The organism is Thalassococcus sp. BH17M4-6, from assembly GCF_049323015.1.
Taxonomy (GTDB): Bacteria; Pseudomonadota; Alphaproteobacteria; order Rhodobacterales; family Rhodobacteraceae; genus Puniceibacterium.
In genome coordinates, this window is sequence record NZ_JBMPGU010000005.1 from 224214 (window position 1) to 280343 (window position 56130).

The following is a 56130-nucleotide window of genomic DNA, read 5'->3' on the forward strand; positions in this document are numbered from 1 at the left end:
CCTCGTGATCTGGAAAGGCCTTGCCCGACACCCGTTCGATCCCCATCGCAGCCCAGTCGGAAATGCGCCGTCCCTGATCCGGGCCTTCCAGCGTGCAGGACACCGAACGCGGCACCGTCACCTCGAACCCCCAATCGCGGCTGGAATCCCAGCCGTGCCGGTCAAGGTAGCGGGCGATTGACGCGATGGTGTCGGCCTCGGACCGCCAGATATCGGCGCGCCCGTCGCCATCGCCGTCCGCCGCGTATTCGAGGAAATTCGAGGGCATGAACTGCGGCTGACCCAGCGCCCCGGCCCAGCTGCTTTTCATCGCGGCCCCGCCCGCGTGCCCCGCTTGGGCAATCTGCAAAGCGGCGATCAGTTCGTCGGTGAAATAGGGCGCGCGCGTGCTCATGAAGCCCTTGGTGCCCAGCACCTCAAACACGTTGTGGGGAATCTTCGCCCGGCCATAGCCGCTTTCCCGGCCCCAGATCGCGAGGATGATCCGCCCCGGCACACCGGTCTGGCGCGTCGCGCGGTCCAGCGCGGACTTGTGCCGCCCGGCCATCTGCCGACCGACGGATGTGGCCCCGTCGACAGAACCACGGCTGAAATACTTGGCCGGGCTGCCGAATTCGCTTTGCCGCTGGCGTTTCGGCGTCTGCGCGCTGCTGCCCGGCGGCACCAGGTCGGGCAGATCCCAGTTGAGCGAAACACCCCGGAACGCGGCGTCAAACGTACCGCGCGACACGCCCTTGGCCCGCGCGGCGGGCCAGATGGTCTGCTCAAGCCAGCCCTGAAACTGCGCCTCGACCGCGCTGCGGTTCTGCGCGGCGGCAGGCAGGGCCAGCGCCAGAAGACAGGACAAAAGGGCAATAACACGCAACATCAAGGGCAGGCTCCGGCAAAAGGGATCAACTGCCCCCAGGCTACCCGCGAACGCAGCGCTTGTCTTGGGGGCCTGCCCCCTTTGCCAGCGGTTATTCGCCCGCCAGTTCCACCGTGCCGGTTTCCAGCAGCGACACGACATGCGGCACGAAGGACCGCCAGATATCCATGCGGAATTCGGTGTCGCCGTCACGCCACAGCAGCACAGTCGCGCCATCAAAGATGGTGCGGCGCCCGCTGCCCACGGAAATGCCGTCGATGTCGCGCGGGCAGCCCAGCGTCAGCACTTCTGCCGCTTTCGGGCCGGTGATGCGCACCGTGACCTCGCGGTCGGACACCTCGGTCAGGCTGTGCGGGGCGTCGGCATAGACATCGGCGCAGGCCTTGACGATGCCAGCGGCATCAGACTCCGCCGCCAGCACATGCCATTCGTCGGGGCCAAGGCAGAGCACCTCGGTCTTGCCCTTGTTCGCGCGCGTACCGATCTTTTCCGGCAGCGTCAGGTCAAGCGCGGTGCCAAGCGCGGCCACGGCCCCGCCACGGGCACGAAGCGAAAAGCGCGCGACGGGCTGCATCAGCTCCAGCGTGACGGCGTCAGAGCTTGCCAGCGGACCGGCGACAAACGGTTGGGTCATCTTTGTCATCACATCACCTTGCGCTTCACAGCTTGAGCCGTGCGTTTTCGGGGTCGTAGAACACCGGGCTGACCACCTTTGCCTTGATCGTCGTGTCGGGCATCGGGATGAACACCGTCTCGCCCATCCGGTCCTGGCCGCCTTCGATCACCGCCAGCGCGATCGGCTGGCCCACAGCGGCGCTGTGATAGCTCGAGGTGACGTGCCCGACCATCTTCATCGGTTTTGGCTGGTTCGGGTCCAGCACGATCTGCGCGCCCTCTTCCAGCTTGGTGGTGCCATCCTCGGTCAGCAGGCCGACCATCTGCTTGCGGCCTTCGGCCACCAGGTCGGGCCGCGCCAGCGCGCGCTTTCCGACGAAATCCGGCTTGGCCTTGCCGATGGCCCAGCCCGCGCCGACATCATAGGGCGTCATCGTGCCATCGGTTTCCTGACCGATGATGATGAACCCCTTTTCCGCGCGCAGCACGTGCATGGTTTCGGTGCCGTAGGGGCAGATGTCGTATTTCTGACCGTCGGCCATCAGCCGTTCCCAAAGCGCGCGGCCGTGGCGCGCGGGCACGTTGACCTCGAACCCCAGCTCGCCGGTAAAACTCACGCGGAACAGCCGTGCGGGAAAACCAGCAACGGTGCATTCCGCGATGGACATATGCGGAAACGCCTCATCCGACAGGTCGATGCCGTCAACCAGCGGGGCCAGCAGATTGCGTGCGTTCGGACCGTTGAGCGCGATGGTCGCCCACTGTTCGGTCGCCGAGGTCAGCCAGACGTCCAGGTCGGGCCATTCGGTCTGCAGATAATCCTCCATCGTGTTCAGCACCCGCGCGGCACCGCCGGTGGTGGTGGTCACGTGGAACCGGTCGTCCGACAGCCGCCCGATCACGCCATCGTCGCGGATGAACCCGTCGTCGCCCAGCAGCAGGCCATAGCGGGTGCGGCCCGGGGCAAGCTTGGTCCAGGGGTTGGTGTACATGCGGTTCATGAATTCGACCGCATCGGGGCCCACGACCTCGATCTTGCCCAGTGTGGACGCGTCGAAGATACCCAGGCTTTCCCGCGTCGCCTTGCATTCGCGGGTCACCGCGTCCTGCATCGATTCCCCCGACTTCGGGAAATACCAGGCGCGGCGCCACAGGCTGACCGGTTCGAAAACCGCACCGTTTTCCTCGGCCCAGGCGTCGATCGGCGTCTTGCGCGTCACCTCGAAATGATCGCCCTTATGGTAGCCCACGAAGGCGCCAAAGGTTGTCGGCGTGTAAGGCGGGCGAAAGGTCGTGAGACCGACCTGCGGCTGCGCCTTGCCCAACGCATCGGCGGCGATGTTGAGGCCGTTGATGTTGGACATCTTGCCCTGATCGGTGGCCATGCCGTTGGTGGTGTAGCGTTTGACATGCTCGATCGAGCGCATGCCTTCCTTCACCGCAAGGCGCAGGTCCTTGGCGGTGACGTCGTTCTGATAGTCCACGAACGCCTTGGCGCGGCCCGGTTTCAGATCGGTCGGCAGTTCGGTATGGCTGATACCGGTGCCGGGACGGTCGTTTTCGACGCTGAGCTTGCGTGCATCAACGGATTTGCCCAGATCGGAGGCCGCCTGCGCGCCCATGTCCGCGCCGTCGTTCAGCGCCGCCTCGATCCCCCACAGGCCACGGCCCGCACCGGCGATCTGGCAATCCTCGGCCTTGTGATCGGGCAGGAAGGTCTGGCGATCCTCATCCCATTTCAGCGTGCCCTTGGTGTGGCTGAACAGATGCAGGGACGGCGTCCAACCGCCGCACATCAGCACACAGTCGCAGGGCAGCTTGCGCCCGAACTTGACCTTGCCGTCAACGATGCGGTTCACCCGCACGGATTTGACCCGCAGGCGGCCATCGGTGCCGCTGACGCTGTGGTTGGCCAGCACGGTGATGCCGCGCTTTTCCGCCTCGGCCACCAGATCGGCGCGCGGTTCGGCCCGGGTGTCGACAATGGCCTCGATCCGGGTGTTGGCATCCTGCAGATCGAACGCCGCATACCAGGCGCTGTCGTGGCTGGTCACGATCACCGCGCGGTCGCCCACCCGCACGCCATAGCGGTTGAGGAAGGTCTGCGCGGCGCCGGCCAGCATGACGCCGGGACGGTCGTTGCCGTCGAACACCAGCGGCTTTTCCAGCGCGCCCTGCGCCAGGATCACCTGCCCGGCGCGCACCCGCCACATGCGTTCGCGGGGCATGTCAGGGTCGGGGTTTTCCAGATGATCGATCAGCTTTTCGCACAGACCCACCATGTTCTGATGGTAATAGCCGATAGCGGTGGTGCGCGTCATGATCCGCACGCCCAGCCCTTCAAGGGCCGCGACCTCGGCCGCCAGCCAGTCCCACGCCGCCTGACCGTCGATCTGCGCCTGCGGTTCGCTGAGCAGCGTGCCGCCCGCTTCGGAGTTTTCATCGACCAGAGTCACCCGCAATCCGGCCTCGGCCGCGCTGCGCGCCGCCGACAGCCCCGCGGGGCCCGCGCCGATCACCAGCACATCGGTATGCAGATAGCGCGAGGCATAGTGATCGGGATCAACCTCGGTCGGGCTGACGCCCAGACCGGCGGCGGCGCGGATGAACGGCTCGTAGACCTTGTCCCAGAACGACTTCGGCCACATGAAGGTCTTGTAATAGAAGCCTGCGGAAAACAGCATGTAGGCCATGTCGTTGACCGCGCCGACGTCGAACTTGAGGCTCGGGTACTTGTTCTGGCTGTTGGTCTTCAGGCCGGGATAGATTTCCTGCACTGTGGCGCGGGTGTTTGGCTCGTACCGGCCCTTGCCGCGCTTCGTGCCGATCAGCGCGTTAGGCTCTTCCGACCCTGCCGCGACGGCGCCGCGCGGGCGGTGGTACTTGAACGACCGGCCCATCAGGTGCTGACCGTTGGCCAGCAGCGCGGAGGCGACGGTGTCGCCAGCACGGCCTTCGATATACTTGTCGTCAAAGGTGAATTTCACCCGGCGCGTCTGGTCGACGCGGCCCCGGCCCGGCACACGAAACTGGCTCATTTGTCGTCTCCCAGCAGAGTCGAAAGGTCAGGGCGCGGGGCGCCGGCCTCGTAGGTGGTCAGGAACCGGTCGGACACGGTATCGCGCACCGCGTTGAAGAAGCGCCCGCAGCCATGGATGTGCCGCCAGCGTTCGTAATGCGGGCCCTTGACGTTGGACCGGATGAACAGGAAATCGCGCCATTCCTCGTCACTCTGGCTGCTGGGATCGGCAGCGCGGGTGATATGCGCCTCGCCGGCATAGGCGAATTCCAGTTCGGGCAGGGTTTCGTCGCAATAGGGGCAATGGATCAGAAGCATCTTGTGTCCTCCTTAGTGCGCGACGGCGGCGGCGGCCGCTTCGTCGATCAGCCGCCCGGTGCGGAACCGGTCGAGCGTGAAAGGCGCGTTGATCTTGTGCGGTTCGTCCTTGGCAACGGTCCAGGCCAGCGTATGCGCCGCGCCCGGGGTCGCCTTGAACCCGCCTGTGCCCCAACCGCAGTTGACATAGAGCCCCTGCACCGGGGTCTTGCCCAGAATGGCCGACCGGTCCGGGGTCACGTCGACGATGCCGCCCCATTTGCGCAGCATCCGCATGCGGTTGAAGATCGGAAAGACCTCGCATATCGCCGCCACGGTGTGTTCGATCAGCGGCAGGCCGCCGCGCTGCGAATAGCTGGTGTACTGGTCGGTGCCCGACCCGATCACCAGTTCGCCCTTGTCGGACTGGCTGATATAAGCGTGCACGGTGTTGGACATCACGACGCAGGGGAAGATCGGCTTGACCGGCTCAGAGACCAGCGCCTGCAGCGGATAGCTTTCGAGCGGCATGCGCACGCCCGCGGTTTCCATCACCACGCTGGTGTGGCCCGCCGCCGACACGGCGACCTTCTTGGCCTTGATGAAGCCCTTGGCGGTCTCCACCCCCTCGACAGCGCCATCCGGCCCGCGGCGGATCGCGGTGACGGGGCAGTTCTGGATGATGTCGACGCCACGCGCCGCCGCACCCCGGGCATAGCCCCAGGCCACGGCATCGTGACGCGCCGTGCCCGCGCGCATCTGCAGCGCCGCGCCCATGACCGGATAGCGCGCATCGGGCGCGATGTTGAGCGGCGGGCAGAATTCCTTGGCCTCTTTCGCGCTCAGCCACTTGTTGTCGACGCCGTTCAGGCGATTGGCGTGGATGTGGCGCTGGAACGACTGCACATCGTGCACATTATGCGCCAGCATCATCACGCCCCGGCGCGAGAACATGACGTTGTAGTTCAGTTCCTGGCTCAGCCCTTCCCAAAGATCCAGCGCGTGATCGTAGAGCCGCGCGGATTCGTCATAAAGGTAGTTCGACCGGATGATCGTGGTGTTGCGCCCGGTGTTGCCACCGCCCAGCCAGCCCTTGTCGATCACCGCGACATTGGTGATGCCGTGCTGCTTTGCCAGGTAATAGGCCGCACCCAGCCCGTGCCCGCCCGCACCGACGATGATCACGTCGTATTCCTTCTTCGGCTGACTGTCGGGCCATTGCTCGGTCCAGTCCTTGTTGCCGGAAATCGCATTCTTCAAAAGCGATAGCGCAGAGAATCGGGTCATGTCACAGGGCTCCGCCTTGGGTCGGGATGAACCTGTGCGCTATCAAAGATCGGGCGGCGCGGACTGGACGATTGCGGCAAATCCGCTGTATCTTTGCGGCATGAGCACCGCTTCGCCTGCACGCCGCCACCTGTCGGTCGGCTTTCTTCTGGCCGACAACTTCACCCTGTCGGCTTTCGCCAATTTCGTCGATGTGCTGCGGCTTGCCGCGGACGAGGCCGACCGGTCGCGCCCGATCTTTTGCGACTGGACGGTGCTGTCGGCGGACATGAACGCCGTGCGGTCGAGCTGCGGCGTCAAGGTGCAGCCCGACACGCGGCTGCGCAACGCCGGGCGCTATGACTACATCGTCGTGGTCGGCGGGCTGATCGGCGATACGCGCGGGTTGTCACCCGAGGTGCAGGGGTTTTTGCGAAAGGCGGCGGCCGATGGCGTGCCGCTGGCGGGGCTTTGCACCGGTGTTTTCCTGCTGCATGAGGCGGGGCTGCTGGAAGGCTACCGTTGCTGTGTCAGCTGGTTTCACCACCGCGATTTCATCGAACGCTTTGCCGATGCCACGCCGGTGTCGGACCAGATCTTTGTCGTGGACCGCGACCGCCTGACCTGTTCGGGCGGGCATTCCGCCGCGCATCTGGCCGCCTACCTGGTCGAACGGCACGTCGGCCATTCCGCCGCGAGCAAAAGCCTGTCGATCATGATCATCGACCAGGCGATGAGCGGCGAACGGCCACAGCCCGGTACGCCGTCGACCCTCAACGCCCGCGACGCTGTGGTCCGCAAGGCGCTGTTGCGGATGCAGCAGAACCTCGACGCGCCCGAAAGCATCGACGACCTGGCGCGGCACTTGCAGGTCAGCCGCCGCCAGCTGGAACGCCGGTTCCGCGAGGACCTCAAGATCACGCCCGCGCGCGCGGCGCAGCACCTGCGCCTCGATGCGGCGCGGCAATTGCTGGTCGGGGGCGATCAGAGCGTGACCGCCATCGCGCTCGACTGCGGGTTCTGCGACGCGTCACACCTGATCCGGGCGTTTCGCGCCGAACTGGGCCAGACCCCGGCGGAATACCGTGCGACGGCGCGGCGCCTGCCTGTGGAGTCGTCAGGATAATCGTTCGTCGGCGTCACGTGGTAGGATCAGCCCGCCGTCGCGCGGCAAGTAACAGATGCACCGCTGCCCCGGCCAAAGCGATCACGACGGTCAGCACCAGCAGCGCCGTGACCCCCAGCCCCGCCAGCACCGCAAGCATGATCGGCGTGCCCATGACATTGCCCAGGTTGCCGGTCTGCGCGATGGCGCCGCTGGCCATCGCCTGATCGGCGCGGGTGTGGTTCAGCTGCGGGATGGCGGCAAAGCTCCCCCCCTGCACGAGGCCCATCGCCCCCAGCAGCACGATGCACCCCAGCGGGCTGACCCCCAGCGGTATCATCAGCGCCGCCAGACAGGCGCTCAGCGCAAAGCCCACCCAGACCACCGTTACGGCGGGCAGCAGCCGCAGGAGCGCGACACCGATGGTCAGCGACACCACGATGCTGATCAATGGCATGGTCCCGGCGACAAAGGCACGGACATCCGGCGGCACCAGACCCGGCAGAACCGTGACCAGCGCCACGAAGCTGAAGGTGTAGAAGACCCAGCCCAGGGCCGGGGCGGCGACACGGGGCGACCGGTAGGTCGCGATGTGCTGCGCCTTGATCTGCGCCCAATCGAATGCCGGCGCCGCGTTGCGATCCGGCGTGTCCCGCGGGATCAGGAGCAGGAGCACAAGACCGCAGAGCCCCATGTAGACCGCGTGCGCCAGAAAGATCGGCACGGGCCCGCTTTCGATGGCCACCGGTACGGCGATCCAGGCCAGAACCGCAAAGGCGACCCCGAAAAACGTGCTCCACAACGTCATCGCTGCGTTGCGCCAATGGTCGGGGGCATGGATGGCGATAAGCGTGGGCGCGGCAACGACGACGCCCAAATGCGACAGGCCCTCGAACGCGCGGGTGACCAGCATGAGCCAGAGCGGCCAGTCCATGGCCAGCCCGACCGCCTGAACAGCCGAGAGGGCAGACCCGAAAAACAGCGACCGCCACATGAGACCGTAAAGCCCGATGCGCTTTACCAGCATCCCCGCGACCAGCCCGAAGATGATCCCCAGAAGCGAGATCAGCGTAACCAGAAACCCCAGCCCCGCGCCCGCATCGGGATAGATCAGCGCCAGCTCCGGCAGGATCAGCGCGACCTTGGCGAACTGCGCCGCCGCGCCCAGCCCGGCGGCCCAGATCGTCAGAATCAGTATCAGTACCTTCATCGCACCCCTTTCGGCGCAACCGCCGCCCGTAGCACCTGCTTAGGTCGCAGCGGCTTCCCGCGCCACTGGTTTCAACCAAAGTACGCGGCAGCCCGCAGCGCCTTAGCCCGCGGCAGGCGGCAGCGGCGCAACCTCGCGGCAGACGCGGCGCAGCCAGGCGCTGAAACGATGGACGGCGGGCCGGGCGATCCATGGCGGGGTGACTATGAAATACTGCGATACGTGGCGGATCGGCACCGGCGCGATCCTGAGCCGCCCAGAAGCCAGCGACGGCCTGAGGTCCACCGTAGACTCCAGCACCAGCCCGACGCCCGCCTCGCCCGCACCGATCTCCAGCGCGTCGTCGCCAAGATCGCGCCGCAGCACCGACGCAGGGTCGATGCCGGACTGGCGCAACGCGTCGGCTTCCCAGCCGTCCTGTTCCGGGATCAGCCAGGGCACGCGGGACCAGTCGGTCGCAGGATCATCCACCAATGCCGGGGCGGCGCAGGCCACTGTCGGGCTTTTCAAAAGCAGTGACACGGTCAGCCCTGGCCAATTGCCGCCACCGGCCCGCACCGCCATGTCGAACCCTTCACCCACCAGATCGACCGCCCAGTCGGACGGAAAGAATGACAGTTCGTCGCCGGGATTATCGCGCCAGTAAGAAGCGATGCGCGGAAAGATCACCGCCTCGGCAAAGAAACTGGTGGTGGTAATCCGTACCGGACGCTCGGCTGTGCGCGCCTGCAGCGCCTCAACGCCTCCGGCGATCCGGGCAAAGCCTTCGCGCAGCCGGTCGGCCAGTACCTCGCCATCCGGTGTCAGTACCGCGCCGCGCGGGCTGCGCACCATCAGTTCGGTTCCCAGATGCTGTTCCAGCGCCTTGATCTGCTGGTTGACCGCGGCGGGCGTCACGTTCAGCGCCCGCGCCGCAGCGCTCAGGCTTTCGGACCCGGCCGCGACTTCAAAGGCGCGCAGGGCCGTCAGCGACGGCAGATTGGTCCAGTCAAGACCCATAGCTATTAGCTCACCTTACAGCCTGGAAATATTGCTGATTTCCAGATTCGCAGCGTGCCACTTAAAGTCAAAGACAGAAAGCCAGAAAAAAGGAAATCGCCATGCTTCCCGCCTATCCCGAGCTGTTAGATACGTATCAAATGTTTGATTCTGGTGGGCGGCCCCGGTCCGGCACACCCCCCCGCCTGCCCGAGGGGTTTCGACCGTCGCCCGGCCCATTGCGGCGCGCGCTGAAAGCCCTTTTCAGACGCCGTGACGGGCGGCAGCCGACGGCGGCGTCGGCGCTTCCGGCGCGGGGCTAATCTGGACAAGAAAAAACGCCCCGCCGGTTGGACGGGGCGTTCTTGTTCGGTAAAGCAGCGAAGGCTTACGACATCCACCACCGTTCGGCCATCCGGCCGTTGTCCATCTGCCAGAGGTTGCCGACGGTTTCGGGGTTCTGCACCTTGGTGCTTACCGCCTGGACGTAGTTGGCGAACATCGGGATGATCACGCCGCCTTCGTCACGCAGGATCATCTGCATTTCGGTGTACTGTTCGCGGCGCTTGTCGCTGTCGAGTTCCGCACGCGCCAGAAGCAGCAGTTCTTGGAAGCGGGCGCTGTCCTCGCTGCCCCACTGGCTGTCGTTCCACGGCACGCCTTCCTCGTAGGCGGTCGAGAACATCCAGTCCTCAGTCGCGCGGCCAGACCAATAGCAGGCGCAGAACGGCTTTTTCAGCCAGACGTTCGACCAGTAGCCATCCGCCGGTTCCTGCACGAGGTTGATGTTGATGCCGCCCACGGCCGCCGAGGCCTGGTACAGCTGCGCCGCGTCGACGGCCCCTTCGAACGCCGCGTTGGACGCCGACAGGTCGATGTCGAGAGAGTCCATCCCGGCTTCTTTGAGGTGGAACTTGGCCTTGTCGGGATCGTAGGTCAGCTGCTCCAGATCATCGGCGAAATACTGGTTGGCGGGGCCGATCGGGGTGTCGTTGCCGACGCGACCGTGGCCTTGCAGGATCTTGTCGACCATTTCCTGACGGTTGATGCCGTATTTCAGAGCCTTGCGGACGTTCACATCGTTGAACGGCGCAACGTTGGTCAGCATCGGGAAGGTATACTGCTGGTTGCCCGTCACCTCCTGAATGCGGATCATCGGATTCGCCTTGAGCAGCGCCTCGGTCTTGAAGTCGATGCGGTTGATCGCGTCAACCTGGCCGGTCATCAGCGCGTTCATCCGGGCGGTGTTGTCGTTGATGGCGATATATTCGATCTCGTCGAAATAGCCCGCCTCGTCACCCTTGTAGTGGCTGTCGACGCGGGTCGCGACCATGCGCACGCCCGGCTCGAAGCTTTGCACCTGGTAAAGGCCGGTGCCGATGCCGTTGGCGATGGCCTCTTCGATCTGGCCCGCGGGATAGATCAGCAGGTGATAATCCGACATCAGGTACGGGAAGTCGGCATTGCCGGCCTCGAGCGTCATCTGCACCTGGTGATCGGTGATCTTCTTCATCTCGGAGATCGCCGCCACGATGGGCTGAGCGGCGGATTTGGACCCTTCGGCCACGTGCAGTTCCAGCGACGCGATCACGTCGTCAGCGCCGAAGGCCTTGCCATTGTGGAAGGTCACGCCCTGGCGCAGGTTGAACGTCCAGGTCTTGGCGTCCGGTGTCGCTTCCCAGCTTTCGGCCAGTTCGCCCTTGAGCGATCCGTCGGCGGCCACTTCGGTCAGGCTGTCGAACACCGCGCCCTGGGCGCTGGCGATCATGTAAAGGTCGGAATGCGTGCGCCCGTCCCAGCTGTCCGAGGTGTTGGCCCCCGACAGGCCCGCGCGCAGGCGTCCGCCACGCTTGGCCTGGGCCTGCAGCGGCAGGCCGCTTGCGGCCAGAACACCGGCGGCGGCACCTGTCTTGAGCAGTCCGCGTCTGCTGATATGTCTCATCTTCGTCTCCCTGGTTGCAGTCTGTGCAGGGTATGCCCTGCGATTATGACACCCGTGTTGGCGGGCGATTCCCTAGTCCATCTTATTCACCGCAGCGTCGCCGATGTTATCAACTCCGCGTTCCTGCAGCAGGTTGCTGAGCCAGTCCGGATCCATTTCCGGCACCGAGCTGAGCAGCAGATCGGTATAGGCGTGGTGCGGCGGCTTGAACATTTCGACCTTGGGGCCCTGTTCGACCACCTCGCCATCCTTCATCACGACCACCTCGTCGGCGATCGACCGGACCGTGGCCAGATCATGGGTGATGAACATATAGCTGAGTTTCAGTTCGTCCTGCAACTTGGCCAGCAGACGCAGAATGCCTTCGGCGACCAGCTGGTCGAGCGCGCTTGTCACCTCGTCGCAGATGATGAACCGCGGCTCTGCCGCCAGTGCCCGGGCGATGCCGATGCGCTGTTTCTGACCGCCAGACAGTTCCGACGGCAGACGGTCGATGTACTGGCTGCCGGGCAATTCGATCTCTTCCAGCAGTTCCTCGACCCGGCGGCGTTTGTCGCGGCCTTTCAAGCCCATGTAGAATTCCACCGGCCGCCCGATGATTTCGCCGATGGTCTTGCGCGGGTTCAGCGCCGTATCGGCCATCTGATAGATCATCTGCGCCTGGCGCAGTTGGTCCTTGTTGCGCTTGCGGTAATCCAGCGGCAGCGACACGCCGTCGAATTCGATGGTGCCCTTGCGCGGCGGCAAAAGGCCGGTGATGCAGCGCGCGGTCGTGGATTTGCCCGACCCGGATTCGCCCACGACGGCCACGGTGCGGCCTTCGTGGATGTCAAAGCTGACGTTGTGCAGCACGTCGATCTTGCCGTACCCGGCGGTGATGCCCTGCACCGACACCACCGGCGTGGCGCTGGTGTGCACGGCGGGTTTCTGCGGACGCTTGAATTCGCGCACGGCCCAAAGGCTTTTGGTATAGTCCTCTTTGGGGTGGCTGAGCATCGCGCGGGTGTCCTGGGTTTCGACCTCGTCCCCCTTGAGCAACACCTTGATCCGGTCGGCCATCTGCGCCACCACCGCCAGATCGTGGGTGATGTAGATCGCCGCCGTGCCGAACTGGTCGACGATGTCGCGGATGCTGGCCAGCACCTCGATCTGCGTGGTGACATCCAGCGCCGTGGTCGGTTCGTCAAAGATGATCAGATCGGGGCGGCAGGACATGGCCATCGCCGTCATCGCGCGCTGCAACTGCCCGCCGCTGACCTGGTGCGGATAGCGAAAGCCGATGTTGTCGGGATCGGGCAGGCGCAGCTTGGCATAAAGCTCCATCGCGTCGCGTTCGCTTTCCGATTTTGACATGACGCCGTGCTGCGTTGGCCCTTCGGTATGCTGATCGATGATCTTGTGCGCGGGGTTGAACGACGCCGCCGCCGATTGCGCCACATAGGCGATGCGCTTGCCCAGAAGGCCGCGCTTGACCTCGGCGCTGGCCTTCACGAGGTTGATGCCGTCGAAATCGACCTCTCCCCTGGAAATGCGCACCCCATCGCGGCAAAAGCCCATGGCCGCCAGGCCCATGGTGGATTTGCCGGCACCGGACTCCCCGATCAGGCCCAGCACCTCGCCCTTATCGAGGTGCAGATCGACGCCGTTGATGATCGGGTTCCAGGTCTCGTCCGATCGGCCCTCGATCCAGATGTCCTTCATGGTCAGAAGGCGGTTCGGCGGTGTGTTCGTCATCGCCTCACTCCTTCAGGCCCGAGGATCTGTGCAGCATCCAGTCCACCACGAAATTGACCGCCACGGTCAGCAACGCAATCGCCCCCGCCGCGAGCAGCGGCGCGCTGGCCACCTGCGGCGCGAAGGAGGCAAAGTTGATGAACTGCGCCAGGTCCCGCACCATCGTGCCCCAGTCCGCCAGCGGCGGCTGGATGCCGACGCCCAGGAACGACAGCGACGCGATGGTCAGGAAGACGAAACAGAAGCGCAGCCCGAACTCCGCCAGAAGCGGCGCCGTGGCATTGGGCAGGATCTCCTTGAAGATCAGGTATCCCAGCCCCTCGCCCCGCAGCTTCGCGGCCTCGATATAATCCATCACGACGATATTAGCGCCCACTGCACGCGCCAGCCGGAACACCCGGGTGCTGTCGATCACGGCGATGATCAAGACCATGTAGAAGGTCAGCAGCCCCTTTTCGGATCCGGCCCAGGCGCTGGCGATGGTCATCAGCAAAAGCGCAAAGATCAGCGACGGGATCGCCATCAGCACATCCACGCCGCGGCTGAGCACCTGGTCCAGCCAGCCGCCCAGCGTCGCGGCCAGAAAGCCCAGCGTACCGCCGATGAAGAACGCAAGGCAGGTGGTGGCAAAGGCGATGCCCACGGTGTTCTGCGCGCCATAGATCAAACGGCTCAGGATGTCGCGGCCGATCTGGTCGGTGCCCAGCGGAAAGTCCGGGTTGCCGCCCATGGCGGGGTTGCCGCCGGGAGGGATGTTCGCGGCGACACCCGGCACGATCTGTTCCTGACCGTAGGGCGCCAGCGCCCCGGCAAAGATCGCCAGCAGCGCGTAGATCAGGATCATCAGAATGCCAAAGCTCGCCGTCAGCGGCATCTGGCGGAACATCTTTTTCGTGCCCGCCGTGCCGACCGTCCGGCCCAGCAGGCGGAACAGCCACGCCATGATCGCGAAGATCACGAAGCCTTCGATGGCGATGCGGAAGAAAAAGTATTTGTTGACCTCTGGCGGCTCGAGCGTGCGCGCCAGGTAATAGGACCAGACGATCCAGATCAGCAGCACGACCCCAAGCACATAGCCGAATGCCACGCTCAGCGGCATGTCGCGGTAGAAGGGTTTGCCATCGGTCGCCTTGATTCCGGCAAAGCGGAACACCCAGCCACCGGCCAGGCAGAACGCCAGCACGGCGATGATCTGCAGCCAGATGCTCATTTCGGGTGCCTCAGCCGTGGGTTCGAGATGATCGACATGATGTCGGCGGTGAGGTTCAGCAGAATGTACGCCCCCGCGAAGATCAGGCAGCAGGCCTGCACCACCGGGATGTCGCGGATCTTGACGCTGTCAACGAAAAGCTGGCCAATGCCCGGATAGACGAACACCACCTCGACCACGACGACGCCGGTGATCAGGTAGGCCAGGTTGAGCGCGATCACGTTGATGATCGGGGCCAGCGCGTTGGGCAGCGCGTGTTTCACGATCACCCGCAGCGGGCTGATGCCCTTGAGCCGTGCCATCTCGATGTAGGGCGACGCCAGCAGGTTGATGATCGCCGCGCGGGTCATCCGCATCATGTGCGCCGTCACCACCAGCGTCAGCGTCAGCGCGGGCAGCAGCGTCTTTTCCAGCCGTTCGCCCAGGCTCATCCCCTCGAAGATGTTCGACAGGCTGGGCAACAGCGGGTTCAGCACCGCCAGGAACAGGATGAGGATATAGGCAAGGAAGAATTCCGGGCTGCTGATCGAGCTGAGCGTGAAGATATTGGCGAACTTGTCGAAGGCGGAATTGCGGTAAAGCGCGGCCAGAATGCCCAGGATCACCGCGAACGGCACGGCGATCACCGCCGTCACACCGGCCAGAAACATCGTGTTCCAGAACCGCGGCGCGATCTGGTTGGCCACCGACGCCATGTTGGAACTGCCATCGGCCCCGACGAAACTGGCGAAATTCGCCTGCGCGAAGGAATTGCCAAGATCGCCCTGCACGGCGTCGCCCAGCCATTGGAAGTAGCGGACCACGGGCGGCTGATCGAGCCCAAGATCCCTGCGGATCGCATTCACCGCCTCGGGCGTGGCGCCCTGACCCAAAATCGCCTGGGCAAAGTCGCCGGGCAGCATGTTGACTGCCGTGAAGATGACCACCGAGACGATAAACAACGTCAGCACGCCAAGTGCCAGACGTTGCAGAATGATTTTGAGAACCGAATTCACGCGGCTAGGGCCACCCTTGATTTTGTGACACCCACGTTAACGTCTTCGCGCCCGCTGTAAACCCTGCTGTGGCCCCGGGACGCGCCGCTCGGGTCAGAGCGTCTCGGCGATCTGGTCCATGACCCGCACCAGTTCGGCGCTGATCCCCGGCTCTGACAAGGCATGCCCGGCGTTGCGGATCATCCGCAGGTCCGCATTGGGCCAGGCCCGCGCCAGTTCCCATGCCCGTACCGGCGGGCAGATCATGTCGTACCGGCCCTGCACGATCACCCCGGGGATGTCGCGGATGCGGTCGACGTTGTCGAGGATCCAGCCGTCGCGGTCGAGGAACCCGGCATTGGTGAAATAGTGGTTTTCCAGCCGGGCAAAGGCACGGGCATAATCGCCGGGCGCCTCGCCCCCCTGCCCGCTGGAATAGACCGAGGCCAGCGCGTTTTCCCAGGCCGACCAGGCGCGGCCGTACTTCGTCTCGATCCGCAGGTCGCCGGAAAAGAGCCGTTTGTGATAGGCGGCGATCAGATCGTCCTGTTCGTCCTCGGGGATCAGATCGACAAATCGCGCCCACGGCTCTGGCCAGAAGCGACCGGCGCCGCCGCCATAGAACCAGTCAAGCTCGCCCTGCGTCATCAGGAACACGCCCCGCAGCACCAGGTGGCTGACGCGCTCGGGGTGGCTGATCGCGTAGATCAGCGCCAGCGTCGCGCCCCAGCTGCCGCCGAAGACGATAAAGCGCTCGACCTCGAGCGCGGTGCGGATGCGTTCGATATCCGCCACCAGGTCCCAGGTGGTGTTGTCGGTGACGCTTGCATGGGGCCGCGACCGGCCACAGCCGCGCTGATCGAACAGAACGATGCGATAGACCCGCGGATCGAAATAGCGCCGCATCGACGGGCTGCAGCCGCCGCCCGGTCCGCCATGAAAGACGATGACCGGCACACCGTCGGGATTGCCGCATTGCTCCACATAGACGGTATGACCATCGCCCACGTCCATCATGCGCTGATCGAAGGGGTCGATCGGCGGATAAAGGTATTGAACTGCGCGTTTTTGGCCCAAGTCTTTGTCCATGCCTGATCTATATTGGGTTCAGCGGGGAAAAGACCATGGGAAACTCTCAGATGACAACCAACACCGTCGATCCGTCCGAAATCGCGAAGTTCGAAGCGATGGCCGCCGAGTGGTGGGATCCGAACGGCAAATTCAAGCCGCTGCATATGCTGAACCCCTGCCGCCTGGACTACATCACCAACCAGATCGCCGGAGAGTTCGAGCGGAATCTTGACGCGCCCGACGCCTTTGCCGGGCTGCGCATCCTCGATATCGGCTGCGGCGGCGGGCTCTTGTGCGAACCGATGGCGCGGCTCGGGGCCACGGTCGTGGGGGTCGACGCGGCAGAGAGAAATATTCCCGTAGCACAGACCCATGCGGAACAGTCGGGGCTCGACATCGACTACCGCCACACGACCGCAGAGGCGCTGGCAGAGACCGGAGAGCGGTTCGACGTGGTCCTGAACATGGAAGTGGTGGAGCACGTGGCCGACCCGCTGGGGTACCTCACCGCCTGCCAGACCCTGCTGAAACCCGGCGGGCTGCACATCTGTTCGACCCTGAACCGCAACCCGAAAAGCTTTGCCATGGCCATTGTCGGGGCGGAATACGTGATGCGCTGGCTGCCCAAGGGGACGCATGAGTGGTCCAAGTTCATCACCCCGGACGAGCTTTTCGACCTGCTGCGGCAGGCCGGGCTCGACCCGGTCGACCGCAAGGGCTTCCAGTTCAACCCGGTGACCTGGAACTGGCGGATATCGTCGCGCGACCTGTCGGTGAACTACGTGACGGCGGCGCTGAAACCGACCTGAACGACCGGGCCGGGTATCGGACGGCGTGGTGCCCAGAGGGCGGACGGGGCGCAGCCAAACTTCCGCGACTGGTGGTTCGCCGACCCTATCCTTTTTCCAGCTTCAGGCGAATCTCGCGCAACACGGGCAGCGCCGTGCGCACCTTCTGATCCCCCAGCTCTGACAGGATATCCGACACCAGCGGCGTGATCGCCGCCAGCGCCGCATCGCGCGCGGCAAGGCCCGCTGGCGAGATCGCGACCAGTTTCTTGCGCGCATCGTCCCAGTCCGGGCGGATGTGCACAAAGCCCGCCGCCTCGAGCTTGCCCAGCGTGTTGGTCATCGCGCCCCGCGTGACGTGAAAGCTGCGCGCCAGCTGCGCCGGGCTGCGCTCCTGCCCGCCGCGGGCCAGGTGGTTGAGCACCGAGAAATGCGAGATTTCCATGCGGTTCGGCAGCACCCGCGTCAGCCGATTGCGCAGCAACTGGTCGGCGGTCAGCAATTCGCTGATCAGGGTTATGGCAAGGGCGTCGATGGACGACATCAGGGCCCCGAAAACGCGCGGTCATGGGACAGCGACGGGATTCGCGCGCGCGCCTTGGCGACCTCGCCCAGGTCAAGGTCGACGAAGTGCGCGCCCACGGTTTCGCCCGCGTCCAGCAGCACCTCGCCCCAGGGCGACACCGCCATTGAGTGACCGTAGGTGCGGCGGCTCTTGCCTGCCGACGCCGCGTGCTGGCCGACCTGCGCGGGGGCCAGCACATAGCTGCCCGTTTCGATCGCGCGGGCGCGCAGCAGCGGTTCCCAGTGCATGGGCCCGGTGCCGGGCGAAAAAGCCGACGGTACGGTCAGCACCTCGGCACCGGCCTGCGCCAGCGCCCGGTAGAGGTAGGCGAACCGCAGGTCGTAGCACACGGTCATGCCGATCTTCGCAAACCCGGCATCGGCCAAAACGGCACGGCCCCCGGGGGCATATCCGCTTGATTCGCGGTAGGTTTCCGCCTCTGACACCTGAACGTCGAACATGTGCATCTTGTCGTACCAGGCCACGATGCCGCCGTCCGGCCCGATCAGGAAGGACCGGTTCACGAACCGCTCCTCGGGTGGCTCGGCCCGCAGCGCGAGCGATCCGATCAGAAGCCAGACACCCAGGCGCGCCGCCTCTTCCTGCAGGCCCGCAAGGGTCGGATCCTCGGCCTGCGGTTTCAGGACACGCGCCTGATGCTTGCGGTCCAACGACACGCAATTGGTGACCTCGGGCGTCAGGACGAGGCCCGCGCCTTCCTTCACCGCGTGACGCAGCAACTCCGACACCACCCGCAGGTTCTGCCCCGGATCGTCCGACGCGGTGATCTGCAGGAGGGCGGCGCGCATCAGGCCGCCAGAAGCGGGTCCAGCTTGCCCGCCCGTTCCAGCTCGTAAAGCTCGTCGCAGCCGCCCACATGAGTGTCGCCGACAAAGATCTGCGGCACCGTCCGGCCGCCGTTGGCGCGCTCGATCATCTCGGGCTTGCGGCTGGGGTCGGCCAGGACGTCGATTTCGTTGAACGTGGCGCCCTTGCTCTTGAGCAGGCGTTTCGCAGCATGGCAGAAGCCGCAGAGCGGCGAGGTGTAGATGTCGATGGTCGGCATGTCGTTATCCTTTATCCCTTTGTCAGGGATTTAGGTGTCCTTTGCAACGCGTGCCAGTACCGCAACGCAGACCGCGCCTGCGCCCGCGGCATGGCAGGCGTCGGCGGCCGCCGCCAGCGTCGCGCCCGAGGTCATGACATCATCCACCAAAAGCACCGGCCTGTCGGCCAGCCCCCCGGCCCGCGCAGGCCTGGACCGCAGCGCCCCGCTCAGCGTGGCGAATCGCTGATCGCGGCTCTGTCCATCCAGCGACGGCGTGTGTGTCACCCGTTCGAGCGCATCCGGACACCAGTCGAGGTCGAGCTCGTTGGCCAGCGCGCGGGCCAGCAGGGCGGACTGGTTGTAGCGGCGGCGGATCAGCCGACGCAGATGCAGCGGCACCGGCACCACCAGCGTGTCCGGCGTCACCAGCGGGCGCAGACCGCGCGCCATCCAGCCCGCGGCGGGGGCGGCGATGTCGTGCCGGTCACCATGCTTGAGCGCCAGCACCAGCCGCCGCGCGGTGTCACGATAAAGCAGGGCTGCCCGGCCCTGCGCCCAGGGGCGCGCCACGGTCAGGCAATCGTCGCAATGCTCTACCCGGTCCGACGATCCTGGAAGGGGCACGCCACACAGGTCGCAGATAAGGCCCGAAATGAACGGCGTATCGCGCCAGCAGGCGCCGCAAAGGCCGAAATCCGTTTCGACCAGCCCGCCGCAGGACAGGCAGCGCGGCGGATAGATCAGACGCAGCGCCGTTTGCAACCCGTCCCGCAGCATCCTATCTAGCCCCTCATGTCCAGTCCCGCCCCCCTGACCGACCGCACCGCCCTGGCCCTGCACCGCGCACGCGCCGCAAAGGCGCCCGCGCTGTTCCTGCACGAGGCTGCCGCCCAGGAGGTGCAGGATCGGCTGGCGATGGTTAACAAGACGTTTACCGCGCCCGCCGTCGTCACGGCCTTTGCCGAGCCGTGGCAAACCGCGCTGCCACAGGCGCGCATCGTCGCTGACGATCCGGTGCTCGGGCTTGAACCGCAAGCGCATGATCTGGTGGTGCATGCCATGGCGCTGCACTGGGCCGACGACCCGGTTGGCCAGCTGATCCAGTGCCGCCGTGCGCTGCGGCCCGATGGGCTGTTGCTGGCGGTGGCCTTTGGCGGGCAGACGCTGCACCAGCTGCGAAGCGCCTTGGGCCAGGCCGAGATCGAGGTGACCGGCGGGCTGTCGCCCCGGGTGGCCCCGATGGGGGAAATCCGCGATCTGGGCGCGCTTTTGCAGCGCGCCGGGCTGGCGCTGCCGGTGGCGGATTCGCTGCCGCTGACCGCAACCTATGCCACGCCGCTCGACCTGATGCGCGATCTGCGCGCGATGGGCGAGGCGAATGCGCTGGCCGCGCGGCTGCGTCATCCGACCCGGCGGCAGGTGCTGCTGCGCGCCGCCGCGATTTATGCCGAAAGCTTTGCGGGCGCGGACGGCCGGGTTCCGGCGACCTTCGAGCTTATCGTGCTGACCGGATGGGCACCGGACGACAGCCAACCGCAACCGCTGCGCCCCGGATCAGCCACCGCCCGACTGGCCGAGGCCCTGGGCACCCGCGAGACGCCTTTGAAAGATTGACCTTCCCGGCCCAGGCTTTATCTCACGCAGAACCGCAGAAAGATCAGGATTCGACCATGCTGGACGCCACGAAATCCGCGCAACGGCCCACGCACGCGCCGACCGATCACCCCAAGGTGCCGCCTGCCAAGGTCGGCATCCTGCTGGCCAACCTCGGCACGCCCGACAATTACGATTACTGGTCGATGCGCCGGTACCTGAACGAATTCCTGTCGGACCGCCGCGTGATCGACTATTCACCGTGGCTCTGGCAGCCGCTTTTGCAGCTTATCATCCTGACCAAGCGCCCCTTCAGTTCCGGCGAGGCCTACAAGTCGATCTGGAACGAAGAGCAGGGCGAAAGCCCGCTGATGACCATCACCAAGGACCAGACCGCCGCCATCAGCAAGGCCATGCACGACCGCTATGGCGATCAGGTCGTGGTGGATTTCTGCATGCGCTACGGCAACCCGTCGACCCGGTCCAAAGTGCGGGCGATGATCGACGCCGGGTGCCGCAAGATCCTGTTCTTTCCGCTTTATCCGCATTACGCGGGCGCCACCTCGGCCACCGCGAACGACCAGTTCTTTCGCGTGCTGATGGACGAGAAATGGCAGCCGACGGTGCGCACCGTCGACCCCTATTACCAGCACCCGCTGTATATCGAGGCGCTGGCACAGTCGATCGAGGCCGCCTACGCCAAGCTCGACACGCGGCCCGACATCCTGTGCTGCTCCTATCACGGTGTGCCGAAACGCTATCTGCTCGAAGGCGATCCCTACCACTGCCAGTGTCAGAAAACGACGCGCCTGCTGCGCGAACGGCTGGGCTGGGACGAGACCGAGATCAAGACCACCTTCCAGTCGAAATTCGGCCCCGAGGAATGGCTGAAGCCCTACACGGTGGAAGAGGTGGCGCGGCTGGCCGCCGAGGACGGCAAAAAGAACATCGCCGTCTGCGCGCCTGCCTTTTCTGCCGACTGCATCGAAACGCTGGAAGAGATCAACGAAGAGATCAAGGAAAGCTTTGAAGAGGCGGGCGGCGAGCAGTTCACCTATATTCCCTGCCTCAACGACGATCCGGCGCATATCAAGGCGCTGTCGGCGGTGATCGAAGAGAACCTCGAAGGCTGGCTGCGCTGACGCGTGACGCGACCCGGCGCGCGGTCTTCACCCGACCCGCACAAAGAAAAAGGCGCTGCCGAAGCAGCGCCTTTCTGTTTTCTCTAAACCGGTAGGCTTAGTTGGACGCAGCAGCTGCCGCCACGATGGCGATCAGGATCAGCGGAACCAGGATGCCAGCGGACGAAGAGGCCTGAGTGGTCTCTTCGACAACAACCATCGGTTCCATGACAACGTCGTCTTTTGCATACGAACCGGCCATTGCGGTCGAAGCAGCGGCGGTCACTGCGGCGGCGAGAGCGAGTTTCTTCATACTATATCCTCCAGATATTTGCCTGCCGTTACCAGATACAGGTATACTGACGACAGGCCCCCAAGACTTACCTCGTGACTCGTTCTAAGCAGCAAAACCTTGGGAATGCAAACCTATCTTGCTTCGCCGCCAAAGCGGATCGCCGCCGTGGCGTCAAATTAGCAACACCTGTGTACCCACATTCGCCAGCTCGTAAAGCTGCTCGATATGCTCGTTATAAAGACCGATGCAGCCGTTCGAAGACCGGCGCCCGATCTTGCGCGTATCGTGGGTGCCGTGGATCCGGTAGTAGGTCCAGCTCAGGTGCAGGGCGCGGGTGCCCAATGGGTTGTCGGGACCCGGCGGCACGTAATCCGGCCATTCCGGATTGCGCTGCTTCATCGATGGCGTCGGGCGCCAGTCGGGCTCGGGATCCTTGAGAACGATCCGGGTGCGGCCGCGCCGGGTCAGATCCTCGGTCAGCGGCACGGAGGTCGGGTAAAGCTTGTAGGTGCTCCGGTCTTCCGACCAGTAATGCAAGGCGCGGCTGGTGGTATCGACCAAGATCGCACCGTTGTTCAGGTTGGAAAAGTAGGGGCGCCAGTCCAGCGACCGAAAGCTTGAAACGTTGCGGCGCACAATCTTGGAAATATCGCGCTCGATCTCGACGGTCCCGTCGCCGTTCACGCTTTGGGCCAGGGCCGGTGCGCCAAGCATGGCGGCAGACCCTGCCAGAAAGGCGCGTCGACCGACCGTTTTGGATGTCGAAGTGGTCATATCACCGATTCCTCCTCGGATGGAATTAAGCCCTGATCATATTGCGGTAATGCCGCAGTCGCAAATCAAACGCCCGTTAGGCCCCGCCGTCACGCTTATGTGGGTTTGAAGTGCAACGCAGGGCACTATATGCCGGTTCCATCTCACTCTGAAGGTGGCACCATCATGACCCGTATCCTGATTCTCCTGACGTCCGCGGCTTTGGTCCTGGCGGCCTGCGCGGCCCCACCGTCCCAGCCGACCATCGGCCCCGACGGCAAGCCGCTGCCGCGGGTCTACAACATCGGGCCAGGTGCCGAGGGGCGCATCCAGTTCCGTATGCTCGATTCGGTGAACTCCCTCCGGCAGGCCGCCGGTGCGCCGACGGTGCAGCTTGATTCGGCGCTGAATGCCGCCGCCGCCACCCATTCGCGCGACATGTCTGTGCAGAACCGGCCTTGGCATTTTGGATCCGACGGGTCGTCGCCGATCGACCGCGTGCGTCGCGCGGGCTATTCCGGCCAGATGCTGGGCGAAAACATCTCGGAAACCTACGAGACCGAGCTTGAGACGCTGGCCGCCTGGATGGAAGACCCGGCAACCCGCGACGTGATCGTGGATGCCAAAGCCCGCGACATGGGCTTTTCCTGGTATCAGGAGCCCAACGGCAAGATCTGGTGGACGCTGATCATGGGCGGCGATGCCCCTGCACAGCCGGTGACACCGATTCCCGCCGCGGCGTTCTGATCCGCTTCCCTTTTCATCCGAAGCTACAGCCGCGCAGGCCGTTCTGGACAGAATTCGGGCCGAATGGCAGTCTGTGAGAGATCTCACAGCCGGAGAAGCCTCATGGGATACCTGTCTGTCATCATCGCGGCCCTGGGCTGCTTTGCCACCGGGGCGGTCTGGTACATGACACTTGCCAGACCGTGGATGGAAGCGGCAGGCGTTCCCATGGATGCCGAGGGAAAGCCCACGGGCGAATTCTCGGTGGTGCCGTTCGTGATCAGCTTTGTCGCCGCGATTCTGATGGCCGGTATGATGCGGCACGTCTTTGCCAGCGCCGGGATCGATACCGCCACCAAGGGGCTGCTGTCCGGGTTGGGCGTCGGGCTCTTCATCCTCGCCCCATGGGTCACGATGAACTACGCCTACGCGCGCCGCCCGCAGAAGCTGATGATCATCGACGGCGGGTATGCGGTGCTGGGCCCGACGGTGATCGGTCTGATCCTGGGGCTTTTCGCCTGAGCTCTGCCGTGCCCCGAGACCTGTACCGGGCCTGAACGAAAGCGGGGGTTCCGGCCGATGCCGAAACCCCCATCACCCCACAATGCTCCCACAGCATCGGTCGTGAATTTTGTCAGGTCTCGGCCTTCCTGGCGCAATGACCCTTCTTACCGCCGAAACCCGCTCTCGGCAAAGGCTAAGCATTTGGCTTTCAACCTAAATTCTTAACCTTCGCGCAACAAAAAGGCCCCTGCCGGGGCCTTTCGTCCGTACAGCAAGGGGCACCGATCAGCCGTAGACCGATTCCTTGCCGAAATGCTTGGTCAGCATGTAGTAGATCACCGCGCGGTACTTGTTCCGCTCGGATTTGCCATAGGTTTCGATCACCGAATGGATTGCCTCCATCAGCTGCGGCCCGTCGGCAAGGCCCAGTTTCTTGACAAGGAAGTTGTCCTTCACTGTCTCAAGCTCGTGCTCCTGACCGGCCGCCACGGTCGAGGCATCGGCGTTGTAGATTGCCGGTCCGCAGCCGATGGTCACCTTCGTCAGCAGCGCCATGTCCGGTTCCATCCCGCACTTTGTGCGCAGATCATCGGCATACTTGGCGATCAGGTCGTCTCTTTTCCCCATGGATTTTCCCCCGTTGCGGGCTGTTGCCCGTCTTTTCCCTACTATCAGTCCGGTTAGTTCCGAACACATGTGGGCATGGTTACCGCGTTTGATCCGCCTGACAATGATTAATCTATGACGTTTTTCCCCCCGATGCCCGATTGCGACACCAGACCAGACGACACGCTGCGGAAGGCCGCCCCGCAAACGGAAAAGGCGCGCCCGAAGGCGCGCCAATCCTGAACTTGACAGGGACAGCTTACATCAGGCTGCCGATAGTCATGTCTTCGGGCAGATTTTCTGCTGTGCTTTCGTCGAACTCCGGCTGGGCTTCCAGATCGCTCTTGGTCATGGAACCAAGGGTCAGCCGACCCTCTTCGTCCAGGCTGAACTGATCGGCCGGGATGGCGACGGTGTATTCGCCAAGACCCAGGAAGCCGCCAACGCCGATCACGAAGGACACGACACCGCCGTCGTCGATGACATAGTCGATTTCGCCGACGGATTCGTCTTCAACACCCATCACGTTCTGACCAAGGATATCCCCCACGGTCATGCTCGCAATGTCAGTTGGGACATCGGTGGTTTCGGCTTCGGGTGCCATGGTCGAACCGGCTTCGCCGTCCATCGGCTCTTCGGTGGCCATGTCGCTGGTGCCCTCGTCCGCCATCGGCTCTTCGGTCGCCGTGTCGCTGGCGCCATCGTCAGCCATCGGCTCTTCGGTGGCCATGTCGTCCGAACCGTCGGTCGAAGAATCGTCGGTCGACATGTCCGAATCGCTGTCTTCCGAACCGCTTTCCTCGGTCGTGGTCTGATCGGTCGACATATCGCTGCCGCCCGTGCTTTCGCTTTCAGCGGCGGGTGCCTGCGTGTCTTCGGTGATGCTGTCTGTCGTCTGTGCCACTGCACCCCCGGCAACAAGGGCGGCAACTGTGGTTCCAAGCATGAAGTCTTTGAAGGTCATATCTGATCTCCTCAGCGTTGATGACGTTATGCCAATCCAACCTCGCGCTGGTCGTGGGGGTTTCCGCCGAAGCTGAAATAGTCCCGGGAACCAATACGTTAGTCACGAATCGCGTATGTCAACGCATTGAAAATAAGAGGGGTTTTCGTATCGGTAGGGGTCGAAATTTCTGCGCGAAAAACCGGAAACATCTGCATGGCCATGGCTGGGCAGGCCAAGGCAGGCCCTGGCGGCCGCACGCTGGCGATATTCTGCACAACCCGCGGGCGGTCATCGGCACTGCGGAACCATTTATCAGGCGCGGTGCGCCGGTCGTGCGGCGGCGCGACAGGTCAGCGGCAGGTGCCGTAGCCCCGGTTCTGCAGATGGAAGTGATCGGCGTGCAGCGCGTTGTAGTCCGGCCCCAGGGTCGTGCCGAACCAGGCGCAGCTGCTGTCGCGCAGCGCACGCAGGAACGGGCCGGTGTCGGGATCGTCCCAGCCGCCCAGCAGGCTGATCCGCCGCCCGTCCTCCAGCGTGACGCCGCTGATGTCGATGGCGCTGGCGGTGGCGTGGGTGCTCATCCGGCCGGTGCGGCCGCTGACCGTGCGGATGGCGCGGCAATTGTAACTGGAAAAGTGGTGCACCTGCCGCACCCCTGTGCCAAAGGCCTGTTCCGCGGCAGGCTGGACCCCGTGCATGATCCAGAGCGCCAGGCGCAACGCCGTTTCACAAGAGGTTTCGACCCGCGCAAGCCGGGTGCCAGACAGGCCGCTGACGGCCAGACGGTCGCGGATATGGCACTGGGCGGATTCTTCCAGCTCTGGCAAGGCGTCAAAGGCCGCCCCGGCGTCGGCCAGCACCGCGCGGCACATCCCGTCGGTGTCGAGCGCGCGGCGCAGCTTGAACCCGGTGACAGGGGTGACGGGATCGGCGATGCGCAACGGCTCCCACAGGTTCCACTGATCCGGCAGCGGAGTTTCGGGATGCCGCACCAGCGCGACACCAGACAGCACCGCAAGGATCAGCAGAAGCAGAAACGCCGCCCGGCGCAAGGCGGGGCGGCGTGTTTTTCGGGGCTCGGTCATACGCCCAAGATGGGCGTCGGACCGGCAAGATCAATAGCGGTAGTGCTCGGGCTTGAACGGGCCTTCGGGCGACACGCCGATATAGGCGGCCTGTTCGGCGTTCAGCTCGGTCAGGCGCACACCGATGCGGCCCAGATGCAGACGCGCAACCTTTTCGTCCAGATGCTTGGGCAGGATGTAGACCTCGTTGGCATACTGCTCGCCCTTGGTCCAAAGTTCGATCTGCGCCAGCACCTGGTTGGTGAAGGACGCCGACATCACGAAGGACGGGTGGCCGGTGGCGTTGCCCAGGTTCAGCAGACGGCCTTCGGACAGAAGGATGATGCGGTTGCCCGAAGGCATCTCGATCATGTCCACCTGTTCCTTGATGTTGGTCCACTTGTGGTTCTTGAGCGCGGCGACCTGGATTTCGTTGTCGAAGTGGCCAATGTTGCCGACGATGGCCATGTCCTTCATCTCGCGCATATGCTCGATGCGGATCACGTCCTTGTTGCCGGTGGTGGTGATGAAGATGTCGGCAGAGCTGATCACATCCTCAAGACGCACGACCTCAAAGCCGTCCATGGCGGCCTGCAGCGCGCAGATCGGGTCGACCTCGGTCACCTTCACGCGGGCACCGGCGCCGTGCAGCGATGCGGCAGAGCCTTTGCCGACATCGCCATAGCCCATGACCACGGCGACCTTGCCTGCCATCATGGTGTCGGTGGCGCGGCGGATGCCGTCGACAAGCGATTCCTTGCAACCGTACTTGTTGTCGAACTTCGACTTGGTCACCGAATCGTTCACGTTGATCGCCGGGAAGGGCAGCTGGCCCTGCTTGACCAGTTCGTAAAGACGGTGCACGCCGGTAGTGGTTTCCTCGGACACGCCCTTGATCTGGTCGCGGATCTTGGTGAACCAGCCGGGGCTGGCTTCCATGCGCTTGGCGATCTGCTTCTTGATCACCTCTTCCTCTTCCGAGGACGGAACCGGGATGATCTCCTCGCCTGCCTCGGCGCGGGCCCCCAGCAGAACATAAAGCGTGGCGTCGCCGCCATCGTCGAGGATCATGTTCGGGCCATCTTCGAACATGAAGGATTTGTCGAGATAATCCCAATGCTCTTCAAGGCTTTGGCCCTTGACCGCAAAGACCGGAACACCGGCTTCGGCGATGACGGCCGCGGCGTGATCCTGGGTCGAGAAGATGTTGCACGAGGCCCAGCGCACGTCTGCGCCCAGCGCCACCAGCGTTTCGATCAGGCAGGCGGTCTGGATCGTCATGTGAAGCGACCCGACGATGCGCGCACCCGACAGCGGCTTCGACGCGCCGAATTCCTCGCGGCAGGCCATCAGGCCCGGCATTTCGGTTTCTGCGATATCCAGCTCTTTGCGCCCGTAGGCCGCCAAACCAATGTCCTTGACGATATAGTCTTTTGCCATCTCGGCTCTCCAACTTTCAATGTCGTGTTGACGCGGCACGTAGCATCCCTTGATTTGACAGGCAACGTAGATCAGAATCCCTGCGACCACGGGCTGCGGCCTGCCCTTCCGGCGCAACAGCCGGAGCGACGAAAGGACTGTCTTCTTGGACGCCCCCACCCAGATACCGACGAACGAATACGGAAGCTATTGCATTCCCGAGGGGCTCGAGGATCGACCCGCCGCCAGGGCGGTGTTGTCGGGCAAGGCCTATGAGCCTGAAACGCTGCGCTTCATGCGCGCCCATGCGGGCGATGGCGACGTGATCCACGCCGGGGCGTTCTTCGGCGATTTCATTCCCGCGCTGTCGAGTGCGCTTGCCCCCGACGCGCGGCTTTGGGCGTTCGAGCCGAACCCCGGCAATTTCGCCGCGGCCCGCGAAACCGTGGCGATGAACGGACTGAAGAACGTGGCGCTCACCAATGCCGCGCTGTCGAACCGCCCCGGAGAACTGCGGTTCCGCACCCGTGACGAGGCTGGCAAGTCACTGGGCGGCCTGTCGCATTTCGTGACCGAGGATGGGCCGGGGGTCGAGGCGGTCAACGCGGCCATGCTGGACTACACCGTGCCGCTGGAGCGCAAGGTGAGCCTGCTGCAGCTTGATGTCGAAGGGCACGAAAAGCAGGCGCTGCTGGGGGCGTTCCATCTGATCCATCGCTGGCAGCCGATCCTGATCCTGGAGTATTTCAACAAGCCGGAATGGATCAAACGCAGTTTCCGCGGCCTGAACTACCGCCATGTCGGCAAGCTGCATGGCAACCACGTCTTCGCCACCACCGACATTCCGATCTGATCCATGGCCAGGCAACCTCGTGCATGGCAGCGCATGCTGTCGGGCCGCAGGCTTGACCTGCTGGACCCCACCCCCGTCGATATCGAGATCGAGGATATCGCCCACGGGCTGGCCTTTGTCGCGCGCTGGAACGGCCAGACGCGCGGCGATTATGCCTATTCCGTGGCTGAACATTCGCTGCTGGTCGAAACGATCTACGGACGGCTCTGCCCAGACGCGCCGGTGAAATGGCACATGGCCGCGCTGCTGCATGATGCACCGGAATACGTCATCGGCGACATGATTTCCCCCGTGAAGGCAGCGGTGGGGCCGGGATACGGCGCGCTCGACGATCGGCTGACCGCCGCGATCCACCTGCGCTTTGGTCTGCCCGCGCAGATCCCGCTCAGCGTCAAGAAGCAGATCAAGCGCGCCGACAAGATCAGCGCCTGGATGGAGGCGACGCAGATCGCCGGGTTCACCGATACCGAGGCCAACCGCTTTTTCGGGCGGCCCGACCCCAAGTTCATGGACGGCCTGTCGATCGTGCTGCGCCCGCCGGTCGAGGCACGCAGCGAATTCACTGCCCGCCACGCCGCCCTGATGGCACAGCTATGACCATGACGGTGCGCCCGGCAGGCAGGCTCGACACGCGCGAGATGGCGGACCTGCTCAATGGGATCATCGCCAAGGGCGGCACAACCGCCATGACCGACCCGGTGACGCGCGACATGCTGCAGGACTGGATGGACAGCAGCCCGGATCGCTCTGCCTGGCGGGTTGCCGAGGATGCGGCGGGCCGGATTCTGGGCTTTCAATGGATCGAGCCGCATCCGGACTTGCCCGACACCTGCTGCGACATCGCCAGTTTCGTGCGGCTGGGCCAGACCGGGATCGGCGTCGGATCGGCGCTGTTCGAGGCCACGAAGGACGCCGCCCGGACCTTGGGATACGCCGCCATCATCGCCGTGATCCGCGCCGACAACGCGCAGGGCCTGGCCTATTACCAAAGCCGCGGGTTCGAGGATTGGGGCCTGTGGGACGACGCCCCCGTCGCGCCGCGTGTGTTGAAACGTTACGACCTTTGAGGTCGGGCTGCGCTAGCGCGGCGACCGTTTAGCCAGAATCCTCTGGAGCGTGCGGCGATGCATGTTGAGCCTGCGGGCGGTTTCGCTCACATTGCGGTCGCAGAGCTCATAGACCCGCTGGATATGTTCCCACCGCACGCGGTCCGCGCTCATCGGGTTTTCCGGCGGCGGCGGCAGGTCATCGGTCTTGGCCAGCAGTGCGTTGGTGATGTCGGTGGCGTCAGCCGGTTTCGACAGGTAGTCGGTCGCGCCGATCTTGACCGCGGCCACCGCCGTGGCGATGGCGCCATAGCCGGTCAGCACCACGACCCGGCAATCAGGCCGCTTGTCGCGCAGCACTTCGACCACGTCGAGCCCGTTGCCATCCTCAAGCCGCAGATCGACAACCGCATAGGCCGGCGGGCGTGCCGTTGCGATGGCGGACCCGGCCACCACCGACCCGGCGGTCTCTACCTCGAATCCGCGCTTTTCCATGGCCTTGGCCAGCCGCTTCAGAAACGGTTCATCATCATCGACCAGCAGGAGGGACTTGTCCTCTCCCAAATCGTGCGCCGCGCGGTCTGCCAAGTGATCACCCCCGGAAAATCTTATCCTGATCAGGAACCTAGCCCGGCCTTTTGGGGTGGTCAAATCTTATGCAGGCTCAGACCTTGTCGAGAAAGCAGCCGACCCGGTCGGCCAGTTCCTCGGGCGGGACATCGCGACGGAAGTATTCGACAAATCCATGCTCGGGCAGGACCAGATAGGTAAAGGTCGAATGATCGACCAGATAGTAGGGGTCCGACCCGTCGTCCTGCGACTGGTAGTAGGTACGGTAGGCCTGGCTTGCGGCCTTGACCTGTTCGGGGCTGCCGGTGAGGCCGATCATGTTTTCATGCAGGTTCGACGCGAACTGGCCCACCACTTCGGGTGTGTCGCGGGCCGGGTCGATGGAGATGAAGATCGGCGTCACCTCCTCGCCCCGCTCGGCCAGCACGTCGACGGCTTCGGCGTTGCGCGCAGTGTCGAGCGGGCAGACATCGGGACAGAAGGTATAGCCGAAATAGACCAGCGACGGCTTGGTGATCACATCGGCATCGGTCACGGTCTGACCGTCCGAATTGACCAGCTCGAACGGGCCGCCTATGCCGCCGCTGCCACCGGCGATCTGGCCACTGATGCAGTCGGCGAACTGACCGCCCCCGCCCTGCGGCGCCGTCACGTACCAGACACCCCCCAAGAGCGCGGCCACCGCCACCCCTGCCGAGATTGCCGCTATCCTGACCATGCCATTTTCCTTTCCGGGCCGCGCAAGCTGCTTTACCTTGCCCAGAGCTAACCATTGAGGTGCGATGTGCAAGGGACAGATAGGCGCAGATGACCGACATCGACAGCAGCCTGCTGAGCGCGCGCAACCGCAGCAACTGGATCCGCCTGCGCACCATGATCCTGCTGCGCTGGTTCGCCATCGCGGGCCAGATCGTGGCGCTGACCGTCGCGCAGTATCTTTATAACCTGCAGCTCGAGCTGGGTCTGTGCTACCTCGCCGTCGGCGTTTCGGTCATGGGCAACATGATCGCGATCTTCGTTTTCCCCGAAAACAAGCGGCTGAGCGAGACCGAGAACCTGATGATGGTCATGTTCGACGTGCTTCAGCTGTGTTTTCTGCTTTTCCTGACCGGCGGCCTGCACAATCCGTTTTCGCTGCTGGTGCTGGCGCCGGTCACCGTGTCGGCGGCGTTTCTGACGCTGCGCTCGACCGTGCTTCTGGGCACCACGGCATTTCTGCTGATCACTGCGCTCATGGTCTATCACCTGCCGCTGCGCACGGCGGATGGTACGATCCTGCGCATTCCGGACATCTTCATCTATGGTCAGTGGTTCGCCATCACCATCGCGCTGATCTTCATTTCGATCTACGCCCGCCGCATCACGGCGGAAATGCATTCGATGTCGGATGCGCTCGCGGCCACGCAGATGGCGCTGGCTCGGGCGCAAAAGCTCAACGATCTGGGCGGCGTGGTGGCGGCGGCGGCGCATGAACTGGGCACGCCGCTCGCGACGATCAAGCTCACCTCCTCGGAACTGATCGAGGATCTGGACGACCATCCCGACCTGCAGGAAGATGCCCGGCTGATCCGCGAACAGGCCGACCGCTGCCGCGATATCCTGCGTTCCATGGGGCGCGCGGGCAAGGACGACCTGCAGATGCGCCAGGCGCCCCTGGTCGAGGTCATCCGCGAAGCCGCCGAACCGCACGAGGGGCGCGGCAAGGTCATCCTGATCAACGAAGAGCCCGCGCCCGGCGCCGACCCGGACCAGCCGCAGATCCTGCGGCGCCCCGAGGTCATTCACGGCCTGCGTAACCTGGTACAGAACGCCGTCGATTTCGCCCGCAGCACCATCTGGGTCGAGGCGATCTGGAGCGACGCGCAGATCACCATCCGCATTCTCGACGACGGACCGGGATTTCCGGCGCATCTGATCGGCCGGATCGGCGACCCGTTCGTGGGGCGCCGCCGCACCGAGGCGCGAAAATCCGCGCGCCCTGAATACGAAGGTATGGGGCTGGGTCTCTTCATCGCCAAGACGCTTCTGGAACGCACCGGGGCCGAACTGAGCTTTGCCAACGGCGCTGACCCGTTCCTGCCCGCCTCCGAACAGGCCGAGCGCAGTGGCGCCATTGTCGAAGTGGTCTGGCCGCGGGCCAAGATCGTGCCCCAGGGCAGCGGCAACAGCTTTGCCATCGGGGAAAATCGTCCGATTCTGGCGTGATACGCTACCCGACGCAACGCGGTTAACCCACTCTTAACGGCCTGTCGGCAAGCTGCGCACCAGATCACATGGATAGCGGGGCGGGCTTTGGACGTCTTTCTGGCATTCTGCATTGGTATCGGCGCGACTCTGGCCGCTCTTCTTGCCCAGTTCCTGCTGCGGCGGTCGCCTGTCCGGCCAAAGGCCGACGCCCAAGCACCGGAACAGGCGGTCATCCTGTTTGACGGGGACGACATCGTGAACGCCTCGCCCCCGGCGCAGGCGCTGCTGGACACGCTACCGGGCGTCGATGACTGGGCCGGGCTGACCGCGGCGCTGCGGCCACGCTTTCCCGACCTGCCCGACGCGCCGCCCGAAACCGATCTGCGGCTTCGGGCCGCCGATACGAGCGGCTCGGGTCTGCGCATCCTGCGCGACGGCAAGGCAACGCGGATCATCCTCGACAGTCCCGCCCCCAGCGCGGCAGAGCAGCACGAGGCATTCCTGCGCCATCGCGAACTGAGCCTCTTGCGCACCGCCATGGCCACAGCGCCGCATCCGATCTGGCAATGCGACGTTCAGGGTCGGGTACTCTGGTGCAACGACGCCTACATGCGGCTGTGCCGGGACGTCGGGCATGACCGGCCCGAGGATCCGCTCTTCGACATCGTTCTGGCCCCGACCGACGATCCGACCCGCATCCGCACCAGCGTCGGATCGGAGGATCGCAGAAACCGCCGCTGGTACGAGGTCTGTTCGGCTCGGTCCCACGGCAGCTGGCTCAACTATGCCGGCGATATCGACGCGGTGGTGCGGGCCGAAATCGCGCAGCGCGATTTCGTCCAGACCCTGACCAAAACCTTTGCACATCTGCCGACCGGGCTGGCCGTCTTTGACCGCGACCGGCGGCTGGCCCTTTTCAACCCGGCACTGATCGACCTGTCGGATCTCTCCGCCGAATTCCTGAGCCGACGACCGAACCTCATGTCTTTCTTCGACGGGTTGCGCGAAAACCGCATGATGCCGGAGCCCAAGAACTACAATTGCTGGCGCGAGGATCTGGCGGCCCTCGTCGCCGCCGCCTCCGACGACCGGTATTGCGAAACCTGGTCGCTGCCGTCGGGGCTGACCTACCGCATCACCGGGCGGCCGCATCCCGACGGCGCCATCGCCTTCCTGCTGGAAGACATCAGCGCCGAGATTTCGCTGACCCGCCGCTTCCGCACCGAACTGGAACTCAACCAGTCGGTGCTCGACAGCATCGACGACGCCATCGCGGTCTTTACCCCGCTGGGCGTGCTCAGCTATGCCAACGCGCCGTATCGGGCCCTGTGGGACAGCGACCCGGACGGATCACTGGCCGAGGTGACGGTAATCGACGCCACGCGCCTGTGGCAAACCGCCTGCCGGGCCTCACCGATCTGGGGCGATATCCGCGATTTCGTCCTGACCCTGCGCGAACGCGCCCGGTGGGAGGCACGCCTCAACATGGCGGACGGCACGCCGCTCATCTGTTGCGTCGAACCGGTATCGGGCGGGGCCACGGTGGTCCGGTTCCGCGCGCCGGACCTGCCAAGTTCACCAAAGGCCCTGCCGGTTCCGGACCTGGCGCGCGCCTGATCTGGCTTGCAGCCCCGGGCATGCCGGGTAATGTCGGCGCATGACCCCGTCGCAGGCCCGCTTTCCCGTCGTTGATGCCCATGCAACCTGCGCCCTCGCGCAGCGTTTCGGCACGATCCTCGGGCCAGGCGACGTGCTGCTTCTCGAAGGCGAGATCGGCGCGGGCAAGACGCATTTCGCCCGCTGCCTGATCCAGTCGCTGCTCACGGTCGCCGAGGACGTGCCCTCGCCCACCTTTACCCTTGTCCAGACCTACGACACGCGCAGCGGCGAGGTCTGGCATGCCGACCTCTATCGCCTGTCCGATCCCGACCAATGCGCCGAACTTGGCCTGACCGAAGCGTTCAACAGCGCGATCTGCCTGGTCGAATGGCCCGACCGGCTGGCAGAGCTTGCGCCCGACACCGCACTGACCCTGACATTTGCCCCCGGCCCGGCCGAGGAGTCCCGCATCATCACGCTGCGCTGGACCGATCCGCGCTGGGACCCGCGTTTGGCACAGGTCGCGGCATGAGCGATTTTCTGACCAGCGCAGGATGGGCCGGGGCCACCGCCACGCCGATTGCCGGGGACGCCTCCGCACGCCGCTACACGCGGCTGACCGACGGGGCCAGAACCGCGATCCTGATGCAGGACCCGGAGGGCGACGTGAGCGTCTTTGCGCGGCTGGCCCGGCACTTGTCTTCGATGGGCCTGAGCGCGCCGCAGATCCTGGCCGAGGATGCCGCGAGCGGGCTGCTGCTGATCGAGGATCTGGGCGATGCGCTCTTTGCGAAATGCGTGGCCGAGAACGCAGCACTTGAAGGCCCGCTTTACATCCTCGCCACCGACGCGCTCTTGCTGCTGCACCGGCACCCTTCCCCCGACGACCTGCCCGTGGCCGACGCGGGGACGCTGGCGCAGATGACCGACCTCGCGTTCGACTGGTACGCCCAAAGGGCCACCGGCCAGCCCGCGAACACCGCCCGCGACGCCTGCATCGCGGCCCTGCAGGATGCCCTGGCCAGACACGCACCCGAGACGGACGTGATGATCCTGCGGGATTACCATGCCGAGAACCTGCTGTGGCTGCCCGACCGATCCGGGCCCGCCCGCGCGGGTCTGCTGGATTTTCAGGACGCCTTGCAGGGCCACCGCGCCTACGATCTTGCCTCGCTTGTGACCGACGCGCGGCGCGACGTGTCAGCCCCGGTAGCCGAGGCCGCGATCCGCCACTATCTGGACGGGTCAGGCCTGTCTGACGCCCCGTTCCGCGCCGCTCTGGCCGTCCTCTCGGCGCAGCGCAACCTGCGCATCCTGGGGGTTTTTGCCCGGCTGGCGGCCACACGCGGCAAACCGCATTACGTCGACCTGGTGCCCCGGGTCTGGGCCCACCTCATGCAGGCACTCGACCATCCGGCCCTGGATGAGGTCGCGCCGATCCTGCGCCGCGGGCTGCCCGCGCCGACCCCCGCGATCCTCGACAGGTTGAAGTCCGCATGCCCGACGCCGTGATGCTCTTTGCCGCCGGGTTCGGCACTCGCATGGGGCCGCTCACCGCCGACCGGCCCAAGCCGCTGATCCCCGTGGCGGGCCGCCCCCTGATCGACCACGCGCTGGCGCTGGCCGACGACTTTGGCCCGCTGCGCCGCGTCGCCAATGCACATTATCACGCCGACATGCTGGCCGCGCACCTGGCCGATAAGGACGTCACCGTCTCGCGGGAAGATCCCGACATCCTCGACACCGGCGGCGGGCTGCGGGCGGCGCTGCCACTGTTGCGCGCCGACACGGTCTTCACGCTCAACACCGATGCGGTCTGGTCCGGCCCGAACCCGCTGCGGCTGCTGGCCGAAGTCTGGGATAGCGACCGGATGGACGCGCTTCTGCTGTGTGTGCCGCTGGCCCGCGCGATCGGGCGGCAGGGCGGCGGGGACTTCACGCTTGCCGAAGATGGCCAGCTGCACCGCACGGGCGATCTGGTCTATACCGGCGCGCAGATCGTCAAGACGGACGGGCTGGCGCAGATCTACGACCCGGTGTTTTCGCTCAACAGGCTTTGGAACGACATGGCGCAAAGGGGCCGCCTGCACGGGCTGCGCTATCCCGGAACCTGGTGCGACGTGGGCCGCCCCGAAGGCATCGCGCTGGCCGAAAAGCTGCTGGACCGGGGCGATGTTTGACCCCAGCGATCAGCCGCGCGTCTTCGGCCTTGCCCCCGGCGTGGATTTCCCCGCCGCGCTGGTCAAGGGGCTGCGCGACCGCCTGAAAGGTCGCCCGCCCGAGGCGATGGCCCGGGTCGAGCTGATCGTGAACACCCGGCGCATGGCGCGGCGCATCCGCGAGATTTTCGAGGACGGCACGCCGGGGTTCCTGCCGCGGATCCGCCTGCTCACCGATCTGGACGATGCCGCCCTGCGCGCCGACCTGCCCGCCCCCGTGTCACCCCTGCGCCGACGGTTGGAGCTGGTCGGGCTGGTGTCGGAACTGCTGACCCTGCAGCCCGACCTTGCCCCCCGCGCGGCACTGTACGATCTGGCCGACAGCCTGGTCGCGCTGATGGACGAGATGCAGATCGAAGATGTGCCGCCCGACCGCATCGCCGCGCTGGACGTGACGGACCAGTCCGGCCACTGGGCCCGCGCGCAACGCTTCGTGGCCATCGTACAGCAGTTCTTTGACACCGCCGATACCGCGCCGGACCCGTCCGCGCTGCAACGGATCGCACTGGAACAAAGGCTGATCCACTGGGCGCAGACCCCGCCGACGCATCCGGTGATCCTGGCCGGGTCAACCGGATCGCGCGGCACGACGCTGCGGCTGATGCACGCGGTGGCGCGGCTGCCGCAGGGGGCGGTGGTGCTGCCGGGGTTCGATTTCGATCTGCCGGGGGGCGTCTGGGATCATCTGACCGACGCGCTGACCGGCGAGGATCATCCGCAATTCCGATTTGCCCGGCTGATGCAGACGCTGGATCTACCGCCCGAGCGGATCGGTCCCTGGGCCGACACCGCACCGCCCGCGCCCGACCGCAACCGCGTGCTGTCGCTGGCGCTGCGCCCGGCGCCCGTGACCGATCAATGGCTGAGCGAAGGGCCATCCCTGCCGCCGCTGACCGATGCGACGCATGGCCTGACCCTGGTCGAGGCGCAATCGGCGCGGGACGAGGCGCTGGCCATTGCGCTGCGCTTGCGCCAAGCGGCGGAGGACGGGCAGACCGCGGCGCTGATCACCCCTGACCGGATGCTGTCGCGTCAGGTGACCGCGGCGCTTGACCGCTGGGGCATCCTGCCAGACGACAGCGCAGGCACGCCGCCGCAGCTGACCCCGCCGGGGCGGTTTCTGCGCCACGTCGCGGCGCTTTTCACTCAGGACCTGACCGCCGAGGCGCTGCTGACGCTGCTCAAGCACCCGCTGACCCACACCGGAAGCGACCGCGGCAATCACCTGCGTCACACCCGCGATCTGGAGTTGCATATCCGCAAGCAAAGCTGGCCCTTTCCCGAAGCCGACAAGATCGTCGCCTGGGGAGACGCAAAGGAATGCGGCGACTGGGCGCGATGGGTCACAGCCTGTTTCTGTCTGCCGCCTGTCAACGGCGATCAGCTGCTGACCGACTGGCTGGACCGGCATCTGGACCGGGCCGAACGCATCGCGGCGGGATCGGCGTCGGACGACGGCTCCGAGCTTTGGGCCCAGACCGCCGGGCGCGAACTGCGCGGCATCGTCGATGAGTTGATCGAGGAATCGCCGCACGGCGGTCGGCTGGACGGGCGCGACTACGCGGATCTTTTCGGCGCGGTGCTGGCCCGGGGCGAGGTGCGCGACCGCGACGCGCCGCATCCGCATATCCTGATCTGGGGCACACTCGAGGCGCGGGTGATGGGGGCCGACCTGCTTATCCTGGGCGGCCTCAACGAAGGCACCTGGCCGGAGATGCCTGCCGCCGATCCCTGGCTGAATCGCAAGATGCGCTTTGATGCCGGCCTGTTGCTGCCCGAACGGCGCATCGGCCTGTCGGCGCATGACTTCCAGCAGGCCTTTGCCGCGACCGAGGTCTGGCTGACGCGCGCGGCGAAATCCGACGATGCGGAAACCGTGCCGTCGCGCTGGATCAACCGGCTGACCAACCTGCTGCGCGGCCTGCCTGACCGCGCGGGCCCCGAGGCGCTGGAGAAGATGACGCGGCGCGGCGATCACTGGCTGGGCCTTGCCCGCGCGATCGAGGCGCCGCTGCCGTCGCCCCGCGCGCCGCGCCCGTCGCCGGTGCCGCCGGTGGACGCGCGGCCCCAAAGCCTTTCGGTGACGCGCATAAAGCACCTGATCCGCGACCCTTATGCGATCTACGCGCGTTCGGTCCTGCGGCTCTATCCGCTCAACCCGCTGCAGCGCGCGCCCGATGCGATGCTGCGCGGCACCGTGGTGCACGAGGTGATGGAGCAGTTCCTGAAATCGACCCTGACCGGTGACCGGTCGCTTGCCGCCGACGCGCTGATCGCAGAGGCCCGCGAGGTGCTGGCGCAGCACGTGCCTTTTGCCACCATGCGGCACCTCTGGCTGGCCCGGATCGCGCGCATCGCCGATTGGTTCGTAACCTCGGAACAGGCGCGACAGGCCACCGCCACACCGCATTTCGACCGGCTCGAGGTGTCGGGAAAGGCCGTTCTGGCCGATCCGCCCTTCACGCTGACGGCCACGGCCGACCGGATCGACCTTGATGCGCGCGGCAATGCGGTGATCTACGATTACAAGACCGGCAAGCCGCCGGGCAAATCCGAACAGAAGTTTTTCGACAAGCAACTGCTGCTCGAGGCGGCGATGGTCGAACAGGGTGCCTTTGCCCCGCTGACACCGCGACAGACCGAACGCGCGGCCTTCATCGGGTTGGGCAACCCGCCCACGGAAATCGCCGCCCCGCTGGACGAAACCCCTGCCGCGCAGGTCTGGGAGGAATTTCAGACCCTGATCGCCGCCTATTTCCACCCCGACAAGGGCTTTACCGCGCGCCGCGCGATGCTGAAGGAAACTGACACTTCCGACTTTGACCAACTGGCCCGGTTCGGCGAATGGGACACCGCGGAAGCGCCCGAAAGGCTGGTGCTGGAATGAGAGACGACGCCACAGACCGGCAGGTGCAGGCGGCGCGGCCCGACAGATCCACCTGGCTGTCGGCGAACGCAGGCTCGGGCAAAACCCGGGTGCTGACCGACCGCGTGGCACGGCTGCTGCTGGACGGTGTGCAGCCCGAACACATCCTCTGCCTGACCTATACCAAGGCCGCCGCGTCCGAGATGCAGAACCGCCTGTTCAAGCGTTTGGGCGCCTGGGCGATGCTGGCGGATGCGGCGCTGGCCGACGAACTGCGCCAACTTGGGGTCGAGGTGGAGCCGACGCAGGCGTTCCTGCGCCGCGCCCGCACGCTTTTCGCGCGTGCCATCGAAACCCCCGGCGGGCTGCGCATCCAGACGATCCATTCCTTCTGCGCCGCCCTCTTGCGCCGCTTCCCGCTCGAGGCGCAGGTCAGCCCGCAATTCGCCGAGATGGAGGACCGCGCGGCCGAGCTCTTGCGGGCGGACATCCTTGACCGCCTGTCGGACGGGCCCGAAGCGGGCGTGGTGGCCGATCTTGCACAGCATCTGACCACCGACACGCCCGAGGATCTGCTGAAGGAAATCGCCGGGAACCACGACGCCTTTTGGCCGCCGCGCGCGCCGGGCGATATCCGGGCGCTTTACGGGCTTGGTCCCGATGCGGACGACGCGCAGGTACTGGCCTCGGTCTTTCTGGGCGGCGAGATAGCGTTTCTGGCAGAGTTGATCGCAGCCCTGTCGGCCAGCGGCAGCACCGACCAGAAAGCCGCCGCCAAGCTGCGCGAGGTGCGGGGGGCGGATCTGCCGGGCCTGCTGGCGCTGGAAGCTGCGTTCCTGGTCAAATCCGGTGACAATCTTGGCAAGATCAGTTCGCGCGCCGTCACCAAGGGCATCCTGAACGGTCCGCTTGGCGCGCGGCTGACGGATCTGATGCGCCGGGTCGAGGCGGCCCGCGATCAGCGGCTCGCCCTTGCCGCTGCGGACCGTGACCTTGCGCTGCACCGCTTTGCGCAGGTGTTCCTGCCCGCCTATGAGGCCGAAAAACAGCGCCGTGGCTGGCTGGATTTCGACGATCTGATCGACAAGGCGCGGCAGCTCTTGTCGGATGCGCGGGTGGCGGAATGGGTGCTTTACCGGCTGGACGGCGGCATCGACCACATCCTTGTTGACGAGGCACAGGACACCTCGCCCCGGCAATGGCAGGTCATCGAACGGCTGGCGCAGGAATTCACCGCCGGTGAAGGCGCACGCACGGACGTGCGGCGCACGATCTTTGTCGTGGGCGACAAGAAGCAGTCGATCTACAGCTTTCAGGGGGCCGATCCGCGCGAATTCGACCGGATGCGCGACGATTTCGCTGCCCGTCTGGCCGCCACCGACCAGCCGCTGCGCGATCTCACTCTCGAATACAGCTTCCGCTCGGCCGACCCGATCCTGCAGCTGGTCGATCACACCTTTCCGGGGCGCGAAGCGGCGGGGTTCTCTGCCGACCAACGCCACCGCGCCTTCAAGGCCGCGATGCCGGGGCGTGTCGATCTGTGGCCACATATCGCCAGCACGCCCGAGGAAAAGGACGGCGACTGGTTCGATCCGGTGGACCGGGTCAGCGAACGGCACCACAGCGTGCTTCTGGCGCAGCGCATCGCCCGGTTCATGTCCGACACGATCGCGGCCCGCACGCCGCTGCCGGTCGAGATCGGGCAGACCGGCGAATACGAGGCACGGCCCATCACGGCGGGCGATTTCCTGATCCTGGTGCGTGGCCGGTCGCGGCTTTTCTCGGAGATCATCCGCGCCTGCAAACAGGCGGGCCTGCCCATCGCCGGGGCAGACAGGCTCAAGGTCATGGCGGAACTGGCGGTGCGCGACATCGGCGCGCTTCTGTCCTTTCTCGCCACGCCAGAGGACGATCTGGCGCTGGCCACGGCGCTGCGGTCGCCGCTTTTCGGCCTGTCGGAACAGCAGCTTTTCACCCTCGCCCACCGGCGCGGCAAGGCTTACCTCTGGGAACATCTGCGCCAGAACCGGGACACCTATGCGCCCGTGCTGGCGGTGATCGACGATCTGCGCGGTCAGACCGATTTCCTGCGGCCCTTCGACCTTATTGAACGCATCCTGACCCGCCATCAGGGACGCAAGCGCCTGCTGGGGCGGCTGGGGGACGAGGCGGAAGACGGCATCAACGCGCTGCTGCAACAGGCGCTGGCCTACGAGCAGACGCAGGTGCCGTCGCTGACCGGCTTCCTGCAGTGGATGCAGACCGACGATCTGGAAATAAAGCGCGCCGCCGACAGCGCCGGGGGCCGGGTGCGGGTGATGACGGTGCACGGGGCCAAGGGGCTCGAGGCGCCGATCGTCATCCTGCCCGACTGCGCGCAGCCCCGCACCGGTCTGCGGGGTCAGCTTCTGGGCGGCGACGGCGGCGCGGTCTGGAAGGCGCGCAGCGACGCCATGCCAGAGCTGCACCGCAACCGCGAAGAGGCAGCAAAGGCAGCCGATGCCCGCGAACGGGACCGGCTGCTTTACGTGGCGCTGACCCGGGCAGAAAAGTGGCTGATCGTCGCCGCGGCCGGGAACCTCGGAACAAAGGGGGAGTCCTGGTACGATCAGGTGCAGGCGGGTATGGACGCCACGGGGGCCGTGCCCGCGACCTTCGATTTCGGCGATCTTGGCAGCGGCGAGGGGCTGACATTGGGGCAGGCTGATTGGTCCGGCCTCTCGATGACCGACATCGCCAAGGTCGAGACGCCCGACATCCCCCTGCCTGACCTCTTCCAGCGGCCGCCCCCGCCGCCTCAGGACCCCCCGAAGGCTCGCATCGCATCGGATCTGGGCGGGGCCAAGGCCCTGGCGGGGCCGGATGGCGATGACGAGGACACCGCGACACGGCGTGGTACGCTGATCCACCTGCTGCTGGAACACCTGCCCCAGGTGGCCCCGCCTGCGCACGAAACCTTTGCGCGGCGTGTCCTGCAGACCGCGCGGATGGGCGTCACCGACGCCGAAGCGCCGGCGCTGATCGAAGAGGCGCTAGGCGTGCTGTCGACCCCCGCGCTGGCCCCCCTTTTCGCACCGGAGGCCCTGACCGAGGTGCCGCTGACCGGTGACATCGCGCCGCTGGGGCAGGTCTTCGGCGTGATCGACCGATTGCTGATCACGCCGGAAAAGATCACGGCCGTGGATTTCAAGACCAACCGGACCCTGCCGACCGCGGCCGCCGACTGTCCCGAAAGCGTGCTGCGGCAGATGGGGGCCTATCATGCGCTGCTGGCAGCGCTTTATCCCGGCCGCGCGATCGAGGTCGGCATTCTCTGGACCCGCAGCGCACACTACATGCCGCTGCCCCACGCGCTTGTGACACAAGCCTTGGCACGCGCCGCCACACCTTGACGCTGCCGCTCGCGGTTCATAGGTTCGATCAACGCCGAACGTCCCCCACCGATTCAGGAGAACAGGACCATGTCCACCGTAGCTGTCACCGACGCCACCTTTGATGACGAGGTGAAGAATTCCGACGTCCCCGTCGTTGTCGATTTCTGGGCCGAATGGTGCGGACCGTGCAAGCAGATCGGCCCGGCGCTTGAGGAACTGGCGACCGAATATGGCGGCAAGATCAAGGTTGCCAAGGTCGATGTCGACCACAACCCCAACACCGCCGCCCAGATGGGCGTGCGCGGGATCCCGTCGCTGTTCATCTTCAAGAACGGCGAGATCGTGTCGAACCGCACCGGGGCCGCCCCCAAGGCCGCGCTCAAGGGCTGGATCGAAGAGTCGATCTGAGGCTTTGACGAGCCTGAGTTGCAACGGCCCCGCCCCGCGCGGGGCCGTTTGCGTTTGGACGCTCAGCCAAAGGTGATGTCGCCCAGTCGCGCCAGACGCCGCAGCCTTCGCCCCTGCCCCTTTGACCGCTCCAGAACCCGGGCCGGGATCGCGGCCCAGTCCATGAGCACGCGGATGCGCAACAGGTACTGCACCGACGGATCGTCCGGCCCCACGAGGTCGTAGCATTCGAAGAACGCGGCCAGCAGGGTGGGGTCGATCACCTCGCCCCTCGGCACCGCGTCGAGATCGCCGAACACGCCGACGTAGTGCAGCAGGAACCGCGCGATATCAAAGCCGACGGGCGCGGTGTGCAGGGCCGAAAAATCGATGCCCCAGCTGCGGTCGCCGTCCAGCAGGATGTTGCGGAGGTGCAGATCGCCGTGGGTCGCGGCGGACAGCGTTTCGCGCCCTTCGAAATGCTGGGCCAGCGCAATTGCCGCCGCGCCGTGACGGTGAAACGCGGCGCCTTTGGGCAGGTCGATCTTTCCCGACCGGTCCTCTTCCAGCAGATGCGCCACGTGATTGCGCATGAACCGCGGCTGGTAGGTGCGCGGCTCCAGCCCGCTGGTGCGGTGAAACGAGGCGATCCAGCGCCCGGCGCGGCGCAGGCTGTCCGCCGCGTCCGCGCCCTCTGCGATCAGGTCATAGACGGTCTGACCGGGGGCGGCCCGCATCAGAACGGCGCGGGCGGCGGCATCGAATTCCAGCACCTCGGGCACGGCTTCTGGCAGGCCCGCCATGGCCTCGGCCGCGCGGATCTGCGCCTCGACCAGCGTCTGGAACGGTTTCGGGTCGCGCGGGCGGTAGATGCGTTTTAGGATCAGCGCCTCGTCCGCGCCTTCGTACCGCTGCACGATGTGGTCATGGGTGAGCGTACGCTTGCGCCAGTCTCGGGTCGGGGCAAAGCTGTCGGGATCGCGCCCCGCCGCCGTCGCAAGGCGATGCCAGACCGCGCTGTCGGACAAAGACTTCATGTCAGATCAAGCCCTTAAGCGGCCATGGTTGCAAAGCCAAAACATTGCACAGATATAGAGCGGAAAGGAAGGTGTGGATATGGAACAAAGCGATTTCCCCGGCTGGCACGGCACGACGATCATCGGCGTGCGCAAGGGTGGAAAGGTGGTTGTTGCCGGCGACGGCCAAGTCAGCCTGGGCCAGACGGTGATCAAAGGCACCGCCCGCAAGGTCCGGCGGCTGTCGCCCGGCGGGTATGACGTGGTCTGCGGCTTTGCCGGGTCCACGGCGGATGCCTTTACCCTGCTCGAACGGCTGGAGGCCAAGCTCGAGGCGACACCGGGGCAGCTGCAGCGCGCGAGCGTGGAGTTGGCCAAGGACTGGCGTACCGACAAGTACCTGCAAAAGCTCGAGGCGATGCTGATCGTGACCGACGGTACCGACCTTCTGATAATCACCGGCGCGGGCGACGTTCTCGAGCCCGAGCATGACATCGCCGCCATCGGGTCGGGCGGCAACTTCGCTCTGGCGGCCGCGCGCGGGCTGTACGACGGCGACCGCGACGCCGAGGACATCGCCCGCAGCGCCATGGCCATCGCCGCCGACATCTGCGTCTACACCAACGGCAACCTGACGGTCGAAACCATCGGGGGGTAAGAATTTTGCAAAAAATTCTTGGCCGTTTTCTTTGAAAGAAAACGGCGCCGCCCGCACCGTCGCGAAAGGACATCCCATGACTGACCTCACCCCGCGCGAAATCGTCTCGGAACTCGACCGGTTCATCATCGGCCAGAAGGACGCCAAGCGTGCCGTCGCCGTCGCCCTGCGCAACCGCTGGCGCCGCAAGCAGCTCAAGGACGATCTGCGCGATGAAGTCTATCCCAAGAACATCCTGATGATCGGCCCGACAGGTGTCGGCAAGACCGAGATTTCGCGCCGTCTGGCCAAGCTCGCGCGCGCGCCTTTCATCAAGGTCGAGGCCACGAAGTTCACCGAGGTGGGGTATGTCGGGCGCGACGTGGAACAGATCGTGCGCGATCTTGTCGATGCCTCCATCGCGATGACGCGCGACTACATGCGCGAGGATGTCAAAGCCGCTGCGCATCAGGCCGCCGAGGAGCGGGTGATTTCCGCCGTCGCGGGCGAGGACGCGCGCGAAGGCACGCGCGAGATGTTCCGCAAAAAGCTCAAGGCCGGCGAGTTGGACGATACGATGATCGAGCTCGAGATCGCCGAAACCCGCAATCCGCTCGGGCAGATGGACATCCCCGGCCAGCCCGGCATGGGCATGATGAACCTGGGCGAGATGTTCGGCAAAGCCTTCGGCCAGCGCACGACCCGCAAGCGGATGACCGTGGCGCAAAGCTACGACATTCTGATCGGCGAAGAGGCTGACAAGCTTCTGGACGACGAGACGGTCAAGACCGCGGCGCTTGAAGCGGTCGAACAGAACGGCATCGTCTTTCTGGACGAGATCGACAAGGTCTGCGCCAAGACCGACACCCGGGGCGGCGATGTCAGCCGCGAAGGCGTGCAGCGCGACCTGCTGCCGTTGATCGAGGGCACGACCGTCAGCACCAAGCACGGCGCGGTCAAGACCGACCATATCCTTTTCATCGCTTCGGGCGCGTTCCACATTGCCAAGCCGTCGGACCTGTTGCCCGAACTGCAGGGCCGCCTGCCCATCCGGGTGAACCTGCGCGCGCTCACCGAAGAGGATTTCGTGCGCATCCTGACCGAAACCGACAACGCCCTGACCCTTCAGTACAGCGCGCTGATGGCCACCGAAGAGGTCACGGTGACCTTTACCGAGGATGGCATCGCGGCCCTTGCGCGGATCGCGGCAGAGGTGAACACCTCGGTCGAGAACATCGGGGCGCGCAGGCTGTACACCGTGATGGAGCGGGTGTTCGAGGAGTTGAGCTTCAACGCGCCTGACAAGGCGGGGGAAGAGATCACCGTCGATGATGCCTTTGTCGAAAAGCATCTCGGCGATCTCAGCCGCTCCACCGATCTCAGCCGCTACGTGCTCTAGCGGCTGGCCCTGTCCGAAAGGGTCGGCACAGGCTTCGGCGTGTTTGGCCGGCGCGGGGATCGGGGCCTGCCCCGAGAGTGAACATCACAGTCTGGATCGCGACCCTTCACTGCCCGACAGCAGCACCATTCTGCTGTCAGGCGGGCAACGGTTCGCGCCGGGGAATGTGACAACCGACTGAATTTATTCACTGAAATAAGTCACTTATGTTTATTTAGACGCGCCCGAACATACGGTCTTGACGCATGAGATTTAATAAAATCTTATAATAATACTATTAAACGGAAGCGGCACAGAACCTGACTTCCGGACTATTTTGGGAGGACTACCATGAACTTTTTGAAGCCCGCTGCGGGTGTCGCAGTCGCATGCCTGATGGCCACCGCCGCCTATGCGCAGGATTACACCATCGGCTTTAGCCAGGTCGGGTCCGAAGGCGACTGGCGACCGGCATTTTCCAAGAACATGCAGGACGAGGCCGGGACATATGGCGTCGATCTGAAATTTGCCAACGCCCAGGGCAAGCAGGAAGAGCAGCTGCGCGCCGTGCGCGCCTTTATCGCCCAGGGGCTTGACGCGATCATCATCGCGCCGGTGGTCGTCACCGGCTGGGAAGACGTGCTGGAAGAGGCAAAGGACGCCGAAATCCCGGTCTTCCTTGTCGACCGCGACGTCGATGTCGAGGACAAGTCGCTTTATGTCACGCGCATCTCGGCGGACTTCAACCTCGAAGGCAAGCTGGCCGGTGCCTGGCTAGCCGCCGAAAGCCTTGGCAACTGCAAGATCGTCGAAATGCAGGGCACGACCGGTTCCGCCCCGGCCATCGAACGCAAGGGCGGGTTCGAGGCGGTCATCGACCAGTTCCCAGCGATGGAAATCGTCCAGACGCAGTCGGGCGACTTCACCACCGAAGGCGGCAAGCGCGTGATGGAGGCATTCATCAAATCCACAGACAACCTCGACGGCATCTGCGCTGCCTTCGCCCATAACGACAACATGCAGCTTGGTGCGATCCAGGCGATGAAAGAAGCCGGTTTGAACCCGGGCGAAGACGTGCTGATGGTGTCCGTGGACTATGTGCCCGCGATCGTCGACGCGATGGAGGCGGGCGAGGCCAATGCGTCGGTCGAACTGCGCTCGGCCGTGGCGGAGTTCATCTATCCGGTGATCACCGATTACCTGAAAGAGCCGACAGAGCTCGAGAAATGGATCGTGATCCCGTCCGATCTGCACGTCGCCGGGTAAGACACCCGCCACCCGTTGCATGAGGATGCAGCCCGCTCGCCCCCCGTTTCGGGGGCGAGCCTTGGGTCTGACGTGACATCCCAAGACCCTTTCCGAACCGAAGGACGCGCCGCCGAATGACCGCCGAGCCAACACCTGCGACCCGCATGACCGTGCGCGGCATACGCAAGGCCTATCCCGGGGTTCTGGCGCTGGACGACGTCGACCTTGATCTTTACCCGGGCGAGGTGCACGCGCTTCTGGGCGAAAACGGCGCGGGCAAATCGACGCTGATCAAGGTCCTGACCGGTGCGCTGCGCAGCGACGCGGGCGACATCGCGCTCGACGGGCGGCGTGTGTCCTTTGCCAAGACCGGTGACGCGCAGGACGCGGGCATTTCGACCGTCTATCAAGAGGTCAACCTGATCCCGGCGATGTCGGTGACGCAGAACCTGACCCTGGGAAAAACCGGGGGCCGCTTTGGCGTGATCTCGTGGCGCGCCGCCCGGCACCAGGCGCAGGCCAAGCTCGACCGGCTTGGCCTCAAGGTCGATCCGGAACGCGCAGTGGGCAGCTATTCCGTCGCGGTTCAGCAGATGATCGCGATTGCCCGGGCGCTTGATGACGACACCACCGTTCTGGTGCTCGATGAACCCACGGCCTCGCTCGACGCGCAGGAAACCGCGTCGCTTTTCGATGTGCTGCGTGCGCTCAAGGCCAAGGGGATCGCAATCGTCTTCATCACGCATTTCCTTGACCAGGTGTACGAGGTTTCGGACCGCATCACCGTGCTGCGCAACGGTCGGAAGGTCGGCACAGGGCTGGCCGCCGACATTTCCCGGCAAGAGCTGATCGGCATGATGATCGGGCGCGAGCTGGGAGAGGCCGAAGAGGCCGTCGCCCGCCGCCACGGCGACACGCAAGGTCAGGTAGTGCTTGAGGCCGACAGCGTCGGACGCAAGCGCGTCCTGGAGCCTTTCGATCTGACCTTGCGTGCGGGCGAGGTCGTGGGGCTGTCGGGCCTGCTGGGGTCGGGCCGGACGGAACTGGTCAAGCTCATCTTCGGGGCGATCGCCCCCGACAGCGGCAAGGTCGCGATGACGGACGGCACCGCAGGCAGCAATCCGCGCGCATCGCTCAACGCGGGCATCGCGCTGTGCCCCGAGGATCGCAAATCCGAAGGACTGGTGGGCGAGCTGTCGATCCGCGAGAACATCATCCTGTCCATGCAGGCCAAGCGGGGCTGGCTGCGCAAGGTATCGCAATCCGAACAGGCCCGCATCGCGAACGAGATGATCGCCGCGCTGGCGATTGCGACGCCGGACGCGGAAAAGCCGGTGCGGCAGCTGTCGGGCGGGAACCAGCAGAAGGTCGTACTGGCGCGGGCGCTCGCCTCGACCCCGCGGATCCTGCTGCTGGATGAACCCACGCGCGGCATTGACGTGGGCGCGCATGCCGAAATCCTCACCCTGATCCGAAAGCTGTGCCAGGACGGGCTTGCGCTGCTGGTCGCGTCCTCGGAAATCGACGAGGTCGTCGCCTCCTCGGACCGGGTCGTGGTGCTGCGCGACCGGCGCAAGATCGGCGAACTGACCGGCGACGACATCACACGCGACAGGATCGTGACAATGATCGCAGGTGACCATGGCTGATACCAACCGACCCGGATTGCTGAAACGTATGCTGGGGGGCCGCGCGATCTGGCCACTACTGGCGCTCGCCGTCATCCTGATCGTCGACGGCTTCATCTCGCCGGGATTCTACGACATCCGCATCGTCGAGGGGCGGCTTTTCGGCAATCTGATCGACATCCTTTACCGTGCGGTGCCGACCGCGCTGGTGGCGCTTGGCATGGCCGTGGTGATCGGCACCAAGGGCATCGACCTTTCGGTCGGCTCCATCGCCGCCATCGCGGGGGCGATGATCGCCTGGCGCATCCAGGCGGGCGATCCGCATGGCGTGGTGCTGATCTATGCGCTGGCAGCGGCGGTGGCCTGCGGCGCGTGGAACGGGTTTCTTGTCGCCGTCCTGGGCATCCAGCCGATCATCGCCACACTGATCCTGATGGTGTCGGGCCGGGGAGTGGGCATGCTGATCAACCTGATTTACGGCGGCACCGACCCCAGCTTTCAAAGCGCGTTCCTGCAGGGCCTGTCGACGGGATCGATGTTCTACATTCCGACCCGCCTTTTCGTCTTTGCGGGCATCGCGCTCGCCCTGTGGCTGGTGATCCGGCGCACCGCGCTTGGCCTGTTCGTGGAGGCGACGGGCGGGAATGCGGCGGCGTCGAACCTTGCGGGGGTGAATGCGCGGCTCGTGACCTTTGGCGCCTACGTGATCTGCGGCCTCATGGCGGGCTGGGCCGGGGTAATCCTGACCGCCGACACCCACACCTCGGACCCGGTGTCCGTCGCGCTTTATATCGAGCTTGATGCCATTCTTGCCGTGGTGATCGGCGGCGGGTCGCTGGCGGGCGGGCGGATCTATCTGGGCATGACGATCATCGGCGCACTGGTGATCCAGGCACTGACCACCTCGATCCTGATCTCGGGCCTGCCGCCGGAATACAACCTCATCATCAAGGCGCTGGTGGTGCTGTTCGTGCTGGTCCTGCAATCCGACGCCGCGCGCAGCGGGATCATGTCGAACGTCTGGAAAAGATCATGATGGCGACGCTTCTCAACAAGAAATACCTGCCGTTCATCGCCACCGTCGCGGTCTTTGTCGCGATCTTTCTGATCGGCGGCGCGATGTACAAGAACTTTCTGTCGATGCGGGTGCTGGGCAACATCCTGGCCGACAATTCGTTCATCATCATCGCCGCCATCGGCACGACCTTCGTGATCCTGTCGGGCGGCATCGATCTTTCCATCGGATCGATGATCGGCTTCGTCGGGGTCTGCATGGCCGTGCTGGACAGCATGGGGTTCGATCCGCTGACCACCTCGATCCTGATGCTGGTCTTCGGGTTCTGCTTTGGCGCCTTCCAGGGCTGGGTGATCGACGCGCTGGATATCCAGCCCTTCATCATCACGCTCGCGGGTCTGTTCCTGCTGCGGGGCCTGTGCTTCATGGTGACGATCAATTCGGTGCCCATCACCCATGAGTGGGCGGATCTTTATACCGACATCCGCATCAGGCTGCCGGGAAAGGGGCTGTTGCGATCCTCGGCCATCGTCATGCTGATCAGCCTGGTGGTGGCGATCTTCATCGCGCATTTCACGCGCTTCGGGTCCAACGTCTATGCCATCGGCGGCGACAAGGAATCCGCCCGGCTGATGGGGGTCAACGTGCGCCGCACCACGGTGCTGGTCTATGCCACCGGCGGCATCTACGCAGCGCTCGCGGGCATCGTCTATGCGCTTTACACTAAGTCGGGCTATCCGCTGGCGGGCTCCACGCTCGAACTGTCGGCCATCGCGGCGGTGGTTCTGGGAGGCACGCTTCTGACCGGCGGGGTCGGCATGGTGGCGGGCACCCTTTTCGGCGGCATGATCTTGGGCTTGATTTCAACGCTGATTATCTTCAATGGTTCGCTCAATTCCGCGTGGATCCTGATCAGCAGCGGAGTATTGTTGTTCGCGTTCATCGTCATGCACCGGTTCCTGGTCGGTTCATTCCACCTGCGTGACTAGAGAGGCAGTGCGATTTGACGAAGGCCGTCCAGAGAAGTCTCCGCGACAGAAGTCAGGAAGCCGCGTCGCTTTTGTTCGCGCCTCACACAGCACAGACGAACCTCGTCAACACGCTGGGTTGCGAGATCGTGGCCGGGATCTATCCCGAAGGTGCCGCCTTGCCGAAAGAGGCGGCGATGCTGGGCCGGTTCGGCGTGTCGCGCACGGCACTGAGGGAGGCGTATTCCAAGCTTATGGCCAAGGGGCTGGTCGAAGCGCGGCCCAAGGTCGGCACGTCCATCCTGCCGCGCGCCAATTGGAACATGCTCGACCGCGACGTGCTGGCCTGGCACCTCAAGACCAAGCCCGCGGAAGAGCTGGCCACCGATCTTTACACCCTGCGCCGGATGATCGAGCCGTCGGCCGCCGAACTGGCCGCCAGCAGCCGGACCGAAGATGACCTGACCAAGATCACCACGGCGCTTGCGGCGATGAAGGCGAACGCGACCGACGAAGCGGCGCTGGTCGAGGCGGATTTCAGCTTTCACGTCGCGATCCTGAACGCGACGCACAACCCCTTCATCAATGCGTTTTCGTCGCTCATCCGCGCCGCCATGCTGTCGGTTTTCGAGATGTCGTGGCGCGGGGCCGAAGTGATCAAGGACACGCGTCTGCAACAGCACGAACTGGTGGCCGACGCGATCCGCGACGGTCAGCCGGCGGTAGCGCGCGAGCGGATGCAGGAGCTTCTGGACGAGTCGATCAAGGACGCAAGGGCGGTCTGCGACACCGAGGCGCGCAATCCGCGCTGAGGCGTGTTCAAGGCGATCTATTCCGAAATCGGATGAAAACAGGCAACGCTCGTTTTCTCGCCAAGCCGGGCCAGGTTCGGCGTTTCCGTCCGGCACTTTTCGGTCGCGCGCGGGCAGCGTGCCGCAAAGGCGCAGCCGGGCGGCGGGTTCAGCGGGTCAGGCAGTTCGGTGCCTTCCGCCTCGGGCGGGGTCAGCGGGCGACCAACCACCGGCGCGCTTTCGGCCAGCAGTTTCGTGTAGGGATGCCGGGGCGCGGCGAAAACCTCGACCGCCGGACCAACCTCGACCACAGAGCCGAAGTAGAGCACGGCGATCCGGTCGCTCACCGCTTCGACCACGGCCAGATCGTGACTGATGAAAAGATAGGTCAGATCGAATTTGCGGCGCAGATCGGCCAGCAGGTTCAGCACCTGCGCCTGCACCGACACATCCAGCGCCGACACAGGCTCGTCCAGGATCAGGATGCGCGCATTGGCGGCAAGCGCCCGGGCGATCCCGATCCGCTGGGCCTGGCCGCCGGAAAACTCGTGCGGGTAGCGGTCGAGGAATTCCTCGCGCAGGTTCACGCTGTCGAAGATCTTCGAAATGCGCTTGCGGCGCTCGGGCGCGGGCATCCCGTGAAGGCGTTTGAGCGGTGCTTCCATGATCTGGCGGATGGTCTTGCGCGGGTTCAATGACGAAATCGGGTCCTGAAACACATACTGGATGCGTTTGCCGAACTCGGCCGGGTCGGCATTGTCGAGCGCCGCGCCCTCGATTTCGATCTGGCCGGTGGTGGGTTCAAGCAGCCCCACGAGCATCCGCGCCAGCGTCGATTTCCCGCACCCGGATTCCCCCACGATACCCAGCGTTTCACCCTGCCGGACGCGCAGGCTCAGCGGGTGCACCGCCTTGACCGATCCGGTCGGGTTGCCGAAAAGCGACCGCCCCACGGGGAACGTCTTGGACAGGTCGGTGAGTTTCAGGGCATCGGTCATTCCGCGGCCTCCTTGCTGTCCACGGGATGCAGGCAGCGGACCGCCTGGCTGCCCACCTTGTGCAGCGCGATCTCGCCCGCGCGGCAGTCGGGCTGCACCCGGTCGCAGCGGTCGGCAAAGGCGCAGCCGTCGGGCAGCTTGTCCACCACCGGCGGCAGGCCGGGGATCGCCTCGAGCCGCCGCTTGCCGCCGCCCAGTTCCGGCACGCAGGCCATCAGCCGCGCGGTGTAGGGGTGGCGGGGCGCGTCGAGGATGTCGGTCGTCCTCCCCTCTTCCACGATCCGGCCCGCGTACATCACCGCGACCCGGTCGCACAGCTGCGCCACGACGCCGAAGTCGTGGGTGATGAACACGATGGCCAGTCCGCGCGACCGGCGCAGATCATCGAGGATCGTCAGAACCTGCGCTTGCACCGTGACGTCAAGCGCGGTGGTCGGCTCATCCGCGATGATGATGTCGGGATCATTGGCCAGCGCCATGGCGATGCCGACACGCTGGCGCATGCCGCCCGACATTTCGTGCGGGTAGTCGCTGATACGCTTTTCGGCATTGGGAATGCGCACCGCTTTCAAAAGCTCGACCGCCTTTTCGCGGCCCTCGGCCTTGCCGATGGGCCGGTGCGCGCGGATCGCCTCGATCAGCTGATCGCCGACGCGATACAGCGGGTGCAGCGTCGCCAGTGGATCCTGAAAAATGTAGGACACGTTGCGCCCGCGCATGTCCCGCAGACGGCGGTAAGGCGCACCGATCAGATCCTCGCCGTCGTAGTAGGCCGCACCGCCGGTGACGACACCGGGGGGCGAGGCGACAAGGCCCATGATCGACAGCGCGGTCACCGATTTGCCCGACCCGCTTTCGCCGATGATGCCCAGGCATTCGCCCTTTTCCACATGCAAGTCGACCCCGCCCACGGCGCGGTAGATGCGGTTCTTGACGTGGAACTGTGTTTGCAGCGCCCTGACCTCCAGCAGGCCCGTGCCCGTGGCAGGCGGCGGCGCCTCTGCGCGGTCCACCCGCGTCGCCGCCATGGGGCGCGACAGGGCACCGGATTTCAGCCTCGGGTCCAGCGCGTCGCGCACCCCGTCGCCCAGCAGGTTGATCGACATGACGATCACCAGGATCATCATCCCCGGCACGATCGAGGTGTGCGGATTGGTGATCAGCGCCGAACGCGCCTCGCCCAGCATGGAGCCCAGGTCGGCCTGTGGCGGCTGGCTGCCCAGGCCCAGGAACGACAGGCCCGCGGTTTCAAGGATCATCCAGCCGATGGTCGTCGACATGGCGATGACGATGACCGGGATCACGTTGGGCAGGATCTCCGACAGGATGATGCGGCTGTCGGACAGACCGGCAAGCCGCGCGGCATCCACGAATTCCTTGTTGGCGATGCCCACGGTGATGCCGCGGATGTTGCGTGCGAAGAACGGCACGTTGACGGCGGCGACAGCGATCAGCGCATTCATCAGCCCCGGTCCAAGCGCGGCGACGATGGCCAGAGCCAACAGGATGTAGGGAAAGGCCATCAGCATGTCGACGCCGCGCATGATGATATTGTCGGAGCGCCCGCCGTAATAGCCCGCGACGATGCCGATGGCGGCGCCGATGGTCGCGGCGACGATGGCGGCGGCAAAGCCCACGGCAAGGCTCAGCCGCGTGCCCCACATCAGGCGCGACAGCAGGTCCCGGCCCAGATGGTCGGTGCCCAGCAGCGCGCCATCGGACAGGATCGGCTGGAACCGGTTCGAGGTGTTCGTCACATCCGGATCTGCCAGCGGCAAAAGCGGTGTGATCAGCGCCAGGATCACGACCACCAGCAGCACGATCCCGCCCGCAAGTGCCAGCCGGTTCCGCGCCAGCAGAAAGAAGAACGCCCTCACGTCTTGATCCTCGGGTCAAGCAGGCTTTGCGCCACGTCCACCGCGATGTTGAAAAGGACATAGCAGGCGGCGACAAAGACCACCCCGCCCTGCACCAGCAGGATGTCCCGCTTGAGGATCGCGTCGACCAGCATCCGGCCGACGCCGGGCCACTGGAACACGATCTCGATATAGACCGCGCCCGACAGCACAAATCCGGCCTGGATGCCCAGCACCGGAATGATCGCGACCATCGCCGCCTTGAGCGCATGGCGCCAGATCACGCCGCGTTCGTGCACGCCTTTGGCGCGGGCGGTGCGGATGTAGTCCTGCCGCAGCACCTCGAGCATGGCGGAACGGGACAGGCGCGCGATGACGCCGGTCGCGACAACGGCCAACGCGAACGCAGGCATGGCAAGATGCGTCAGCAGCACCGGCAGGGTCCGGTCGCCGTAGATCGGCCACATGCCCGACACCGGGAACGAGCGCAGGTTCACGGCGAAGAACAGGATCATCATCATGCCAAGAAAGAAAGACGGGATCGAGATGCCCAGAAGCACCGCAAAGGTGATGGCCTTGTCGGCCCAGCCGTACTGGTTCGCGGCCGAGATGACGCCTGCGACGACCCCCAGGATGGCGCAAAGCACAAAGGCGGTGCCCGCCAGCACGAGCGTCGCGTTGAAGCGTTCAAGCACCTCGTCCAGCACCGGGCGGTTCAGCGCGAACGAGGTGCCGAAATCGCCCTGAAGCATGTTGCCCAGCCAGATGAAATACTGCTGCACCAGGGTCTTGTCCAAGCCCAGGTCGCGGTTGAGCTTTGCGACGTTGTCGGGCGTGGCATAGCTGCCCAAGATCGCCGTTGCCGGGTCACCCGGGATCATCGCCATGATCAGGAAGACGATGATCGTAATCCCCAGCAGCACCGGGATCGCGGAAAGCAGACGCTTGAGAATATAGCCGGTCACCATCGCCCCCTTCTGTCAAAGGTGGCCGGGGCAGGCAGTGCGCCCACCCCGACCGGGAGGATCAGTTTTTCACGACATCTTCGAGAAGCAGGAAGAACGACGGCTGCAGGGAAAAATTCTCGACCCGATCGGACGTGATGGCGTTCTGCTTCCAGTTCGCGACGAACACCCAAGGTGCGTCATCCTGCACGATGGTCTGCATTTCCTTGTAAAGCCGCGCGCGTTCCTCCTGATCGGTGGCGACGCGGGCGTCCTCGAGCAGCTTGTCCACCTCGGGGTTGGAATAGTAACCCGAGTTGAACCCACCCTTGTCCGGCCATGCGTCGGTGCGCAGCGCCAGGAAGGGCAGCGTGTCGGGGTCGTTCGTCATCCACGCCATTTCGGCCATGTCGGCCTTGCCTTCCAGACCCGGGTTCACCTCGCCCAGGAAGGTGTTCCATTCGTAGGTCTCTATGCTCACGTCAAAGCCCACAGCCTCCAGGTCGGCCTGGATCGCCGTGCCCATGGCAATGGGATCAAGCATGCCGGACCCGCCTTCGGTCACGTAAAAGGTCAGCTCTGCCCCCTCGGCCCCGGCTTCGGCGATCAGCTCGCGCGCCTTGTCCGGGTCATAGGGATAGGGTTCCAGATCCGGGTTGTAGGCCCAGGCAAAGGCGGGCGGGGTCGGGCCCGCGGCCACCTCGGCGGTGCCTTCCAGCACCTCGTTGACCAGCGCCTCCTTGTTGACGGCATAGTTCGCCGCCTGCCGGACCAGCTTGTCGGCAAAGGGGCCATCCTTGGCGTTCAGGATCAGGAACCACACATGCGGGCCC

General features: G+C 65.1%; 53 protein-coding genes (2 of these 53 running past the window's edge). 24 read left to right on the forward strand and 29 right to left on the reverse strand.

What is annotated here, in order from left to right:
- From ACOXXX_RS09705 to ACOXXX_RS09725, 5 genes are all read right to left on the reverse strand, one after another.
- Positions 1-868: the 5' portion of a lytic murein transglycosylase gene (locus tag ACOXXX_RS09705; protein WP_422826372.1), read on the reverse strand. It extends 371 nt beyond the left edge of the window; 868 of the gene's 1239 nt are visible here — the first part of the coding sequence; it begins with the start codon at positions 866-868; its stop codon lies off the left edge, out of view.
- Positions 869-959: 91 nt separating this feature from the next.
- Positions 960-1511, reverse strand: a complete 552-nt coding sequence (locus ACOXXX_RS09710) for a sarcosine oxidase subunit gamma (RefSeq protein ID WP_422826373.1) — start codon at positions 1509-1511, stop codon at positions 960-962.
- Positions 1512-1527: 16 nt separating this feature from the next.
- Entirely contained in the window at positions 1528-4521 is a 2994-nt protein-coding gene (locus ACOXXX_RS09715; protein WP_422826374.1) for a sarcosine oxidase subunit alpha, read from the reverse strand.
- Positions 4518-4820: a sarcosine oxidase subunit delta gene (locus ACOXXX_RS09720; protein ID WP_422826375.1), complete on the reverse strand. Its 303-nt coding sequence runs from the start codon at positions 4818-4820 to the stop codon at positions 4518-4520. The genes ACOXXX_RS09715 and ACOXXX_RS09720 overlap by 4 nt, the downstream gene beginning before the upstream one ends.
- A gap of 12 nt (positions 4821-4832) precedes the next feature.
- Positions 4833-6086 carry a sarcosine oxidase subunit beta family protein gene (locus ACOXXX_RS09725; protein ID WP_422826376.1) on the reverse strand — a complete coding sequence of 418 codons (1254 nt, stop codon included), beginning with the start codon at positions 6084-6086 and terminating at the stop codon, positions 4833-4835.
- Between the two features lie 100 nt (positions 6087-6186).
- Here ACOXXX_RS09725 and ACOXXX_RS09730 point away from each other — a divergent pair, with 100 nt between their 5' ends.
- Complete coding sequence (locus ACOXXX_RS09730) at positions 6187-7191, forward strand: GlxA family transcriptional regulator (RefSeq protein ID WP_422826377.1); 1005 nt, start codon at positions 6187-6189, stop codon at positions 7189-7191.
- Between the two features lie 13 nt (positions 7192-7204).
- On the opposite strand, the gene ACOXXX_RS09735 is transcribed toward ACOXXX_RS09730, so the two are convergent.
- The 7 genes from ACOXXX_RS09735 to pip form a co-directional block, all read right to left on the reverse strand.
- The gene (locus ACOXXX_RS09735; protein ID WP_422826378.1) at positions 7205-8380 is read right to left on the reverse strand and encodes an MFS transporter; all 1176 of its coding nucleotides are present in this window, start codon (positions 8378-8380) and stop codon (positions 7205-7207) included.
- A 102-nt stretch (positions 8381-8482) separates the two neighbouring features.
- A complete protein-coding gene (locus ACOXXX_RS09740; RefSeq protein WP_422826379.1) occupies positions 8483-9379 on the reverse strand; it encodes a LysR substrate-binding domain-containing protein in 897 nt (298 codons plus the stop codon).
- 367 nt (positions 9380-9746) lie between these two features.
- Positions 9747-11300, reverse strand: a complete 1554-nt coding sequence (locus tag ACOXXX_RS09745) for an ABC transporter substrate-binding protein (RefSeq protein WP_422826380.1) — start codon at positions 11298-11300, stop codon at positions 9747-9749.
- 72 nt (positions 11301-11372) lie between these two features.
- Positions 11373-13034 (reverse strand): ABC transporter ATP-binding protein, encoded by a 1662-nt coding sequence (locus ACOXXX_RS09750; protein WP_422826381.1) that lies wholly within the window; start codon positions 13032-13034, stop codon positions 11373-11375.
- Positions 13035-13038: 4 nt separating this feature from the next.
- Positions 13039-14244, reverse strand: coding sequence for an ABC transporter permease (locus ACOXXX_RS09755; RefSeq protein ID WP_422826382.1), 1206 nt, complete (start codon positions 14242-14244; stop codon positions 13039-13041).
- On the reverse strand, positions 14241-15239 hold the full coding sequence (locus tag ACOXXX_RS09760; RefSeq protein WP_422826383.1) for an ABC transporter permease: 999 nt from the start codon (positions 15237-15239) through the stop codon (positions 14241-14243). Before ACOXXX_RS09760 ends, ACOXXX_RS09755 begins: the two co-directional genes overlap by 4 nt.
- A gap of 93 nt (positions 15240-15332) precedes the next feature.
- Positions 15333-16307 carry a prolyl aminopeptidase gene (gene pip / locus ACOXXX_RS09765; RefSeq protein ID WP_422826384.1) on the reverse strand — a complete coding sequence of 325 codons (975 nt, stop codon included), beginning with the start codon at positions 16305-16307 and terminating at the stop codon, positions 15333-15335.
- A gap of 50 nt (positions 16308-16357) precedes the next feature.
- On the opposite strand from pip, the gene ubiG reads away from it, so the two are divergent.
- Complete coding sequence (ubiG, locus tag ACOXXX_RS09770; RefSeq protein ID WP_422826385.1) at positions 16358-17098, forward strand: bifunctional 2-polyprenyl-6-hydroxyphenol methylase/3-demethylubiquinol 3-O-methyltransferase UbiG; 741 nt, start codon at positions 16358-16360, stop codon at positions 17096-17098.
- Positions 17099-17183: 85 nt separating this feature from the next.
- Here the strand turns inward: ubiG and ACOXXX_RS09775 are convergent, their stop codons facing one another.
- Genes ACOXXX_RS09775 through ACOXXX_RS09790 form a run of 4 tightly spaced genes read right to left on the reverse strand, consistent with a single transcriptional unit; the run spans position 17184 to position 19467 of the window.
- On the reverse strand, positions 17184-17621 hold the full coding sequence (locus ACOXXX_RS09775) for a MarR family winged helix-turn-helix transcriptional regulator (protein WP_422826386.1): 438 nt from the start codon (positions 17619-17621) through the stop codon (positions 17184-17186).
- The gene (locus tag ACOXXX_RS09780) at positions 17621-18451 is read right to left on the reverse strand and encodes a carbon-nitrogen hydrolase family protein (protein ID WP_422826387.1); all 831 of its coding nucleotides are present in this window, start codon (positions 18449-18451) and stop codon (positions 17621-17623) included. The genes ACOXXX_RS09775 and ACOXXX_RS09780 overlap by 1 nt, the downstream gene beginning before the upstream one ends.
- Positions 18451-18708 carry a glutaredoxin 3 gene (gene grxC, locus ACOXXX_RS09785; RefSeq protein WP_422826388.1) on the reverse strand — a complete coding sequence of 86 codons (258 nt, stop codon included), beginning with the start codon at positions 18706-18708 and terminating at the stop codon, positions 18451-18453. Before grxC ends, ACOXXX_RS09780 begins: the two co-directional genes overlap by 1 nt.
- 30 nt (positions 18709-18738) lie before the next feature.
- The gene (locus ACOXXX_RS09790; RefSeq protein WP_422826389.1) at positions 18739-19467 is read right to left on the reverse strand and encodes a ComF family protein; all 729 of its coding nucleotides are present in this window, start codon (positions 19465-19467) and stop codon (positions 18739-18741) included.
- Positions 19468-19482: 15 nt separating this feature from the next.
- Here ACOXXX_RS09790 and ACOXXX_RS09795 point away from each other — a divergent pair, with 15 nt between their 5' ends.
- The gene (locus tag ACOXXX_RS09795; RefSeq protein WP_422826390.1) at positions 19483-20304 is read left to right on the forward strand and encodes a class I SAM-dependent methyltransferase; all 822 of its coding nucleotides are present in this window, start codon (positions 19483-19485) and stop codon (positions 20302-20304) included.
- Between the two features lie 56 nt (positions 20305-20360).
- Positions 20361-21425, forward strand: coding sequence for a ferrochelatase (gene hemH, locus ACOXXX_RS09800; protein WP_422826391.1), 1065 nt, complete (start codon positions 20361-20363; stop codon positions 21423-21425).
- 97 nt (positions 21426-21522) lie between these two features.
- Here the strand turns inward: hemH and ACOXXX_RS09805 are convergent, their stop codons facing one another.
- Together ACOXXX_RS09805 and ACOXXX_RS09810 are read right to left on the reverse strand one after the other, a co-directional pair.
- Positions 21523-21717 (reverse strand): ferrochelatase, encoded by a 195-nt coding sequence (locus tag ACOXXX_RS09805; protein ID WP_422826392.1) that lies wholly within the window; start codon positions 21715-21717, stop codon positions 21523-21525.
- A 153-nt stretch (positions 21718-21870) separates the two neighbouring features.
- Positions 21871-22473 carry a L,D-transpeptidase family protein gene (locus tag ACOXXX_RS09810; RefSeq protein WP_422826393.1) on the reverse strand — a complete coding sequence of 201 codons (603 nt, stop codon included), beginning with the start codon at positions 22471-22473 and terminating at the stop codon, positions 21871-21873.
- Between the two features lie 165 nt (positions 22474-22638).
- On the opposite strand from ACOXXX_RS09810, the gene ACOXXX_RS09815 reads away from it, so the two are divergent.
- Positions 22639-23199 carry a CAP domain-containing protein gene (locus tag ACOXXX_RS09815; protein ID WP_422826394.1) on the forward strand — a complete coding sequence of 187 codons (561 nt, stop codon included), beginning with the start codon at positions 22639-22641 and terminating at the stop codon, positions 23197-23199.
- A gap of 102 nt (positions 23200-23301) precedes the next feature.
- On the forward strand, positions 23302-23700 hold the full coding sequence (locus ACOXXX_RS09820; protein WP_422826395.1) for a DUF1761 domain-containing protein: 399 nt from the start codon (positions 23302-23304) through the stop codon (positions 23698-23700).
- A gap of 267 nt (positions 23701-23967) precedes the next feature.
- Here ACOXXX_RS09820 and ACOXXX_RS09825 read toward each other — a convergent pair whose 3' ends face one another.
- The 4 genes from ACOXXX_RS09825 to ahcY form a co-directional block, all read right to left on the reverse strand.
- The gene (locus ACOXXX_RS09825; RefSeq protein ID WP_422826396.1) at positions 23968-24309 is read right to left on the reverse strand and encodes a DUF2853 family protein; all 342 of its coding nucleotides are present in this window, start codon (positions 24307-24309) and stop codon (positions 23968-23970) included.
- A 238-nt stretch (positions 24310-24547) separates the two neighbouring features.
- Positions 24548-25192, reverse strand: coding sequence for a PRC-barrel domain-containing protein (locus ACOXXX_RS09830; protein WP_422826397.1), 645 nt, complete (start codon positions 25190-25192; stop codon positions 24548-24550).
- Between the two features lie 392 nt (positions 25193-25584).
- The gene (locus ACOXXX_RS09835; RefSeq protein WP_422826398.1) at positions 25585-26319 is read right to left on the reverse strand and encodes an extensin family protein; all 735 of its coding nucleotides are present in this window, start codon (positions 26317-26319) and stop codon (positions 25585-25587) included.
- A 30-nt stretch (positions 26320-26349) separates the two neighbouring features.
- Positions 26350-27738: an adenosylhomocysteinase gene (ahcY, locus tag ACOXXX_RS09840; protein WP_422826399.1), complete on the reverse strand. Its 1389-nt coding sequence runs from the start codon at positions 27736-27738 to the stop codon at positions 26350-26352.
- 145 nt (positions 27739-27883) lie between these two features.
- Here ahcY and ACOXXX_RS09845 point away from each other — a divergent pair, with 145 nt between their 5' ends.
- The 3 genes from ACOXXX_RS09845 to ACOXXX_RS09855 are packed head-to-tail and all read left to right on the forward strand — an operon-like array spanning position 27884 to position 29637.
- On the forward strand, positions 27884-28570 hold the full coding sequence (locus ACOXXX_RS09845) for an FkbM family methyltransferase (protein WP_422826400.1): 687 nt from the start codon (positions 27884-27886) through the stop codon (positions 28568-28570).
- A gap of 3 nt (positions 28571-28573) precedes the next feature.
- Positions 28574-29167 carry an HD domain-containing protein gene (locus ACOXXX_RS09850; RefSeq protein ID WP_422826401.1) on the forward strand — a complete coding sequence of 198 codons (594 nt, stop codon included), beginning with the start codon at positions 28574-28576 and terminating at the stop codon, positions 29165-29167.
- The gene (locus tag ACOXXX_RS09855) at positions 29164-29637 is read left to right on the forward strand and encodes a GNAT family N-acetyltransferase (protein ID WP_422826402.1); all 474 of its coding nucleotides are present in this window, start codon (positions 29164-29166) and stop codon (positions 29635-29637) included. The genes ACOXXX_RS09850 and ACOXXX_RS09855 overlap by 4 nt, the downstream gene beginning before the upstream one ends.
- Positions 29638-29649: 12 nt before the next feature.
- Here the strand turns inward: ACOXXX_RS09855 and ACOXXX_RS09860 are convergent, their stop codons facing one another.
- Positions 29650-30204 (reverse strand): ActR/PrrA/RegA family redox response regulator transcription factor, encoded by a 555-nt coding sequence (locus tag ACOXXX_RS09860; protein ID WP_422826403.1) that lies wholly within the window; start codon positions 30202-30204, stop codon positions 29650-29652.
- Between the two features lie 76 nt (positions 30205-30280).
- The gene (locus ACOXXX_RS09865) at positions 30281-30904 is read right to left on the reverse strand and encodes an SCO family protein (RefSeq protein ID WP_422826404.1); all 624 of its coding nucleotides are present in this window, start codon (positions 30902-30904) and stop codon (positions 30281-30283) included.
- A gap of 89 nt (positions 30905-30993) precedes the next feature.
- Between ACOXXX_RS09865 and regB the strand changes: the two genes are divergently transcribed.
- The 8 genes from regB to trxA all read left to right on the forward strand — a co-directional run bounded on the left by regB (position 30994) and on the right by trxA (position 42839).
- Positions 30994-32391 carry a sensor histidine kinase RegB gene (gene regB, locus ACOXXX_RS09870; RefSeq protein ID WP_422826405.1) on the forward strand — a complete coding sequence of 466 codons (1398 nt, stop codon included), beginning with the start codon at positions 30994-30996 and terminating at the stop codon, positions 32389-32391.
- An 87-nt stretch (positions 32392-32478) separates the two neighbouring features.
- Complete coding sequence (locus ACOXXX_RS09875; RefSeq protein WP_422826406.1) at positions 32479-33990, forward strand: PAS domain-containing protein; 1512 nt, start codon at positions 32479-32481, stop codon at positions 33988-33990.
- Between the two features lie 40 nt (positions 33991-34030).
- Positions 34031-34504: a tRNA (adenosine(37)-N6)-threonylcarbamoyltransferase complex ATPase subunit type 1 TsaE gene (gene tsaE / locus ACOXXX_RS09880; protein ID WP_422826407.1), complete on the forward strand. Its 474-nt coding sequence runs from the start codon at positions 34031-34033 to the stop codon at positions 34502-34504.
- On the forward strand, positions 34501-35484 hold the full coding sequence (locus tag ACOXXX_RS09885; RefSeq protein WP_422826408.1) for an aminoglycoside phosphotransferase family protein: 984 nt from the start codon (positions 34501-34503) through the stop codon (positions 35482-35484). Before tsaE ends, ACOXXX_RS09885 begins: the two co-directional genes overlap by 4 nt.
- Positions 35469-36152, forward strand: coding sequence for a nucleotidyltransferase family protein (locus ACOXXX_RS09890; RefSeq protein ID WP_422826409.1), 684 nt, complete (start codon positions 35469-35471; stop codon positions 36150-36152). Before ACOXXX_RS09885 ends, ACOXXX_RS09890 begins: the two co-directional genes overlap by 16 nt.
- A complete protein-coding gene (gene addB, locus ACOXXX_RS09895) occupies positions 36145-39078 on the forward strand; it encodes a double-strand break repair protein AddB (protein WP_422826410.1) in 2934 nt (977 codons plus the stop codon). The genes ACOXXX_RS09890 and addB overlap by 8 nt, the downstream gene beginning before the upstream one ends.
- Positions 39075-42449 carry a double-strand break repair helicase AddA gene (addA, locus tag ACOXXX_RS09900; RefSeq protein ID WP_422826411.1) on the forward strand — a complete coding sequence of 1125 codons (3375 nt, stop codon included), beginning with the start codon at positions 39075-39077 and terminating at the stop codon, positions 42447-42449. The genes addB and addA overlap by 4 nt, the downstream gene beginning before the upstream one ends.
- A gap of 69 nt (positions 42450-42518) precedes the next feature.
- Positions 42519-42839 carry a thioredoxin gene (gene trxA, locus ACOXXX_RS09905; protein ID WP_422826412.1) on the forward strand — a complete coding sequence of 107 codons (321 nt, stop codon included), beginning with the start codon at positions 42519-42521 and terminating at the stop codon, positions 42837-42839.
- 62 nt (positions 42840-42901) lie between these two features.
- Here the strand turns inward: trxA and ACOXXX_RS09910 are convergent, their stop codons facing one another.
- Positions 42902-43855, reverse strand: a complete 954-nt coding sequence (locus ACOXXX_RS09910) for a phosphotransferase (protein ID WP_422826413.1) — start codon at positions 43853-43855, stop codon at positions 42902-42904.
- Between the two features lie 79 nt (positions 43856-43934).
- On the opposite strand from ACOXXX_RS09910, the gene hslV reads away from it, so the two are divergent.
- The 7 genes from hslV to ACOXXX_RS09945 all read left to right on the forward strand — a co-directional run bounded on the left by hslV (position 43935) and on the right by ACOXXX_RS09945 (position 51520).
- Positions 43935-44492: an ATP-dependent protease subunit HslV gene (gene hslV / locus ACOXXX_RS09915; RefSeq protein WP_422826414.1), complete on the forward strand. Its 558-nt coding sequence runs from the start codon at positions 43935-43937 to the stop codon at positions 44490-44492.
- A gap of 76 nt (positions 44493-44568) precedes the next feature.
- The gene (gene hslU, locus ACOXXX_RS09920; protein WP_422826415.1) at positions 44569-45870 is read left to right on the forward strand and encodes an ATP-dependent protease ATPase subunit HslU; all 1302 of its coding nucleotides are present in this window, start codon (positions 44569-44571) and stop codon (positions 45868-45870) included.
- Between the two features lie 330 nt (positions 45871-46200).
- A complete protein-coding gene (locus tag ACOXXX_RS09925) occupies positions 46201-47115 on the forward strand; it encodes an ABC transporter substrate-binding protein (protein ID WP_422826416.1) in 915 nt (304 codons plus the stop codon).
- A 116-nt stretch (positions 47116-47231) separates the two neighbouring features.
- Positions 47232-48746 (forward strand): sugar ABC transporter ATP-binding protein, encoded by a 1515-nt coding sequence (locus ACOXXX_RS09930; protein WP_422826417.1) that lies wholly within the window; start codon positions 47232-47234, stop codon positions 48744-48746.
- On the forward strand, positions 48739-49761 hold the full coding sequence (locus ACOXXX_RS09935; RefSeq protein ID WP_422826418.1) for an ABC transporter permease: 1023 nt from the start codon (positions 48739-48741) through the stop codon (positions 49759-49761). The genes ACOXXX_RS09930 and ACOXXX_RS09935 overlap by 8 nt, the downstream gene beginning before the upstream one ends.
- Positions 49758-50729: a galactofuranose ABC transporter, permease protein YjfF gene (gene yjfF / locus ACOXXX_RS09940; RefSeq protein WP_422826419.1), complete on the forward strand. Its 972-nt coding sequence runs from the start codon at positions 49758-49760 to the stop codon at positions 50727-50729. The genes ACOXXX_RS09935 and yjfF overlap by 4 nt, the downstream gene beginning before the upstream one ends.
- 71 nt (positions 50730-50800) lie before the next feature.
- Positions 50801-51520 (forward strand): FadR/GntR family transcriptional regulator, encoded by a 720-nt coding sequence (locus ACOXXX_RS09945; RefSeq protein ID WP_422826420.1) that lies wholly within the window; start codon positions 50801-50803, stop codon positions 51518-51520.
- A gap of 17 nt (positions 51521-51537) precedes the next feature.
- On the opposite strand, the gene ACOXXX_RS09950 is transcribed toward ACOXXX_RS09945, so the two are convergent.
- From ACOXXX_RS09950 to ACOXXX_RS09965, 4 genes are all read right to left on the reverse strand, one after another.
- The gene (locus tag ACOXXX_RS09950; protein WP_422826421.1) at positions 51538-52497 is read right to left on the reverse strand and encodes an ABC transporter ATP-binding protein; all 960 of its coding nucleotides are present in this window, start codon (positions 52495-52497) and stop codon (positions 51538-51540) included.
- Positions 52494-54374 (reverse strand): dipeptide/oligopeptide/nickel ABC transporter permease/ATP-binding protein, encoded by a 1881-nt coding sequence (locus ACOXXX_RS09955; protein ID WP_422826422.1) that lies wholly within the window; start codon positions 54372-54374, stop codon positions 52494-52496. Before ACOXXX_RS09955 ends, ACOXXX_RS09950 begins: the two co-directional genes overlap by 4 nt.
- Positions 54371-55318, reverse strand: a complete 948-nt coding sequence (locus tag ACOXXX_RS09960; protein ID WP_422826435.1) for an ABC transporter permease — start codon at positions 55316-55318, stop codon at positions 54371-54373. Before ACOXXX_RS09960 ends, ACOXXX_RS09955 begins: the two co-directional genes overlap by 4 nt.
- 61 nt (positions 55319-55379) lie before the next feature.
- On the reverse strand, positions 55380-56130 hold the final stretch of the coding sequence (locus ACOXXX_RS09965) for an ABC transporter substrate-binding protein (protein ID WP_422826423.1). Its footprint extends 827 nt past the window's final position; the window shows 751 of its 1578 coding nt (coding positions 828-1578); its start codon lies beyond the right edge, outside the window — the gene reads right to left on this strand; its stop codon occupies positions 55380-55382.

Excerpts from the sequence above, each read along its gene's own strand:
- ACOXXX_RS09710 (WP_422826373.1), bottom strand. The coding sequence starts at position 1,511 with ATGACAAAGATGACCCAACCGTTTGTCGCCGGTCCGCTGGCAAGCTCT.
- ACOXXX_RS09715 (WP_422826374.1), bottom strand. The coding sequence starts at position 4,521 with ATGAGCCAGTTTCGTGTGCCGGGCCGGGGCCGCGTCGACCAGACGCGC.
- ACOXXX_RS09720 (WP_422826375.1), bottom strand. The coding sequence starts at position 4,820 with ATGCTTCTGATCCATTGCCCCTATTGCGACGAAACCCTGCCCGAACTG.
- ACOXXX_RS09725 (WP_422826376.1), bottom strand. The coding sequence starts at position 6,086 with ATGACCCGATTCTCTGCGCTATCGCTTTTGAAGAATGCGATTTCCGGC.
- ACOXXX_RS09730 (WP_422826377.1), top strand. The coding sequence starts at position 6,187 with ATGAGCACCGCTTCGCCTGCACGCCGCCACCTGTCGGTCGGCTTTCTT.
- ACOXXX_RS09735 (WP_422826378.1), bottom strand. The coding sequence starts at position 8,380 with ATGAAGGTACTGATACTGATTCTGACGATCTGGGCCGCCGGGCTGGGC.
- ACOXXX_RS09740 (WP_422826379.1), bottom strand. The coding sequence starts at position 9,379 with ATGGGTCTTGACTGGACCAATCTGCCGTCGCTGACGGCCCTGCGCGCC.
- ACOXXX_RS09745 (WP_422826380.1), bottom strand. The coding sequence starts at position 11,300 with ATGAGACATATCAGCAGACGCGGACTGCTCAAGACAGGTGCCGCCGCC.
- ACOXXX_RS09750 (WP_422826381.1), bottom strand. The coding sequence starts at position 13,034 with ATGACGAACACACCGCCGAACCGCCTTCTGACCATGAAGGACATCTGG.
- ACOXXX_RS09755 (WP_422826382.1), bottom strand. The coding sequence starts at position 14,244 with ATGAGCATCTGGCTGCAGATCATCGCCGTGCTGGCGTTCTGCCTGGCC.
- pip (WP_422826384.1), bottom strand. The coding sequence starts at position 16,307 with ATGGACAAAGACTTGGGCCAAAAACGCGCAGTTCAATACCTTTATCCG.
- ubiG (WP_422826385.1), top strand. The coding sequence starts at position 16,358 with ATGACAACCAACACCGTCGATCCGTCCGAAATCGCGAAGTTCGAAGCG.
- ACOXXX_RS09775 (WP_422826386.1), bottom strand. The coding sequence starts at position 17,621 with ATGTCGTCCATCGACGCCCTTGCCATAACCCTGATCAGCGAATTGCTG.
- ACOXXX_RS09780 (WP_422826387.1), bottom strand. The coding sequence starts at position 18,451 with ATGCGCGCCGCCCTCCTGCAGATCACCGCGTCGGACGATCCGGGGCAG.
- grxC (WP_422826388.1), bottom strand. The coding sequence starts at position 18,708 with ATGCCGACCATCGACATCTACACCTCGCCGCTCTGCGGCTTCTGCCAT.
- ACOXXX_RS09790 (WP_422826389.1), bottom strand. The coding sequence starts at position 19,467 with ATGCTGCGGGACGGGTTGCAAACGGCGCTGCGTCTGATCTATCCGCCG.
- ACOXXX_RS09795 (WP_422826390.1), top strand. The coding sequence starts at position 19,483 with ATGTCCAGTCCCGCCCCCCTGACCGACCGCACCGCCCTGGCCCTGCAC.
- hemH (WP_422826391.1), top strand. The coding sequence starts at position 20,361 with ATGCTGGACGCCACGAAATCCGCGCAACGGCCCACGCACGCGCCGACC.
- ACOXXX_RS09805 (WP_422826392.1), bottom strand. The coding sequence starts at position 21,717 with ATGAAGAAACTCGCTCTCGCCGCCGCAGTGACCGCCGCTGCTTCGACC.
- ACOXXX_RS09810 (WP_422826393.1), bottom strand. The coding sequence starts at position 22,473 with ATGACCACTTCGACATCCAAAACGGTCGGTCGACGCGCCTTTCTGGCA.
- ACOXXX_RS09815 (WP_422826394.1), top strand. The coding sequence starts at position 22,639 with ATGACCCGTATCCTGATTCTCCTGACGTCCGCGGCTTTGGTCCTGGCG.
- ACOXXX_RS09820 (WP_422826395.1), top strand. The coding sequence starts at position 23,302 with ATGGGATACCTGTCTGTCATCATCGCGGCCCTGGGCTGCTTTGCCACC.
- ACOXXX_RS09825 (WP_422826396.1), bottom strand. The coding sequence starts at position 24,309 with ATGGGGAAAAGAGACGACCTGATCGCCAAGTATGCCGATGATCTGCGC.
- ACOXXX_RS09835 (WP_422826398.1), bottom strand. The coding sequence starts at position 26,319 with ATGACCGAGCCCCGAAAAACACGCCGCCCCGCCTTGCGCCGGGCGGCG.
- ahcY (WP_422826399.1), bottom strand. The coding sequence starts at position 27,738 with ATGGCAAAAGACTATATCGTCAAGGACATTGGTTTGGCGGCCTACGGG.
- ACOXXX_RS09850 (WP_422826401.1), top strand. The coding sequence starts at position 28,574 with ATGGCCAGGCAACCTCGTGCATGGCAGCGCATGCTGTCGGGCCGCAGG.
- ACOXXX_RS09855 (WP_422826402.1), top strand. The coding sequence starts at position 29,164 with ATGACCATGACGGTGCGCCCGGCAGGCAGGCTCGACACGCGCGAGATG.
- ACOXXX_RS09865 (WP_422826404.1), bottom strand. The coding sequence starts at position 30,904 with ATGGTCAGGATAGCGGCAATCTCGGCAGGGGTGGCGGTGGCCGCGCTC.
- regB (WP_422826405.1), top strand. The coding sequence starts at position 30,994 with ATGACCGACATCGACAGCAGCCTGCTGAGCGCGCGCAACCGCAGCAAC.
- tsaE (WP_422826407.1), top strand. The coding sequence starts at position 34,031 with ATGACCCCGTCGCAGGCCCGCTTTCCCGTCGTTGATGCCCATGCAACC.
- ACOXXX_RS09885 (WP_422826408.1), top strand. The coding sequence starts at position 34,501 with ATGAGCGATTTTCTGACCAGCGCAGGATGGGCCGGGGCCACCGCCACG.
- ACOXXX_RS09890 (WP_422826409.1), top strand. The coding sequence starts at position 35,469 with ATGCCCGACGCCGTGATGCTCTTTGCCGCCGGGTTCGGCACTCGCATG.
- addB (WP_422826410.1), top strand. The coding sequence starts at position 36,145 with ATGTTTGACCCCAGCGATCAGCCGCGCGTCTTCGGCCTTGCCCCCGGC.
- addA (WP_422826411.1), top strand. The coding sequence starts at position 39,075 with ATGAGAGACGACGCCACAGACCGGCAGGTGCAGGCGGCGCGGCCCGAC.
- trxA (WP_422826412.1), top strand. The coding sequence starts at position 42,519 with ATGTCCACCGTAGCTGTCACCGACGCCACCTTTGATGACGAGGTGAAG.
- ACOXXX_RS09910 (WP_422826413.1), bottom strand. The coding sequence starts at position 43,855 with ATGAAGTCTTTGTCCGACAGCGCGGTCTGGCATCGCCTTGCGACGGCG.
- hslV (WP_422826414.1), top strand. The coding sequence starts at position 43,935 with ATGGAACAAAGCGATTTCCCCGGCTGGCACGGCACGACGATCATCGGC.
- hslU (WP_422826415.1), top strand. The coding sequence starts at position 44,569 with ATGACTGACCTCACCCCGCGCGAAATCGTCTCGGAACTCGACCGGTTC.
- ACOXXX_RS09925 (WP_422826416.1), top strand. The coding sequence starts at position 46,201 with ATGAACTTTTTGAAGCCCGCTGCGGGTGTCGCAGTCGCATGCCTGATG.
- ACOXXX_RS09930 (WP_422826417.1), top strand. The coding sequence starts at position 47,232 with ATGACCGCCGAGCCAACACCTGCGACCCGCATGACCGTGCGCGGCATA.
- ACOXXX_RS09935 (WP_422826418.1), top strand. The coding sequence starts at position 48,739 with ATGGCTGATACCAACCGACCCGGATTGCTGAAACGTATGCTGGGGGGC.
- yjfF (WP_422826419.1), top strand. The coding sequence starts at position 49,758 with ATGATGGCGACGCTTCTCAACAAGAAATACCTGCCGTTCATCGCCACC.
- ACOXXX_RS09950 (WP_422826421.1), bottom strand. The coding sequence starts at position 52,497 with ATGACCGATGCCCTGAAACTCACCGACCTGTCCAAGACGTTCCCCGTG.